We start from the raw sequence: 56212 nt of genomic DNA, 5'->3' as shown, positions 1-56212 counted from the left end.
GTCGATTAACGCCGTCGTCTCTGCGCACGATCCTCAGCCCCCAGAAGAAAAGCGCCTGCCCTTCGGTGAGGCGACGTTCGGCGCCGCGGGGCTCGAGACAGTTCTACCCTGCTTGCTGACACTGGTGGCGGAAGGCGAGCTGTCGATGATTGAGGCGCTCACTCCGGTCACCATCGGCCCAGCCTCCATTCTCGGCCTGCCGCAGGGCCGAATTGCCAGGAATGCCCCTGCCGACCTGATCCTCTTCGATCCCGGTAAACCCTGGCTCTGCGACCGCGACCACCTGCTCTCGCGTTCGAACAACTCACCATTCGACGGGCGCAGGCTGCAGGGCCGGGTGATGCGCACGTTTGTCGGTGGCAGGACTGTGTTCGAGCGATAAGTGTGCCACCCTGTCCGCACCATTTGGTTGGAGGACGCAGCCTGCGCTCGAGCAAAGCCTACCTGCTCATCCTGATCTCATCGCTGTCTTTGGCATCGCTGGGGGCGCAGCGAGTGTGTACGCGGATGCCGCAACGGTCGGCTCGACGGGCGGCATCTATGCGGCGCTTGAACGCGCGGGTCAGGCTGACAATCAAGCACTGCGCGACGAACTCGATGCCGTCTTGCTGCCGCAGAAACGGCTCTGGTCGGTCTTGGGAATCGGAGGGCTTGTGTCCACTGTCCTCGCCCTCCTGGCGCTGGTGATCGGCTGGAGCCCGACCAAGTAATCCGCCCGCCCCTTGCCGCCTCTGCCGGGCCTGACTACACCTTGCCCCATCAGGGACGGGCGAGGAACACACCACCATGCCGGAATGGGCCATCTACGCACTTGCGTCGCTCGTCGGCTATCTGGCGGGGTCAGTCCCGTTCGGGCTGGTGATCACCAAGGCCGCCGGTCTCGGTGACATCCGCGCTATCGGCTCGCACAGCATCGGCGCCACCAACGTGCTGCGCACCGGCCGCAAGGATCTCGCCCTCGCCACCTTCCTGCTCGACAGCCTGAAAGCGGGCCTCGCCGCGCTCGGCTTCTCGATAGTGGCCGGTCCCGAGGCCGGCGTCATCGCAGGCGCCAGCGCGTTCATCGGCCACTGCTATCCCGTCTGGCTCGGCTTCAAAGGCGGCAAGGGCGTCGCCACCTATGCCGGCCTGCTGATCTTCATCACCCCCCTCAAAGGCCTCCTGATCGGTGCGCCCGTCTGGCTTGGCGTCTTTGCGCTGACGCGCATTTCGTCACTCTCGGCCCTCTGCGCCGCCATCGCGGTGCCGCCGGGTGCCTACCTTCTCGGAGAGCGCAATCCGGTGATCCTGGCCGGGCTCTCGCTTCTGTCCGTCCTGGTGTTCTGGACTCACCGCGCGAACATCGGCCGGCTCCTCTCGGGAACCGAGCCGCGCTTCGGAAAGTCGAAAGCCAAGCCGGAAGAATGAGCCCACGCCGGCTGAACGAGACCGAGCGGCGAGACGGGGTGCGCCAGGCCGTCGGCCCGCACCCTATGCCCCTCGACGAGATCGCCCGTGCCGCAGGGCTCAATCCAGCCCAGTGCAGCGCCGTCGCGAGAGAGTTGGAGCTCGCCGGAGAGGCGCTGTCCTATCCGGGCGGACTTTTGGCCCGCGCGGTTTAGCTGTGGCCTGTGTGCACCGTCCCGGCGGGCAAAAGCAGGCCGTGGCTGCGCCATGGCTGGACGGCCCGCTGGATCGACTCTAAGCCTTCCCTGACGTCGGCACGGTCCTGCAGGGGAAGACAGGCCGCGCTCAATGACGGCAGACTGAGGGTGAAACTTTTGGCAATGTGGTCCCAATACGCCCTGCTCGCCGGATTTTCCGCGGTGCTGCCCTTTGCTGCCTATGCCGAGGACGCCGGCACCAGCGAAACCGCACCCGCAACCGAAACCGTCGATGAGCGGGTGATTCTCGAAGCCGACACGGTCTACGAACTGCGAGAAGAGAACAGCCTCGTTGCCGAGGGCAATGTTGAAGCCCTGTATCAAGGCCGCATCCTGCGCGCCGACCGGCTTGTCTATAACCGCACCACCGAAAAGGTGCGCGCCAACGGCAATGTCGTGATCATCGACACCGACGGCTCGCAACAGTTCGCTGACGAAGTCGAGGTCGGCTCGAACCTTTCGGACGGCTACGCCATCGGCTTCTCGGCGCGCCTTGCGCAAGGCGCCAGCGTCGCTGCGAACTCCGCAATCCGCCGGCCCGACGGCATCAACGCGCTCGATCAGGTCGTCTACACGTCCTGCGAGGTTTGCGAGGAAAAGAAAACGCCGACTTGGGCCATCCGTGCCCGCCGCGCAGTGCTGGACGAACAGAGCCAGATGATCTCCTACCGCGATGCGGTGGTCGAGGTGGCCGGCATCCCGGTCTTCTATCTGCCTTATCTGGCCCACCCCGATCCGAACTCGGACCGCCGCTCGGGCCTGCTCATTCCGAATGCTGGCGTGTCCTCGAAACTCGGCACCTTCTACAAACAGCCCTACTACTGGGCGATCTCCGATTATTCGGACCTGACGATCGCACCGCTGCTGTCGGAAAACGTGAACCCTGTTCTCAATCTCGAATACCGCAAACGCTTCTATTCCGGCGCCTTGAATATCGAGACGAGCTTTACTGAAGAGGCCGATTTCGACAGCGACGGCGTGCGCTTCGGCGAAGAGAAATTCCGCGGCCACGTCTACGCCAACGGCGCCTTCGCGCTCTCGCCGGAATGGATATGGGGCTTTGCCGTCGAGAGCCAGACGGACGACCTCTACGACCGCCGCTACGATATCGACGGCCAGAACGACAAGCGCGGCCTGTATTCGAACCAGCCCCGCCGCCTGCTGTCGCAGCTCTATGCCGTCGGCCAGGGCGACGACTATTACGCTGACGCTGCAGTCCTGCAGTTCCAGGGCCTGAGGGGCGTTGACGATGCCAGCCGCCTGCCCACCGTGTCGCCGCTGCTTTATGCCGAAAAGAACTGGAACCTTGGCAGCTACGGCTTTGCCAAGGCAGAAGTTTCCTCGGCCGTAATCACACGCGACGTCGGCGCCGACAGCCAGCGCGTCAGCGTCGGCGGCGAATGGCGCGACTTCAACCTGCTTCCCGGCGGCGTGACCTTTGAGCCCTTTGCCGAGATCCGCGGCGACTATTACGCGTTGGACGAAGCCGTCAGCGGTGAGCCCGATGTCACGCGGGCCGTCGGCAATGCCGGCGCCAAGTTCGCCTATCCGCTGTACCGGCCCGGCAAGACTGTCGACCTGATGCTGGAACCGGCGGTCATGGCCGCCTGGGGCTTCTCGAACGTCAATGATTCGGCGATCCCCATCGAGGACAGCCAGCTCTACGAGTTCGATGAATCGAACCTCTACCAGGCCAATGGCTTCGACAATTATGACCTCTACGAGGGCGACGGGAAGGTCAGCGCCGGCCTGACCGGCCGGGCGATCTGGAAGAACGGCGTCGAACTCAGCACCACGGTCGGCCGCCGTTGGCGCTCGCGCCCCGACGCCGCTTTCGATGTCGCTTCCAACCTCGATGGCACATCGTCGGACTGGGTGGTGGCCTCGTCGGTTGACCTTGGCCGCGCGCTGCGCGTCTCCAGCCGCATGCGCCTCGATGATGAGGAATACTCCCTTAACCGACTGGACCTGCGGTTTTCGACCTCCTTCAGCCGGTTCCGGGCCGTCGGCCAATATTACAAGATCGACCCGCGGATCAGCCCGACGGGCACGGCCGATGAAGGCATCTACCTTCAGGGCGAAGTGCAGGTCACCAAGCAGTACTCGCTGATCTTCGGCCAGCTGCGCGATATCACGGATGACATCGACGCCCGTCAGTCCATCGGCCTCGCCTATTCCGACGATTGCTCGCGCTTCGAGCTGATCTACAGCCGCAACGAGTTGCGCGACCGTACGCTTGGCCCGTCGGAAAACATCCAGTTCCGGTTCACCTTGAAATCGCTGGGTAACTTCGGATCGAGCGAGTTCGACTGATCTGGTTCGCCTGCGGCCTGAAAACTGCAACAAATCATGGCTTACTGTGCTCCCGCGTTGCGCGGGGGGCGGGGATTTGTAAGGTCTTCGGGAAGCATATAAAGGGTTCCGCGAACCGGAATTCCACGGAGGTTGTTGAATGGTGCGTGCAGTCCTGATGGCGGCTCTGGTGGCAATGAGCGCCCCCGTTGCAATGGCACAGGCGCCCGAAGCGGCGCCGGACGAGAACCGTCTCCAACTCGAAGGCATCGCGGCCATCGTGAACGACAAGCCGATTTCCTATTCGGACGTCCGCCAGCGCGCCCGCCTGCTGATGCTGACGCTCGGCCGGCAGCAGCCCACCGCCGAACAGATCCAGCAGATCACCGGCCAGGCCCTCGAACAGCTCATCGATGAACGCCTCCAGCTCGACCGCGTGGCCGAATTCGAAGTCGAAGTGGACCGCCGCGAAATCGATGCGGAACTTGCCAGTATGGCTTCCGAAGGCGGCCTCGGCGCCGACGGCCTGCGCCAGCAGCTACTGTCTGCCGGGGTGAACCCGGTCAGCCTCGAAGAGCAGATCCGGGCCGAGATCGCCTGGAACCGCCTGATGAGTGGCCTTTACGGTTCGCGCATACGCGTGTCCGACAGTCAGGTCGACGACCAGCTGGAGCGCCTGCGTACGGCGTCCAAGAAAACCCAGTACCGCGTCAGCGAGATCTTCCTTTACGCACCCGACGAAGAGACCCGGGCCGAAGCCCTGAAGGCGGCCGATTCGATTGTCCAGCAACTGCAGAATGGCGCCGATTTCCGTGTCGCTGCGCAGCGCATCTCCTCGGCCCCGACCGCCGCAACCGGCGGCGACATGGGCTGGGTGACGGCGGACGACCTCGCCCCCGGCCTCTCCGAAGCCGTGGCCGGCGCGACGGTTCCCGCGCTTCTGCCGCCCATCGCGGTCGAAACGGGCGTTTACATCCTCACAGTGTCCGCCAAGCGTGAACCCAGCCAGCCGACCACCAAGGTTGACCTGAAGCGTCTCGTGGCCACCGACGGCAAGGACGAGACCATCCGCGAAGCCATGAGCCGCATCACATCCTGCGAGGACGTCCAGTCGGTCGCCAATTCGAAATCCGAGCTGCGCAACCAGGACCTGCCGGAAATCGATGTCGAGGAACTCGGCCCCGAAGGACGCGAACTGGTGCTGGCCACCGCTGTGGGCAGCCCGACAGAAGTGTTCGCCGTCGGCAGCGGCCTCGCCGTGATGTACGTCTGCAAACGCGAAGATGGCGCCGAGGCCCTTCCCTCCAAGGAAGACCTCAAGAACTCCATCAAGTCGCGCGAACTGGCGATGATTTCGGAGCGCGAATTGCGCAATTCCCGCCGCGACGCGACCATCATCTACCGTTGATCCGCGAAATCGCGCTTGCCTGACGTGCCGATTGGCGCGACATCGCCCGCGTGAGCACCCGTTTGCCCCTTTCCCTGGCCCTGACGATGGGCGACCCCGCCGGCTGCGGTCCGTCCATCTCAGGCGCCGCCTGGCAGGCGTTGCACCGGGAATCCGGCGCCGCCTTCTACCTGATCGGTGACCCGAAGCTCGTGCGCGGCGCGCCCGTGCAGGTGATCGCATCGCCCGCTGAAGCCTCTGGCGTATTCGCCCGCGCCCTTCCCGTGATCGCCCTGCCCAATGTCCCCCCGGTCGCGCCCGGCGTCCCGGACGCCGCCGCAGCGCCCGCCATCGTCCGCGCCATCGAGCTTGCCGTCGCTGATGCCCTTGAAGGGCGCGCCTCAGGCGTTGTAACCAATCCGATCAACAAGGCGCTGCTCTACGGCACAGGCTTTCGCTTTCCGGGGCACACGGAGTTCGTGGCGCACCTCTGCGAGCAGGCCGGCCATGCCGTCAGCCCCGTTATGATGCTCACCGGCGGCGGCCTGCGCGTTGCCCTCGCCACCATCCACATGCCACATGCCGCAGTGCCGGCTGCACTGGGTGATGGACGGCTGGAGCGGATTGCCCGTGCCGTGCACACTTCCCTCATCCGCGACTTCGGCATTGCCCGGCCGCGCCTCGCCTTCTCGGGCCTCAACCCCCATGCCGGCGAAGATGGCACCATCGGGCGCGAGGAAGTGGAGATCATCAATCCGGCAGCGCATCGTCTGCAGGCGGACGGCATCGACATCTCGCTGGCCCGCCCCGGCGATACGGTGTTTGCCGAAGCCCTCTCGGGCGCCTATGACGCCGTGATCGCCATGACCCACGACCAGGGCCTGATCCCGGTCAAGACGCTGGACTTTTGGGGCGGCGTGAATTCGACTCTCGGCCTGCCCATCGTGCGCACCAGCCCGGACCATGGCACGGCCTACGACGCCGCTGCTGCCGGCACCAGCCGCCCTGACAGCCTGATCGCCGCGCTCCGCCTCGCCGCTGAGTTCGCGGCCAACCGAATGAAACCATACGCATGACCGACGAACATCATCCGCTCACGGACGCTCCCGCTCGCAAGGCGCTGGGCCAGCATTTCCTGTTTGATCCCTCGATCCTGAAGCGCGCCGCCAATGCAGCAGGCTCCCCCAAGGGCCGCACCGTCATCGAAGTCGGCCCGGGCCCGGGCGGCCTCACGCGCGCCATCCTCAACGAGGATCCCGCCAAACTCATCGCCGTGGAAACCGACCCGCGCTTTTCCGAAGCACTGCTGGACTGGCCGGAAGCGAAAAGCGGTCAGATGATCGTCATTGCGAAGGACGCGCGCAAGGTGCGCTGGGACAAGACACTCGCCGAACTCGGCGCCAGCGGCCCCGCCATGATCATCGCCAACCTGCCCTACAATGTCGGCACGCCCTTGCTGGTGGACTGGCTGAAGGCGGGCGACTGGCGCGGCGAGATGGCCCTGATGTTCCAGAAGGAAGTCGCCGAGCGGATCTGCGCCAAGCCGGATACGGACGCCTACGGACGATTGGCCGTGCTCGCGCAGGCCGTCACCCGCCCGTACATCTCGTTCACCCTGCCGCCGGGCGCCTTCCGACCGCCACCGAAAGTCGACAGCGCTGTCGCCGTGTTCGAGCCGCTGCCGCCGGAGAAGCGGTTCGCGCATATCGAGCTGCTCGAGCAAATCGCCGGCGCCGCCTTTGGCCAACGGCGCAAAATGCTGCGCGCCGCGCTGAAGCCGTTCGCCAAAAAGCGTGGCATGAAGGCCGAAGAGTGGCTTGCCGCCTGCGGCATCGACCCGACCACCCGCGCTGAAACGCTGACCCAGGCTGAGTTCCGTACACTGGCCAACAGCCTGGCCTGAGCCCGCGTGCGGCCTGCGCCTAGTCCTCGCCGAGCAGCGTGCGGACGTGGCCTTCCAGGTCGAGCTGGCGCAGCCGCTTGAGGCGTTCCACCAGCAGGATGCGCTTCAGGCGTTGGTAGGCGGCTTTCAGCTCGTCATTGACGATGACATAGTCATAGCGCCGCCAGTGCATGATCTCGCGCTTGGCATCTTCCATGCGCCGCGACACGATCTCGGGCGTTGAGCCCGGACGGTTCGACAACCGCTCCTGCAGCGCGTTGATGCTCGGCGGCAGGATGAACACCGAGACGACATCGTTCGGCATCTGGTCGTGCAGAGCGTCCGCGCCCTGCCAGTCCACGTCGAACAGCACATCCTCGCCTGCTTCAAGCCGCGCGACGGTGTCGGCTTTCGGCGTGCCGTAATACTTGTCGAACACATGCGCCCATTCGAGGAACTCGTTCGCCTCGATCATGTCGTGGAACTGTTCGGGCGTCTTGAAGAAATAGTCTTTCCCATCGACCTCGTTCGGGCGCGGCGGCCGCGTGGTGGCCGAGATCGACAGCTTTACGTCCGTGAATTCTTCCAGCAGCATTTTCGACAGCGTCGTCTTGCCGGCGCCCGACGGGCTCGACAGCACCAGCATCAGCCCGCGCCTCCGGCCACGGTCTTTCGGATGTCCGCTATTCGACATTGGCCGACTGCTCCTTGAACTGGTCGATCACCCCTTTGAGGCTGAGTCCCGCATTCGTCAAATCGAGGCTCGCGGATTTCGAGCAAAGCGTATTAGCTTCCCGGTTCAGCTCCTGCGCCAGGAAATCCAGCTTCCGCCCTGCGGGCGAGCCCGCGTTCAGGAGGTCGCGGCCCGATTTCACGTGCGCGCCAAGCCGGTCCAGCTCCTCGCGCACATCCGCCCGCGCGGCCGACAGAGCCGCCTCGGCCGCAAAGCGCTCGGCGTCCACACGGCCTTCCTGGTCCAGCTCCTCCAGCTGCTTCTGCAGCTTCGCCTTGATCAGGCCCGGCTGGGTCGCGGCGAGCCGCGCGGCCTCCCCCGCAAGCGCCTCGATCTGGTCGAGATGACCCGACAGCAACCCCATCAGCGAGGCGCCCTCGGCGCGGCGACCTTCACCCAGCTGGTCCAGCGCCAACCGCGCCCCGGCGCTCAGGGCCGCCATCGCCGCCTCATTGGCCGCCAAGTCACGCAGCGTGGCCCCGCTGGTCTCCACGACGCCCTTGAACGTCATCAGCGTCGCGATAGCTTCCGGCGTCGGCTCGAAACCGGCGGCCTTGCGCGCCGCCTCGGCCAGCGCGCCGAGGAGCGCATGGTCGATCGTCACCCCGCCGGCCCCGGCCGCCATATCGACCCGCAGGCTCACCTGCAGCGAGCCGCGATTGAACCGCTCGCCCGCCATCGCCTTCACGTCGCGTTCCAGCGCCTCGCAGCCCGGCGGATAGTTCACCCGCACGTCCAGCGAGCGGCCATTGACGCTCTTGGCTTCCCAGGCCCAGCTGCCCCAGCTTTCCTCCCCGGTGACCCGCGCGAAGCCAGTCATCCCCGACAATATCCCCATCAGTTTGCCCGCTCCTTCAGGATCTCGCCGCGCTCATAAGCCCGGTAAGCCGCGACGTTCCGGTTGTGCTCGTCCAGCGTCCGGGCGAACAGGTGCCCACCCTTACCGTCCGCCACAAAGAAAATGTACTCCGTCTCCGGAGGGTTGAGGACCGCCGCTATCGCGTCGCGTCCCGGATTGCAGATCGGCGTCTTCGGCAGGCCGTCGATCTGGTATGTGTTCCAGTCCGTGTGCCGATCGATCTCGGACCGATAGAGCGTGCGCCGCTGGCCGGCCTTGTTGTACAGGGGCTCCCCCTTTGAGATGCCATAGATGATCGTCGGATCGCTCTGCAGGCGCATGCCGCGTTTCAGGCGCGTCGTGAACAGCGCCGCCACTTGCGGGCGCTCGTCGGCGCGGCCCGTTTCCTTCTCCACCACCGAGGCCAGGATCACCGCCTCCTGCGGCGTGGTGATCGGCAGGCCGTCCTGGCGCTGGGGCCACAGCTCTTCCAGCAGGTCCGCCTGCGCCTGCTGCGTCTTGGCGATCAGATCGGCGCGCGTCATGCCGCGATGGTACATGTATGTATCCGGCAGCATCGTGCCCTCTTCGGGCAAGACTTCCGGCATGTCACCCGTCAGGATTTCGTCTTTCTCGATCAGCTTAAGCAGCTGCGCGGTCGTGCGTCCCTCGGGCAAAGTGATCCTGTGCAGCACCGAGCGCCCCTCGATCAGTATGCTGAGCACCTGCTGAAGCGTGGCTTCCTTTTCGATGATGTATTCTCCGGACTTCACGCCCAGCTCGGTTCCGTCCAGCCGCGCCTTCAGGCGCAGGAGGCGGGCGTCGTGGATGATACCGTCCGTCTCCAGACGCTCGGCTACGGTCGCCAGCGCCTCGCCGTTCTCCACCTTGAACACGGTTTCATGTGCCAGCGGCCCGGGGCGCGTCAGTTCATTGTTGAACCAGACCCAGCCCGCCGCAGCGCCCGCCCCTGCCAGGAAGGCAATGAAGAACAGCCAGAATACCAGCGCTTTCAGGAATCGCATCGGGGCCTCATCAACGTGACATGTCGCGGTTGTTCTACCGTGCCTGCCCCGGCCCGAAAATCAATTGTCCGCAGCAAGACCCCACCACAGCGCCGCGGGGCAGCATTAAACTCAGGTCACTTGCTTCAGGATTAGCGACGCGTTGGTGCCGCCGAAACCGAAACTGTTGGACATGGCTGCGCGTACCCGGCCTTTCTTGGCCTTGTGTGGGATGAGGTCGATCACCGTCTCGAAGCTCGGATTGTCGAGGTTCAGTGTCGGCGGCATCACCTGGTCACGGATCGCCAGGGCACAGAACGCCGCTTCGATCGCGCCGGCGGCGCCCAGAAGGTGGCCGACGGCCGATTTGGTCGACGACATCGACAGGTTCTTTGCGTGATCACCGAAAGCCCGCTCCACAGCGCCGGCTTCGCCTTCGTCACCTTTCGGCGTCGAGGTGCCGTGGGCGTTGACATAGTCGATCTCGGTCGGGTCGATTCCGGAATTCTTCAACGCCATCTTCATGGCGCGGTAGCCGCCTTCGGCGCCTTCGGCCGGCGCCGTGATGTGATAGGCGTCGCCCGTGAGGCCGTACCCAGCCACTTCGGCATAGATTTTTGCGCCGCGGGCTTTTGCATGCTCATACTCTTCGAGCACCAGCACCGCTGCGCCTTCCCCCATCACGAAACCGTCACGGTCCTTGTCATAGGGCCGCGACGCCTTCTCGGGGGTGTCATTGAAATTGGTCGACATCGCCTTGGCGGCACAGAAGCCGGCAATGCCGAGCCGTCCGATCACCGCTTCGGCGCCGCCGGCCACCATCACGTCGGCGTCGCCATACTTGATGAGGCGGGCAGAGTCCCCGATCGCGTGTGCGCCGGTGGCGCACGCGGTCACGACCGAATGGTTCGGTCCCTTCAATCCGTGGCGGATCGACACCTGGCCAGAAGCCAGGTTGATCAGCGAAGCCGGAATGAAGAAGGGGCTGACCTTCCGCGGTCCCTGCTCGTGCAGAAGGATTGCGGTTTCGTAGATCGTTTCCAGGCCGCCGATCCCCGAACCGATCAGAACGCCAGCGCGTTCCTTCTGTTCGTCGGTTTCAAGCGGCAGCGCGGCATCCGCGATGGCTTCGTCGGCCGCCGCAACGGCGTACACTACGAACTCATCAGTCCGGCGCTGCTCCTTGGCCGACATCACCTTGTCGGGATCGAAAGCGTGGGGGTCACCCGCACCGCCGCCCCGGCCAGATGCGTACGGCACCTGGAAAGCAATCTTGCAAGGAAGGTCCGAGGCGTCGAACTTGTCTATTGCACCTGCGCCGGACTTGCCGGCAATCAGGCGTTCCCAAGTGGCCTCGCGCCCGTTGGCGAGCGGGGACACGATACCGATACCGGTGATGACAACGCGACGTTCGGACATTGCAGCCAAGGCGCCTTAGATATGCGCCTTGATGTGCGAAACGGCGTCGCCGACCGAGCGGATCGACTCCTGCACATCATCGGGAATTTCGATGTTGAACTCTTCCTCGAAAGCCATGACCAGCTCAACGAGGTCCAACGAGTCGGCACCGAGGTCGTCGATGAAGCTTGCGCCCTCAACCACTTTGTCAGCTTCGACGTCGAGGTTTTCGACGACAATTTTTTTCACGCGCTCAAGAACGTCAGACATGGATACCTCTCTCGATATGCCTGCAGACTGGCCCATTTCCGAACCATTGTGTTGCGCCTAGCACACACTTCCGCGAAGCGCCAAGCCCTTGTCTCAACAGGGACTGCGCAGGGTCAGATCATGGCCATGCCGCCGTTGATATGCAGGGTTTGCCCCGTGACATAGGCGGCTTCGCTGGAGGCGAGGTACACCGCACCTGCAGCAATATCGTTGCCCTGCCCCAGGCGGCCCGAAGGAATCTGCCCCAGAAGGGCCTGTTTCTGGGTTTCCGGCAGCCCGTCGGTCATGGGCGATTCGATGAATCCGGGGGCAATCGTGTTGGCGGTGATTCCCCGGCTGGCCACTTCCTGGGCCAGCGATTTCGTGAACCCGATCATCCCCGCCTTGGAGGCGCAATAATTCGCCTGTCCGGGGTTTCCGGTCACGCCGACGATGGAGGTGATGCCGATGATGCGGCCATAGCGCCGCTTCATCATGCCGCGAACGGCGGTCTTCGCGAGCCGGAAATAGGAGCCGAGATTGACGTTGATCACGTCATTCCAATCCTCGTCCTTCATCTGAATCAACAGCTTATCGCGGGTGATCCCCGCATTGGCGACCAGGATGTCGAGCGGGCCGAGGGCCGCTTCGGCTTGACCGACCAGCCCGTCGACCGCCGCCGGGTCTGACAGGTTGCAGGCCACGATCGCGCTTTCGCCCTTCAGGGTCGCGGCGACTTCCTGCAGCACCGCTTCGCGCGTGCCGGAGAGCACGACCTTTGCGCCGGCTTCCGAAAGGGCCTGGGCGATCGAGCGGCCAATGCCGCCCGACGCGCCAGTGACGAGGGCCGTGCGGCCAGAAAGGTCGAACATGCGGGGGCTCCCTGCTGGTTTGTCTGTTGGCGCCGGACTTACGGCACAAGCCCTCCCCGCGTCAAACGCACGCGCCAGCCTGGCAAGGCTGGTTGCAGAGCCAGCCGAGCAGGACTAGTTTTCGATGATCGATATGCTGGAGCCCGTCATGGCGCGCATCATCAAAAAGTTCCTCGCAAGCCTCGTGACCTTGTTGCTCACTCCGCTGCCGGTCTTCGCCGACATCACGCCGGACGAAGCCAAAATAATCCGCGACGAAATCGAAGCGGAGACACGCTGCTATGTGTCGCCCGGGCCGGAGAAGGTCGGCCCACGCGCCATTTGCGTCTGGCGCCCGGCGAATGCCGGTGCGGACCTTCTGCCGACCCTCTACATGGCCGACGGCATGATTGGCATCTACGTCGCCGCCATACCGCTAAAGCGCGCCATTGAGTCCGGAGAGCTCGCGCCGCTCATGGTGATCGGTCTGGATCCGCAGGCCGATCCGGAAGAGCGGGCGGAAGAATATGTCCGTCACTTCCACGGCCCCAAATCCTACGAGGCGCACAACCGCTGGTTTGTCGACTATGTCATTCCGTGGGCGGAGGGCACCCGGAAGGCCGCGCCCGATCCGGCCAAGCGCTATATCGGCGGTTTCTCCAATGGCGCTGACTGGGCCACCACCACCGCCGCTGAACACGCAGACCTCTTTGCCGGTGTCCTTGTGCATTCTCCGATGATGACGAAAACGAAAACCGTTGGCTATTGGCAAGAGACCGGCGCCAACACTCTGCGCTGGGTCGTTTCAGGCGGGACAGAAGAGATCAGTGGCACGATCAAGAAGAAAGCGGAGCTTCCGAAGAAGCTGGCCAGTTCGATGGCGGCCAGCGGCGCGCCAGTGCGTGTATGTATCGGCAAGTGGGCGCACGAACCGCGCGCATGGCGCCTGATCTCGGGCGGCTCAATTACCTGGATGATGCAGCTTGGCGATCCGGCGGTTGTGACAAACAGCATCGAAGCGAAAAGCTGCGCCAGTCCTTCATGAGGGCGGCGTCAGGCTGCCTTGAGCACCTCCAGCTCCCGGAGCCGGTTTCGGTAGGACGGCCAGAAATCCAGGAAGGTCGGCGCTGAATCGGGGATCTCGCGCAACCGCTTGTTGAGGTGCGCCACGATCTCAGCGCCGATAACCCGTTCGCCATAGACCCACCATTGCTTGCCGCCCGGCGTGCGTAACAGGGCCAGTGCGGCGCCTTCTATTCCGCCCCAGGTTCCTTCGCTGAAGAACCCGTCCCGGTGCATGTTCAGCGCGGACTCCGCGACGAAGACAAATTCGGAAAGCGCCTTGTCGATGAACGATTGAGTAAGCGCTTCGGCGCTGTCGTACCCATGCAGCCCAACCACAAACCGGTCGATGTCGCCGTCTTGCGAATTCGTCATCCGGCCCCATTCCGATACAGGCAGAAGCAGGTCCCGTTGAGCGGCGGCGCGTTCCATCTTTTGCGATTGCTGCATCTGCCAGACGACCGCCAGCAACGACATCAGGATCGCGACGACCGCGACCGTCTGACCGACATAATAAAAGTTCTCGAGTGTCATGGTTCCCTCCCACAGGAGAAGGAACGCCAGGCTTCGCCGGGATCAGTGCCGAGCAAGTCCGCGAGGCGGTGCCCGATTCAGCCTTCGCCGCGCAGGGCCTTGGCGAAGGCTTCCAAGTCTTCGGGATTGCCGAGGGTGAAGCCGTTGAGGGATTTCTCGATGCGGCGCTGCATGACCGTCAGCACTTTGCCATTGCCGGTCTCGGCCGTCATCGTGACGCCCTGCGCCACCATGAACTGCACACTCTCGGTCCAGCGCACCCGGCCGGTGACCTGGGTGACGAGGTTGCGGCGGATCGTGTCGGGGTCGGTCACCGCGCTCGCCGACACGTTCGCGACCAGCGGCGTGGCCGGTGCCTTGATTTCGGTGGTCGCCAACGCTTCAGCCATCGCATCGGCGGCCGGCTGCATCAGTGAGCAGTGGAACGGCGCGGAGACGTTCAGCGCCATGGCCTTCTTCACGCCGTTGGCCTGAGACCAGGCAACCGCGGCATCGATGGCCGCCTTGGTGCCGGAGATGACGATCTGGCCGGGGGCATTGTCATTGGCGATCTCGCAGGCGCCGCCTGTGTCGCGGCCCGCCGCGCACGCCGCTTCGGCCTGCGCAACTTCCGCGCCGAGCAGGGCCGCCATGGCCCCCTCGCCCGGCTTGACCGCGCCTTGCATGGCATTGCCGCGGATGCGCAGCAGCCGGGCCGTATCCGACAGGCTGATCGCGCCCGCCGCCGCCAGCGCCGAATACTCACCCAGCGAGTGGCCTGCCACGAAGGCGGCATCCTTCACGCTGATCCCGAAGTTCGCTTCCAGCGCCCGGTAGGCGGCCACGGAATGCGCCATCAGGGCCGGCTGGGTGTTCGAGGTGAGGGTCAGCTCGGCGAGGTCTCCGCCCCACATCAGGCCGGACAGGTCCTGGCCGAGGGCCGCGTCGACTTCCTCAAAAACCGCCTTGGCGGCAGGGAAAGCCTCCGCCAGCGCCTTGCCCATGCCGATTTCCTGGCTTCCCTGACCGGGAAAAATGAATGCGAGCGTCATATGGTTACGCGCCTCCCTGATTTTGGCGTGCCTAAAGCGGGCCCTTCCCGCATGCAAGCGCTTGAAATCTGCAGCCAGATAGGCTTTAGACCCGCTCTTCACAGCAAGGTGCGGTCCTCAAGTCCCCGGAATAAGCCGGAAAACGAGGGGCCATCGCTGGGGCAGTTTCCCGCTCCCCTGCGCCGCACCTTCTAATTTTGGGAATGAAAACATGGCACTATACGAGCACGTCGTGATTACACGACCGGACATCTCGCCCGCCCAAGTTGACACCTTCGTCGAGGAAATGAGCACCTTCCTTAAGGAAAAAGGCGCAACGGTCGGCAAAACCGAATACTGGGGTCTTCGCAGCCTCGCCTACCCGATCAAGAAGCAGCGCAAAGGTCACTACTCGCTGATCAACATCGACGGCCCGGCCGAAGCGATCCACGAACTTGAACGCCGCCAGCGCATCTCGGAAGACGTGATGCGCTACCTGACCGTCCGCGTCGAAACGCTGTCCGACGAGCCCTCGCCGGTTCTGTCGCGCAAAGAGCGCCGTCCGCGCGACTAAGGGAAAGGAACACATCCGATGGCACAGAAAATCAACATCACGAACATTCCGGCCCGCCGTCCGTTCGGACGCCGGCGCAAGGTGGACCCGTTCACCGGCGAACACGCCCAGGAAATCGACTACAAAGACGTGAAGCTGCTTCAGCGCTACATCTCTGAAAAGGGAAAGATCGTGCCGAGCCGCATCACGGCCGTGAACCTGAAAAACCAGCGCAAGCTGGCCCAGGCGATCAAGCGCGCCCGCATGCTGGCGCTCATCCCGTTCGAAGTGAAATAAGGAGAGACCCCCATGCAAGTCATTCTCCTTGAGCGCATCGAACGCCTCGGCAAGATCGGTGATGAAGTCCGCGTCAAGAACGGCTTCGCCCGCAACTTCCTGATCCCGCAAGGCAAGGCGCTAATCGCCAACGACCGGAACCGCAAGCGGTTCGAAGTCGAGCGTGAAGCGATCGAAGCCCGCAACGCGGCCGCCCGCGATGCGGCGAAGACCGACGCTGAGAAGCTGGAAGGCACAACCTTCGTCCTGATCCGTCAGGCTGGCGATACCGGCCAGCTCTACGGTTCGGTCTCGGCCCGCGACGTCTCCGACGCCGCAGAGGAAGCCGGCCACAAGATCCCGCGCAATGCGGTGCGACTCGACAAGCCGATCAAGTCGATCGGTCTGTTCGACGTTTCGGTCCGCCTTCATGCCGAGGTCGCCGTCAAGATCCAGGTCAACGTGGCCCGGTCTGCGGAAGAAGCCGAGCGTCAGGCCAAGGGCGAGAACATCGTCGAGGCCCTGCAGGCTGCCAATGCTGCGTTTGCTGAAGAGCAGGCCGGCGAGCTGGCCGAAGCGGCGGCCGAGCGCGGCCCGGTGGGCGACGACGAGTAGTCGGCGGCCCAACGCCCCCAAGAAGAGCCGCGGTCCCACCGGACCGCGGCTTTTTTCTGTGAGTCGCGTTTGAAAACTGAACCAAATCCCGCGCGTTCAGACCGGGCTTGGGTTAATATGGCCCGATGACCCAGCAGCCGACCGCCCAGACCCCCGTCGTCTCGCCCCATAACCTCGCGGCCGAAGCGGCCGTGATCGGCGCGATCCTGTTCGACAACAACGTCTACCAGTACATCGCAGAGATCCTTCGGCCCTCGGACTTCTACGCCCCTGCCCACAGCCTGCTCTACGAAGTCGCCTCGACTATGATCCAGACCGGCCGCGTGGCCGACGGCGTGACCCTGCGCGAGCATTTCGAGCAGAAGGAAAAGCTGACCGAGATCGGCGGCGCGAAATACCTGGTCGATTTGCTGGACGCCGCCGCCTTCGGTCCGGAGGTGAAGGATTATGCGCGCATCATCCGCGACCTCGCCATCCGGCGCGAGCTGATCCGCGTCGGCGCGGGCATCCAGTCCCAGTCCCTGTCGCCGGAAGACGACGACAATGGATCGACCCTGATCAACAAGGCCGAGCGGGCGCTGTTCGAACTGGCCGAACGCGGCAGTTCCGAGCGCGGCTTCTCCACCTTCGCCGAAGCGCTCGCCGAGTCCCTCGTCACTGCCGAGGCCGCCTTCAAGCGCGGCGGCAAGATTGCAGGCATCCCGACCGCGCTGCGCGACCTCGACGAACAGCTCGGCGGCTTCCACCGGTCCGACCTGTTGATCCTCGCCGGTCGCCCGTCGATGGGCAAGACGTCTCTGGCGACCAACATCGCCTACAACGTCGCCGCTGCTTACCGGTACGAGACCCAGGAAGACGGCTCGCGCAAGACGGTCGATGGCGGCATCGTCGCCTTCTTCTCGCTCGAGATGTCGAGCGAACAGCTCGCTACGCGTATCCTGGCCGAGCGCACCGAGATCAGCTCGCACGACATCCGGCAGGGCAAGCTGACCAAGGCGGACTTCGAACGCCTGAGCGAGGCAACGACCGAGTTGCAGAACCTGCCGCTCTACATCGATGACACAGGCGGCATTTCCATCGGCGAACTGACGGCACGGGCGCGGCGCCTGAAACGGTCCGAAGGGCTCGACCTGATCGTGATCGACTATCTGCAGCTGATCACCACCTCCTCGTCCAATTCCAACACCAACCGCGTGCAGGAAGTGACCCAGATCACCACCGCGCTAAAGGCGCTGGCCAAGGACCTCAACGTGCCGGTGCTGGCGCTATCGCAACTGTCGCGCGCGGTCGAACAGCGCGACGACAAGCGCCCGCAATTGTCGGACCTGCGGGAATCCGGCTCGATCGAACAGGATGCCGACATCGTGATGTTCGTGTTCCGCGAGGAGTATTACCTCGCGCGGACCGAGCCGGCCGCCGACCCGAATGATCCGTCCTCAAGCGAAAAGTGGAAGGCCTGGCGCACCCGGATGGACCAGGTGTTCGGCACGGCCGAAGTCATTGTCTCCAAACAGCGCCATGGCCCAATCGGCACCGTGAAACTCGCCTTCGACTCGCGCGTCACCCGCTTCGGCGACCTCGCCTACGACGCCGCCCGGACCGACCCGTTCGAGTAGGCAGCACAGGCGTCCGGACGCAGCTTTGGGCTGGCCGGTTGGTTCGTTTGAGGTGTTTTCAACTTCCGCTCATGCCCGCGAAGGCGGGAATCCAGACCAGATGGGCGAAATCTTGTTGCGCCGGGATCAGCGGGGCGTCTATTTCGCCATGGCCGGGGCGATCTCTGGGCGGGCTTCTGCCGTGGGCAGATAGTGGGGTTCAGGGCGCAGGTGGGTGGCCTGTTCGTAGGCGTAACCGTAGGCGAGCATTGCCGCATCGGCATTCCTGGCACCGAAGAAGGAGACGCCGAGCGGAATGCCGTGGACGTCGCCCATCGGAACGGTGAGGTGCGGGTAGCCGGCGATGGCGGGCGCCCAGCCAGCGCCGGCCCAATCCGGCCAGACATCACCGTTGACGGGATCGATGCGCGGCGAGATCGGGCCAGACGGCGCCACGAGGACCGAGACATTGTGCTCGGCGAGGGCCTTGTCGATGCCGTTTTCGCGGGCGGCCGACTGGATAAGCGTCAGTGCGTCGGTATAGGCTTTGTCCGTGAGCGGACCAAGGGCATCGGAGTCGGTGAACAGGTCCTGGTCGAAGAGCGCGAGCTCGGTATCCGCATGGGCGTCATTGAAGGCGATCAGATCGGTCAGCGTGCGCGTGGTGACGGCCGGCGCGGCGCTGGCGAGATAGGCGTTCAGGCTGGCCTTGAACTCGTATTCGAGCACAAGAAGCGAATCGGGAAAGAAGCCGGCCGGCAGGCTGAATTCGGTGATGTCGACCAGTTCGGCGCCCTGCCCTTGCATGGCCGCAAGGGCGGCGTTGAACCGCTCCAGAACATCCGGGTTCGAGCCTTGCGCCGTGCGCAGCACGCCGATGCGAACTCCCTTCAGCGCGTCCGGCGAGAGGGCGGCGATATAGTCTGTCGCGCCGGGATCCATAGCGTTCATCAGCATGGCCGCGCCAAGCACCGATTTCGTCATCGGCCCGGCGGTGTCCTGGCTGGGCGAAATGGGCACGATGCCGTCTTGCGGGATGACGCCGACGGTCGGCTTGAAGCCGACGAGGCCGTTGACATGGGATGGGCAGATGATCGAGCCGTTTGTCTCGGTGCCGACACCGCCGGCGGCCAGCGACGCAGCAATGGCAGCGCCCGTGCCAGAGCTGGAGCCGCAGGGATTGCGGTCGAGCATGTGGGGGTTTCGCACCTGTCCGCCTACGGAGGACCAACCGCTCATCGAGAAATTCGAGCGGAAATTGGCCCACTGGCTGAGATTGGTCTTGCCGAGGATCACGGCGCCCTGCGCGCGCAGGCCAGCGACGAGCGGGCTGTCGCGGCCGGTGATATTGTCCTTCAGGGCCGTGGAACCGGCCGTGGTGGGCATCGGATCGAGGGTTTCGATATTGTCCTTGAGGAGGATCGGCACGCCGTCGAGCGGGCCAAGCGCCTTGCCCTCGGCGCGGCGGGCATCACTGGCAGCGGCCTGCGCCAGCGCGTCCGGATTGGTGACCAGCACGGCCTGGAGGCGCGGGCCGGCCTCGTCAATGGCTGCGATGCGGGCGAGATAGGCGCGCGTAAGGCCCTCTGATGTCATGGTGCCGGCGGCAAGCTCGCCCGCGATGTCGGGCAAGGTCTTCGCCAGCATGGCATCGGCCTCATAGGATCCAGTCACGGATACCTCCTCGGACGCGGGCGGAGCGGGCGCTGAGCAGGCGGCGAGCAGCAGCGCCGCAAGTGCGGCAGTGACCTTGAAATTCATGGCGGCGCGTCCCTCCTGGATCAGGAGGGACGGTAGCGGCCAAGCGCGAAGAGGCAAGAGGCCGTGCGCCCGGACGCCCGCGGAGGCGAAAGGACCTAGCGCGCGAACTTCTTGAACTTCAGGCGCTTCGGGTTGACGGCGTCTTCGCCGAGGCGGCGTTTCTTGTCTTCGAGGTAGGACGAGAAATCGCCCTCGAACCATTCAACATGGCTGTCACCCTCGAAGGCGAGGATGTGGGTGGCCATGCGGTCGAGGAACCAGCGATCGTGCGAGATGATAACGGCGCAGCCGGGGAAATTGTCGAGACCTTCTTCGAGCGCCTGCAGGGTTTCCACGTCGAGGTCGTTGGTCGGTTCGTCGAGTAGGAGCAGGTTGTGGCTGCCGCGCAGCATCTTGGCGAGGTGGACGCGGTTGCGCTCACCGCCGGAGAGGATGCCGACCTTCTTCTGCTGGTCTGTGCCCTTGAAGTTGAAAGCGCCGACATAGGCGCGTGACATGACCGTGACGCCGCCGAGATCGATCACATCGGTGCCGCCGGAGATTTCCTCCCAGACGTTCTTGTTGGGGTCGAGCTTGTCACGGCTCTGGTCGACATAGCCGATCTTGACCGTTTCGCCGACACGCAGGGCACCCTTGTCGGGCTTTTCCTGGCCGAGGATCATCTTGAACAGGGTCGATTTGCCGGCGCCGTTCGGGCCGATAACGCCGACGATACCGCCCGGGGGCAGTTTGAAGCTCAGGTCCTCGATCAGCACGTTCTCGCCGAATGCCTTGCTGAGGCCTTCCGCTTCCAGCACGACGCCGCCGAGGCGGGGGCCGGGCGGGATGCGGATCTGCGAGGTCATGACCTTCTCGCGCTCGGCCTCGGAGGCCATCTTCTCATAGGCGTTGATACGCGCCTTGGACTTGGCCTGGCGCGCCTTCTGGCCGGAGCGGACCCATTCGAGTTCCTTGGCGAGGGTGCGTTTGCGGCCGACATCCTCGCGGGCCTCCTGCTCCATGCGCTTGGCCTTCTGCTCGACCCAGGACGAGTAGTTGCCCTGGAAGGGCACGCCGCGGCCGCGGTCGAGTTCGAGGATCCAGTCGGTGATGTCGTCGAGGAAGTAGCGGTCGTGGGTGACGAGGATCACGCACCCGGGGAAATTGATCAGGTAGTTCTGGAGCCAGGCGACGGTTTCGGCGTCGAGGTGGTTGGTCGGTTCGTCCATCAGGATCATGTCGGGCTTCGACAGGAGCAGCTGGCAGATGGCGACCCGGCGGATCTCGCCGCCTGAGAGCTTTGTGACGTCCGCGTCGTTTTCCGGGCAGCGCAAGGCGTTCATCGCCATTTCGATCTTGGAGTCGATGTCCCAGGCGTTGGCGGCGTCGATCTTCTCCTGGAGCGCGGTCATCTCTTCCATCAGCTCGTCGGAATAATCCTCGCCGAGCCTGGCCGAGATGGCATTGAACTCGTCGAGCATCATCTTTTCCGGGCAGGACGATGCGATGTTGTCGAACGCGTTCTTGGTCGGGTCGAGCTTCGGTTCCTGCGGCAGATAGCCGACCTTTACGCCCTCGGCGGCCCAGGCTTCGCCGACGAAGTCCTTGTCCACACCCGCCATGATGCGCAGCAGGGTCGATTTGCCCGAACCGTTGACGCCGACCACACCGATCTTGGCATCCGGCAGGAAGTTCAGGTGGATGTTCTCGAACACCTTCTTGCCGCCGGGATAGGCCTTGGTGAGGCCTTGCATGTGAAAGACGAATTGGGGACCGGCCATGGGCGGAGCTTCCTTCGGAAAGGGGAAAACGGGATCAGCGCGCGATGTGGCGCGCCGCGCGGCGAAGATCAAGCGCTAAGCGCGGGTCGGGCTCAGCGGGCGGGCGCGAACCCGTTCTCGAGCGTGCCGGCGGCCACGAGGCCCTGGAGGTAGTCGCGGTCGTGGGCCGGCAGGAGGGTGAGGGCCGGATCGGACTGTTTCAGGTCGTACAGGGCCCGCAACTGGGCGCGGATGTTGGCGCGCACTTCCGGCGGATCGAAGAACAGGAGGTTCAGCAGCAGCGGGCGAGTGGTCAGGTCGTCGATGTTGCGCATGGTCCAGGCGATATCGCCAATGAACAGGAATTCGGCCCCGTCGGCGCGCTGGACATAGATGACCTCCGAGCCGGGCGAATGGCCGGACATCGCCGCCACAACCACACCTGGCGCGATGCGCACCGGCTGCGAAAGGTCCAGCGCCGGGACGGCAAGGATCGCGTCGGGCAGCATGCCGCCGCGCGTGAAGGGCGCAAGGGCGCCGCGCTGGATCTCGGTGAGGGCCAGTTGCGGGGCAATGGAGGCTGGATCGGGATGGCGTGCGACGCCCATTACATGGTCCAGGTGCTCATGGGTGAGCAGGATCGTGTCAGCGCGGGTCATGGCGTCGAGCAGGGTCTCATAGGCGGCCGGATCGAACCCGGCCGCGGGAGTCTGGCTCATCTCTTCCATGGTTTCGGCATCGACGGCGGTGTCGATGATGACCGTCCGGTCCGGCCAGACCAGCTGGAAGGCGTTGAATGACATCGGCACGGGCGCGGCAAACCGGCCGGCCTGGACCGCGATGCTGGGGAACTCGTCGTGGCCGATTTCGAGCCAGCCGATGCTGGTGGGTCCCTGCCCGGCATCGGCGGCCACGAGTTCACGCCACGCGGCGACGTCCATGACGCCTTCGGCCTTGGCCGGAGCCTTGGTGTCCGAGAACAGCAGCCACCAGGCGGCTCCGAGAATGACGGCCAGCAGGAGACCTGCCCCGATCAGGATATTGCGTAACATGGCGCCCTCCGCTGGCCGGCCTTTTCCTGCCCCTATCACAGCATGGGGGGCAGCGCGAATGAAGGATAGTCACGATTTCCGGCCAGCAAGCCGGCGCGAGGTGACACCGGCGGAATCGCCGTTAGTGTCGCAGCATGATCCGCGTCTTCGCACTTCTCGCCGGGATATCCGGCGTGTTGGCGGCATGCACCCACGCCGGCCCTTCGCCGCGCTCCGTACAGGACACCATGACGACACCCGAGACCCTGACCCTCGAGCGCCTCTACGCTTCGCCCGGCCTGTCGGGGCCGAGCCCGCGCGGCGTGAAATTCTCACCCGACGGCAAGCGGGTCACCTTCCTCAAGCCCCGCGCGGGCGATCAGGCGCGGTTCGACCTGTGGCAGTTCGATGCGGCGACCGGCGAAGCCTCCATGCTGGTAGACTCGACACTGGTTGACCCGTCGGACGCCGAACTCGCCGAGGCCGAAAAGGCGATGCGCGAGCGCAAGCGGATCGCGGGCGTACGCGGGATTGCGGATTATGACTGGGGCACCGCGGATACGATCCTCGTGCCGGCGGGCGGCGAACTGCACCTGGTGACGCTGGGCGGCAGCGCGCCGCAGGTGCGCCAGATGACCCATACAGATGCCTATGAGTATGACGCGAGGGTGTCACCCAAGGGCAGTCATGTCAGCTTCATCCGCGACGGCGCGCTGTACATCGTCACGCTTGAGACCGGCGAAGAGCGGCGCATCTCGCCGGCGGCCGAGCCCGACAAGGCGATCATCTATGGCATCGCCGAATTCGTGGCGCAGGAGGAAATGCACCGCTTCACCGGCTACTGGTGGAGCCCCGACGAGCGGTTCATCGCCTACACGCGCGTCGACGAAAGCGGCGTAGACATCATTCCGCGCTTCGACATTGCCGCCGACAAGGTGACCGTGATCGACCAGCGCTATCCCCGCGCCGGGCGGCCGAATGCCGTGGTGGACCTGTTCGTGCAGGATCTGTCGGGCGACGCGCCGATCGAGGTGAACTGGCGCAAGGCGGAATGGGGCGCGCCGAGCGACCAATACCTGACGCGGGTCAATTGGTCCGGCACGGCGCTGAACCTGCAGGCGGTGAACCGGGCGCAGACGCTGATTGCCTATCAGGCCGCTACCGAAGCGGGACAATGGCGTACGGAAGTCTATGACGAAGAGACACAGCCCCACTGGGTGAACATCGGCGAGCTGAGTCGGCGCATCGAGACGGGCGAATTCACGATCAGCTCCAGCGAGACTTCCGGGTTCAAGCAGCTGGTTGCGCGCGCCGACGGAACTGAAATCCGGATCGGTGGCGAGGATTGGGCCGTGGATGAACTGAAGCTCGCGCTTGGGGCCGGCCGGCGGGTTTTCTTCACGGGTTTCAAGGACACGCCGCTGGAGAGGCACCTTTATACCGCGAGCCTTGATGACCGGCAGATCACGCGCATCACCGAGCCGGGAAAGACCTGGAACGTGACGGTGGCGCCGGACGGCCAGTCCTTCGTCGGCACGTCGTCGTCGCCGGCCCAGCCGCCGCAGACGGGGCTTTACCGCATCGATGGAACACTGATTGCCTGGATCGAAGAGAACCGGCTGGACGTGGGCCATCCGTATGCCTCGTATCTGTCGGCGCACACTCTGCCCGAGTACGGCACGCTGGAAGCGGACGATGGGCAGACGCTGTATTACTCCATCCGGAAGCCGAAGGATTTCGATCCGGCCCGGAAATACCCGGTGATCTTGGAGGTGTATGGCGGGCCGCACGTGCAAACCGTGGACCGGACCTGGGGGCCGCTGACGGATGTATTCTACACGGCGCAGGGCTTCATCGTGTTCCGGTTGGACAATCGCGGCTCCAGCAACCGTGGCAAGGCGTTTGAAGACGTGATCCACCGGAACATGGGCGATGCGGAAGTGCGCGACCAACTGGCCGGGGTTGCCTGGCTGAAGGCGCAGCCTTTCGTGGACACCCACCGCATCGCCATCCAGGGCTGGAGCTATGGCGGCTACATGACGCTGAAAACGATACTTGGAGCGCCGGAAGGCACCTTTGCCGCGGCCGTGGCCGGCGCGCCGGTGACCGACTGGAGCCTTTACGACACGTTCTACACCGAGCGCTATATGGGTACGCCAGAGAACAACCCGGACGGCTACGCGAAGAGCAGCGTTCTGGCCGATGCCGGCAAGCTGTCGACGCCGCTAATGCTGGTTCACGGCATGGCGGACGACAATGTGACATTCGACAATACGACGCGCCTGATGGCGGCGTTGCAGGAACTCGGGAAGCCGTTCGAAGTGATGACCTATCCGGGCCAGCGCCACGGCATCCGTGGCGAAGCCTTGCAGGTCCACCTGATGCGTACACGGATGGCGTTCCTGAAGCGCCACATGAAAACGGAGGAATACTGATGCCCGCCTTCCAACCGACTGCTGCGCAGTTCCGTGCCTTTCGCGATGACCCGCATGGCGGACCGGTGGCGCAGGTGAACCTGCTGAAGTTCCGCGTGAAGGCGGAATACCGGCCGGAAGATGCAGAGCATGGCGAAGACCTCACCGGACGCGAGGCGTATGCGCGCTATTCGGAGATGTTTTCGGTTGCGATGGAAGAGGTGGGCGGTGTGACGCTGCTGCTCGGCGATACGGAGCGTTATTTCATCGGCGGCGGAGACTGGGATGCGGTGCTGGTGAACCAGTTTCCCAACCGGCAGGCCTTCATCGCCACGCTGAACCACAAGAACTACAAGGATATGTCGCGCCACCGGGAGGCCGGGCTGCTTTGCCAGGATCTGATCGTGACGCGGCCAACATGGGCGGGAGGACAGAAACTGTGAGCCGGTACGACATCTACGGGGCGCTTGGGTCTCCCTATTCCATGAAAGTGCGCGCGGCGCTGCGGGCCAAGCGCCTGCTGCATACCTGGACGGGCATGACCGCCGAGGACCGCACCCACGTGATGCCCAACGTCAAGGCGCAGGTGATCCCCGTGATCCGCAAGCCGGATGGCATATGGACGAATGACTCAACCCCGTTCCTGTTGTCGCTGGAAGGCGAAGGGCGCGCGCTGGTGCCGGCCGATCCGGCGCTGCGTTTCGTCTGCCTTCTGATCGAGGACATGGCGGACGAATGGTTCATGAAGGCGATGTTCCACTATCGCTGGGCCTATGCCGAGGATGCCGAATGGTGTGCCAACTGGCTGATGTACGACTCACTGCCGAATGCTGGGCGCGCGGGCGTGGAGAAGATGGCGGCGACGATCCGTGAGCGGCAGATCTCGCGCATGGCGCTGGTGGGCTGCACGCCGGCGACCGCTCCGATCATCGAGGCAAGCTGGAAGCGGACATGCCGGATGCTGGAAGACATGGCGACCGGGCCGACACGGTTCCTGTTCGGAGACCGGATCTCGCTGGCCGATCTTGCCCTTTACGGGCAGCTGAAGGTGATGAGCGTGGACCCGACGCCGATGGCCTGGCTGCGCTCGGATGTGCCTTATCTCTATCGCTGGCTGGATCTGGCCGATGATGCCAGCGGGCTGGACGGTGAGTGGCTCTCGCCGGACGCGGCGCTTACAACCGTTCCGGTGAAGGCATTGCTGGCTCAGGCAGGCGACACCTACCTGCCGTTCCTGAAGGCCAATGCCGACGCGTTGCAGGCCGGCCAGGAAACGTTCGATCTGACGCTGGAAGGCCGGCCCTATACGCAGGGCGTGTTCAAGTACCAGGCGAAATGCCTTGAAACCCTGCGGGCGGACTGGAAGGCGCTGGGCGAGAATGATAGAGCGTCAATTCGTGCGCTGATCGGTGAAGGGGCCGCGATTCTTGACTGACAAGTTTTCTCCGGTTTCCCGGCTGTTGCACCATCGGACGCAGCGCCTGCGCAAGGGCGAACCGATTGCCTTGCCGATCGTGGCGTCGTCGACGTTCGAGCAGCCCGGCGATCCGGACGGCACGCATTTCTATGGCCGCAATGGCAACCCGACCGTCGAGGAGGTGGAAACCGAGATCGGCCTGATCGAGGAGGCCGAGGTCGTGCTGTTCCCCTCCGGGATGGCGGCGATTGCATCCGTGTTCTACGCGCATCTCAAACCGGGCGACCGTGTGCTGGTCCATGCCGATGGCTATTACAATGCGCGCGGCCTTCTGGCCGATCAGTTCGCGACGCGCGGCGTCGAGGTGCGCCAGGTGGCGACGGCGGCCTTCTCGGGGGCCGATTTCTCCGGCGTGAAGCTGGCTCTGATCGAGACGCCGTCCAATCCCGGCCTGGACGTCTGCGACATTGCGGCGGTGGCGGCGCGCGCCAAAGAGGCGGGCACGATCCTCGTGGCCGACAATACGACGGCAACACCGCTTTGCCAGCGCCCGCTTGATCTGGGGGCGGACATTTCGATCATGGCGGACACCAAGGCGATGGCCGGCCATTCCGACATCCTTGCGGGTCACGTCGCTTGCCGGAACGCGGACCTGCTAGCGCCGGTGAAGACCTGGCGGCGGCTGGCGGGCGCCATCGTGAGCCCGTTCGACGCCTACCTGCTGCATCGGGGCATCGAGACGCTGGAGCTGCGCGTTGCCCGTGCGAACGCGAATGCGATGGCGATTGCCACGGCGCTGTCCGGCGATCTGCGCGTCACGGGCCTGCGCTATCCCGGGCTGGCGACAGATGCGGCCCATGCGGTCGCCCGCAAGCAGATGCGCGGCTATGGCCCGATTGTCAGCTTCTGCCTGGCCGATCGGGCGACCGCCGAGGCGTTCATTGCGCGCCATCCCCTGCTCGCCGCCGCCACGAGCTTCGGCGGTGTGCATTCGAGCGCGGAATGCCGGGTGCGCTGGGGCGACGCTGTACCGGAGGGTTTCATCCGTCTGGCGTGCGGGATCGAGCCGGTCAGCGACCTCGTCGCGGCGACCCTGGCCGCCCTTGACGGAGAATGAGATTTCAGGCCATGCGCACGGTTCATGACAGCCACGTCACACTGGTATAGGGATTGCAGCCGGGCCCGGGGAACCTGACCATGCGCCGTTTGAGTATAGTTCTTTTCTTTCTGGTGGCCGTTGCGGCTGCCTACGGATGGTTCGCGCTGCGCCAACCGCCGAAACCGATGGAGATTTCGGAGCCTGTCCGGATTCACCAAGGCATCGTCGTCGGCGGCATTAACCGCGATAATCCCTCAATCCGCGAGTTCAACGGCATCCCTTACGCCACCGCCAAACGCTGGAGCGCGCCGACCGCGCCGCCGCAATGGGGCGCGACTTCGCGCGATGTGCGCGAATTCGGGCCGGAATGCATCCAGCCGCGCACCCGCTATGGCAGTTTCGTCAACTCGGTGATTGACGGTCTGGGCCTCTCTTTCTTCGAACGCACGGCCGCGCGGATCGTCATGTCGGCGCAGCAGACCCCGCCCGAAGCGGAAGACTGCCTTTTCCTGAACGTGCGCACTGCCAACCTGAAAGGGGCAACGCCCCAGCCGGTCATGGTGTGGCTGCATGGCGGATCGCACCAATATGGATCAGGTTCGAGCGCGCTTTACCAATCGAATTCCCTTGTCGAGAAGGGCGTGGTGCTGGTCACGGTGAACTACCGGCTCGGCGCCTTCGGCTATCTCGCGCACCCGGCATTGACGGAAGAGGCCGGCACGTCCGGCAATTACGGTCTGCTTGATCAGGCCGCTGCACTCGCATGGGTGAAGGAAAACATTTCGGCCTTCGGCGGTGATCCTTCGAACGTCACCGTATTCGGCGAAAGCGCGGGCGCGCAGTCGGTGACCGAGTTGATGGCCCTGCCTGCTGCGGATGGCTTGTTCGACAAGGTGATCCTGCAGAGCGGCGCCAGCACAGGCAACATGCTGCACCTGAAGCGCTCGGCGCGTGCGGGAATCCTTTCGGCCGAAGAGGCCGGCGCCGATTTCCTGTCGACCCTCGCCCCGCCTGCCGCCACCGCGAAGGACCTGCGCGCCATTCCGGCGGCGGCGATCATTTCGCGTTCCGACGCCCGCGAAGATCTCAATGGCTATTTCCTGCCGGTCATTGACGGGTTGGTGTTGCCCCGCCCGATCGGTGCGGCGTTCCGCGACGGGGACGTGCCGAAGGTGCCGATGCTGGCCGGATACAATGCGGATGAGGGCTCGCTGTTCTATGACAGCATCCGGTCGCCGACGATCCTCCGCCCACAGATTACCGGAGCGCTGGAAGAGCGCGAAAAGGTGCTGGCCGAAGTGTTCGGCCTGAACCCCGCCAAGGCGCTACAGGCCCTTTACGGCATGGACACGCCGGAGACCTGGGACGAGGGTGCAACCGACATGCTGGGTGATGACATGTTCGGCGTGCACATGCGGTTTGTGGCCCGGCAGAACGTTCAAGGTGGAGAGCCGACCTGGCTCTATCATTTCACCCGGGTGCCGCCTTCCAAGCGCCAGACCATCGGCGCGTTCCACGCGTCCGAGCTGTCCTTCGTGTTCGACACGCACATAGCCGGCATGAAGACGACGGACTCCGACCGCAAGCTGACGGACCGGATGGGAAGCTACTGGACGAACTTCGCACGCACCGGCGATCCGAATGGCCAGGGCCTGCCCGAATGGCCGGCCCTGACAGCCGAGCGTGATGTGTGGATGAAGCTGGACGCCAAGCCGGAGCCGATCGAAGGCCTGCGTGCGCGAAAGCTCGACATCCTCGAGGAAGCGCTGCGCAACCGGATCGACGCCGTTGCAGGTCCGCCGCCTGAGCCGCCTCCGCCGCCGGCGCCCACCGAAGGTGAGCTCGCGCCCGTCCTAGGCAGTGAGTAGGATCCGGCAGATCCCGCTCAGACCAGCCTGATCGACCTCATCGAAGGCGTCGAATTCCGTCGAATCGACATCCAGCACGCCAGCCAGCGCTCCATCAGCCCGGAAGACCGGCACGACGATCTCCGAGTTGGAGGCAGAATCGCAAGCGATGTGGCCCGGAAACGCATGCACGTCCGGCACGATGATCGGCTCGCGTGTCGCGGCGACATGGCCGCAGACGCCCCGGCCGAAGGGAATACGCAGGCAGCCGAGCGTGCCCTGATAGGGACCAACGACCAATTCGCCCGGCTTGAGCGGATCGACCAGATAGAAACCGGTCCAGAAAAAGCGCGGCTTGAACGCCAGTGCCATCAGGCAGGCCGCTGTGGCATAACGCGCCGTTTCCGAGGTTTCCCCCGCCACCACGCTGGCGATTTCTTCTGTCAGCTGCCTGTACGCCTCTGCCTTGTCCATATCCTGCCTCTGTGCGGTCATGCCCGGCCTGTACCGCCACTGACAGGGGGACCGCAAGTGCCCGTTGAAGCGGCTGGCGACCTCTGAAATAGTCTGCGTCAGCGGGTGGTCGCGCAACGTGAGGAGGCAGGGTCCCCGATGCACAGGTTGAAGACGCCCCTCTGCGCGCTTGGCCTGAGCTTGTTGACCGCGTTTCCCGCCGCTGCCCAGCTGGACAATCCGCCCCCGGTGATCGATCCGCCCGCATGGGACGAGTTCAGCGACGCGCCCGATGCCGGTGAAACGACCGATGGATTTCTGGAAACCGACCTCGACGTCGTTGACCGCGCCCACGCCGCCTACCTGGCCGATGGCGCGTTGCAACTTGAGCGGCCAGTGCAGACGGTCGAACCTGCCCCGCCCAAACCGCCGCCAAGCTGGCTAATGGCCCTTTCCAATTTCCTTGAAGCGCTGGGCCCGCTTTTCCAGTTCATCTTCTGGGCTGCGGCGGCGCTGGTCGTGGCAGGACTGCTCTACTTCCTGTTCGGGGAAGCGATCCGGCTTCGCCTGGGCGGGCGCGCCAAACCGAAGGAACGGACAGCGGATGACATCCTGCCAGACCTGCGGCCCGACGCGGGCGCCGCCCGCTCGCTGCTGGAGGAAGCCGACGCGCTCGCCCGGCAGGGCCGGTTTGCCGAAGCCGTTCACCTGTTGCTGTTCCGGTCCATCGAGGACATCCAGGAACGGCTTGAAGGCGGCGTGCCGGTCTCGCTGACGGCGCGCGAGATCTCGAGCCTCGGACGTCTGCCCGACCGCGTGAAGCGGGCGCTAGATCCGATCATACAGGTTGTGGAGCGCAGCTTCTTCGGCGGACGCCCGGTCGATGCGGACGGCTGGCAACAGGCGCGCCGCAGCTATGAGTCCTTCGCCTTCGGTGAGGGCTGGGCATGAGCGACACGTCCGCCTCCGCTTCGCCCTTCTCGGCGCGCGTCGTGGCCGTGCTGATCGCCGTGGCCGCGATCTCCTTCGGCGCAGTGCTGGTGATGGCGGGTTGGGCCCCGGAAATGCGCGACCGCAACCAGGCGGGTGCGCACCCCTACTCGACATCAGCGATCGGCTATAACGGCTTCGTGCGCCTTCTGGAGTCGGCCGGCTATCCGGTGGAAGTCTCGCGGCTGGAAAGCGACCTCGATACGCGCCCCTGGGGGCTGATGATCATCACCCTGCCCCCTTACAGCAGCATCATTGCGCTGGAAGACCGCGCCCTGACGCCGACCACGCTGGTCGTGCTGCCGAAATGGTCGGGCTGGACTGATCCGCTGAACGCTTCGCGCCAGGCCGATACAAGATTGATCGAGGCCGAGGACCTTAAATCCAGCGTCGAGCGTTTTTATCCGGATGCGGAGATCCTGCGGGTGAAGGTCCCGAAGACGGTCGAGGCGCCGTTCGGCTCCGTTGCGATCAAGCCGGACGAGGGCTTGCAGCTGATCAAGGATGCCGGACTCGAGACGGTTATCGAGGTCGATGGCGCGGCCCTTGTGGCGTATGACCCTGTGCGCAGTTTCTACATCCTCAGCGATCCGGACCTGATCAACACGTTCGGCCTCGCACGCCGCGAGAATGCGCGCTTTGCCGTGCAGCTGGTGGACTTCCTGCGTTATGACAGCGACGAACCGATCCTTCTGGACGCGACGCTGCACGGCTTCCAGCGCACCGAAAACCTGCTGAAGATGATGTTCAGTGCCCCCTATATCGGCGTCACTTTCGTGGGTCTTGCTGCAGCGCTGCTGCTCGGCTGGGCCGCATCGTTCCGCTTCGGTCCGCCGATGACCGAGGCACGCGCAATCGCGCTCGGCAAACAGGCGTTGGCGGACAATTCGGCAGGCCTCGTCACGATGGCGCGGCGCGAGGCGCGGATGGCGCCGGGCTTCCTCGCCCTGGTGCGCCGGCGGCTGGCGCGCGAGATCGGCGCACCCCGAACGCTGACGGAAGCGCAGGTGTCCGCCATGTTCGACCGGCTCGGCCCGGACCCGGAAACGGGGCGCGTTTTCTCACAAATGGAAGCGGAGCTGAAACAGACCGCCGCAGGCCGCGACGATCTGCTCGCCAAGACACGGGCGCTGTACCGTTGGCGCAAGGAAGTTATCAGGAGAACACTGAATGAGCGTGACTGACATCCGAAACCTCGGGGACCGGATACGGACCGAAGTGCGCAAGGCCATCGTGGGGCAGGACGCGACGGTCGACCTGTTGCTGGTGGCGCTGTTTTCCTCCGGGCACGTCCTGCTGGAAGGCGCACCGGGCACGGCGAAGACGCTGCTGGCACAATGTTTCTCGAAAGCGATCTCGCTGCAGTTCGGGCGCATCCAGTTCACGCCGGATCTGATGCCGGGCGATGTTCTGGGTACGAACCTGTTCAACTTCCAGACCAACGAGTTCAGCCTGACCAAGGGCCCGATCTTCACGGACATCCTGCTGGCCGACGAGATCAACCGAACGCCGCCGAAGACGCAGGCCGCCCTGCTGGAAGCGATGCAGGAACGCAAGGTAACGATCGACGGCGAAAGCTATCCGCTGAACCCGCGCTTCACGGTGATCGCCACGCAGAACCCGATCGAGCAGCAGGGCACCTATCCGCTGCCGGAAGCGCAGTTGGACCGTTTCCTGTTCAAGCACACACTCGACTATCCCAGCCGTGAGGAGGAGTTGAAGATCGTCGCCCAGCACGGCACGCGCACCGGCATGAAAACGCCGGAAGCATTCGGCATTGCGCCGGTCATTTCGCCGGCCGAACTCGACGCTGCCGTGGATGCGGTCGCGGCTGCACGGATCAATGACGACATCATCGCGTATATCGTGGACCTCGTGCGCGCGACACGCACCAGCCCGGCGCTGGAGACCGGGGCAAGCCCCCGAGCCGCTGCCGCCCTCGCCACCGCCGCACGCGCCCGGGCCGCGCTGGATGGCCGTGACTTCGTGATCCCGGACGATGTGAAGCAACTGGCCCTGCCGACCCTGCGCCACCGCGTGCTGCTGTCGCCGGCCGCCGACATCGAGGGGCGCACAACCGAGGAAACCCTGATGGGTATCATCGAACAGTCGGCGGCGCCCCGGTGATCTCCCCGACCCTGCGCGCGATCTTCCTGATGCTGCTGGGATTGCCCCTGATGGTGGCGATCGCCCTTCTGCGTCCGGAACTCTGGATCCTGTCAGCGGGGTGGATTGCGGCGGTGGCTGCGTTGATTGCGGTCGACACGCTGTTCGGCGCTTCCGTGCGCCACTATTCCGCGACGGTCACGGCGCCGCCACTGCTTTACGTCGGAAGCGCGGATGATCTGGCCGTCGGGCTCACCTTCTCCGAAGGCCCCCTGCCTGCGCGGATCGAGATCCGGCTCGAAGCCAATGAACTGATGGGGCCCCAGACGACCCAAGGCTTGCGCGGCTGGGATCGGCGATACCGTCCGCACACGATCCGCGTGACGCCGCCGCGCCGCGGCATAGCCGAGGCCGTCCGGTTGTGGAGCCGTTGGCAAGGGCCTCTGGGGCTGATCCAGAAGCGCCACATTGCGCCCCTGAACCTGTCGATTCCGGTGACGCCGAATGTGCGCTGGGTGCGCGACGAGGCCATCCGCTTGTTCTCGCGCGACGCGGAGTTCGGCATCAAGACACAGATCGAGCGCGGCGATGGCAGCGAATTCGACGCCTTGCGCGAGTTCGCCTCCGGCATGGACCGCCGCGCCATCGATTGGAAACACTCCGCCCGCCATCGCCACCTGCTGGCCAAGGAATTCAAGACGGAGCGCAACCACAACATCATCTTCGCCTTCGATACCGGCCGCCTGATGAGCGAACCGCTGGGCGGGGTGCCGAAAATCGATCGCGCGGTAACCGCAGGCCTGTTGCTCGCCTATGTATCGTTGCGCGCGGGCGACCGCACGATGTTCTACGGCTTCTCTGACCGACCCGGCGTCAGCAGCGGCTTTCTCACCGGCACCAGCAGCTTCCCGAAAGCGCAGGCCATGGTCGCGGAGATGGACTATTCCGAGGACGAAGCAAACTTCACGCTCGCCCTCTCCAGCCTGGCCAGCCGGCTGGAACGGCGCAGCCTGATCATTATTTTCTCTGACTTCGTGGACACGATTTCGGCCGAGCTGATGCTCGAAAACGTCAAGCGACTGACCGATCGTCACCTTGTCCTGTTCGCGACCTTCGAGGATGCCGCCCTCGCGCAGATGGCCGATGCCGCGCCGGACACCGCGCAGGATGTCGCCCGCGCCGTGATCGCGGATACCTTGCTTGCCGAACGCGATGTGGTGCTTCGCCGCCTGCAACGCCTTGGCGTCCAGGTGATCGAAAGTACGCCGGAGAAGTTCAGCTCCGAGCTCGTCTCTCGCTACCTCCAGATCAAGCAGAGGGACATGCTGTGAGCGACCTTCTCAAGTCCTACCGTTTCCGCGAAGAGCGCCAGGCCGACTGGCAGAAGCTGGATCTCATCCTGACGAAGGCGGAGAATGGCGGCGTTCAGCGGCTCAGCGACGAGCAAATGCTGGCCCTGCCACGCCTTTACCGGCAGGCGGTTTCGTCGCTGTCGGTTGCCCGGTCGATCTCGCTGGACCAGAACGTCATCAACTATCTCGAGAGCCTGTGCACCCGCGCCTATTTCTTCGTCTACGGCGCCCGCACGACACTGGGCGAGCGGATGATGGCCTTCCTGCGCAAGGACTGGCACGAAGCCGTCAGCCAGTCGGTCTGGACAACCTTGCTCGCCGCCCTCTTCTTCTTCGGCGGATGGGTACTCGCCTTCTTCCTCTGCCTGCAGGACATGGACTGGTTCTGGACCTTCCACGGCCACAACTTCTTTGATGGCCGCAATCCGGACGCCTCGGTCGATTACCTGCGCAGCACCATCTACAACGACCCAAACAGCAACGGCGAAGGTGAGCTGGCAGCCTTCTCCAGCTTCCTGTTCAACAACAATGCGCAGATCGCCCTGTTCGCCTTTGCGCTCGGCTTCGCCTTCGGCATCCCGACAGCCTGGCTACTCGTTTATAACGGTGTGATGATCGGCTCGATGTACGCCGTTTTCTGGGACAAGGGTCTCGGCTTCGAGTTCACCGGATGGCTGATGATCCACGGCGTCACTGAACTGTTCGCCATTGTTCTGGCAGGCGCAGCGGGTTTCGTGATCGGCGGCGCCGTGGCCTTTCCCGGCGGGCGCACGCGCCTTGCCTCGGCGCGCGCCGCCGGGCAGCGCGCGGCCACGATCGCCATGGGCTGCGTGGTGATGCTGGTGATTGCGGCAATCCTTGAAGGCTTCGGCCGCCAACTGATCAATTCAGATGGCGTGCGTTACGGCATCGCGGCGGGCACGCTGGTCTTCTGGCTGGTCTATTTCTATGTGCCCCGGAAAGCGGCGGCACCATGACGACCAAGCCCGTCGACACAACCCGAAGGCCGGGCATCAGCATGGAAGCGGCGGTGCAGCGCCGGGCGCGCCTCGCTGAAGAATTACGCACGGCGAAGATGGTGCGCAAGCTGGTGACACCAGAGGGCGCGGCGATCCGGCTGAAGCTGGCGAACGCCTCCGAGCGCGCCGGCGCGCTGATGATCGACATCGCGATTCAGTGGGCCATCGTGATCGCGACCCTGCTGGGCCTCAGCTTCATCAGCGGCGCGTTGAACCCGGGCAGCAGCAATATCGCCTTCGCCTTCTGGCTGGTGTTTTTCTTCTTTGTCCGCAATTTCTACTACATCTTCTTCGAGATCGGACAGCGCGCCGCGACGCCCGGCAAGCGCATCCTGGGCCTGCGCGTCGCCTCGCGCGATGGCGGCAGGCTGACCGCAAACTCGGTACTGGCGCGCAATTTCATCCGAGAACTCGAGATCGGTCTGCCCTTCCAGTTTATATTGATGGGCGGTGACGGTTTTGGCGCCTGGATGGCCTTGCTCGGACTCGTCTGGTCCGGCGTCTTCCTGCTCTTTCCCATCTTCAACAAGGACAAGATGCGCGTCGGCGACCTGATCGCCGGCACATGGGTAATCAAGGCCCCCAAGGCGAAGTTGATGGACGACATCACCTCGGCCGCCGCGCGCCCGCAAGCGGCCTCGCGCTATGTGTTCACACAGGCGCAGACCGAAGCCTATGGCATCCACGAACTGCATGTTCTGGAAGATGTGCTGCGCCAGTCGACGCAGGAGATCAAAAGGCAGGTGGCGGCGCGCATCCGCGCCAAGATCGGCTGGGCGCCGATTGACGGCGAAACCGATCTCTCATTCCTCGAAGCCTACTACGCCGCCCTGCGCCGGCGTCTGGAGCAGCGCATGCTGCTGGGGGAACGCAAGGCCGACAAGTTCGACGTACGCTGACCCTTCAGTGCATGAAAATGCCGAGGCGCCGGCGCGCGAAACGGGCGAGCCCGGAGACCCATCCCGGACGGGCGCTGGGGTCCATCTTCCACCGCAGCAAGGTGCGCCGTGCGCCGCCCGGCAGGATGCCCATCGCCGTCCACCAGAACCAACGGGCCACGTACTCGCCGCCGCTGGCGTCGTGCAGAGGCGCCGCTGTGGCGAGGCGCACCACGCGGGCAATGGAATCGCCCGCGATCGGATGCTCGTCCGGCGCGAAGGACAGGGACAGGAGCCGGTCGTTCAGGTGCGGCAGGTCCGCGTCGCCGAGATTGTCCGCCGCCGGAAGGCCGAGCTTCGCGGCGTGCTGGCGAATGGCCGCATAGCGTTTGAAATCGTGGTCGAGCCCTCTGCGGGCGCGGGCGGCGAAATCACTGCGGACCTTCCAGTTCTGCGCCGCATGCAGACGGTAGGCCGACAGCGTCTCGTCATAACTGCGCACCGGACCATAGAGCGGGATGACCGAAACGAGATAGCCCTCGCCGCTGATACGGAAGGCATCGGCATCGATGGGCATCACCTTCTGCAGCCCTTCGCGCGCGAATAACAGGCCCGAGGTGACATTGACATGAAACCGTCCCTCGTCGCGCAGCTGCTGAGACAGGTCGCCGGAACCGAGGTGCAATCTGGGTGAAGGATGGATACCTGTCAGCGTGCCCGTCTCGTCAGCATACCGCATCCGGTACTGGTAGAGCAGCACGCCGGGCTCCCAGTTCTGGAGGGCGCGCCTCAGCCCGCCCTCCAGGACGAAGTCGTCCGAGTCGAGGAAATAGATGACGTCGCCGGTCGCCTTGGCCCACCCGGCGTTGAACGCGCCGGCATGGCCCTGGTTGTGCGTCTGGAAGATGGGGATGATCTGGTCGCCATAGCGGCGCATCACGTCGCGGGAGTCGTCGGTGGAACAATCATCGACCACGATGATCTCAGCGCCGACATTCTCAGCCAGAACGCTGTCGATCGCCGCTGGCAGGAAGCGTCCATAATTATAACAGGTGATGATAACCGAGACCGTCGGTAACGCCCGGTCGACCGCTACTGCGGGGATCACCTTGCTTTCCGGCATGACGGGCTGGCTCATGGGTTGTCGTCTTGTCGTACGCCGCAGGTTCAGACGGCGGAATGCGCCTCATGGGCGTGTGCTTGCCCGGTTTCCCAATCGGCCTGGTGCCAGGCCAAAGCTGTGCGGATGATGTTGTCGATGCCCGAGCGGCTCGCCACCCAGCCAAGTTCGCGCGCGGCCTTGTCCGGCAAGGCGATGAGCTTGCCCGGATCGCCCGGCCGGCGCGGGCCGATCTTGCGCGGGATCTTGCGATTGGTCGCGCGTTCCACCGCTTCGACAACTTCCGCCACGCTGGTACCCCGGCCCGTGCCGAGATTGTAGGCGGTCGAGGCTGCTCCCTTCTCCAGCGCCGTCAGCGCGCGCAGGTGGGCTTCGGCAAGGTCTTCGACATGGATGTAATCGCGGATGGCAGTACCGTCCGGCGTGTCGAAATCGCTGCCGAGGATCGTGAACTCATAGCCCTCGTCATAGGCGCCCTTTAGGGCCAGAGGGATGACGTGCGTTTCGCAGGCATGGCGTTCGCCGGTCAGGCCATCACGGTCCGCCCCCGCAGCGTTGAAGTAGCGCAGCGGGATCGAACGGATGCCATGCGCGGTATCGAAGTCCTTCAGGATCCGCTCGACCATCAGCTTCGACCAGCCATAGGGATTGATGGGGTTCTGCGGGTGCGTCTCGTCGATCGTGTCGGCATGTGCGTGCCCGAAGGTCGCGCAAGTCGAGGAGAAGATCAGGTAGCCGGCGCCGTGCTTGCGCATCGCCTCGAGCAGGTTCAGCGTAGCGAGCGTGTTGTTGCGATAATAGATGACCGGTTCACGGACAGATTCTGCAACCAGCGCCGAACCGGCAAAATGCGCCACCGCGTCCGGTTTCACTTTCGCAAAGGCGGCGTCGAGGTCCGCCGGGTTCTGCAGGTCGCCCTCGATCAGCGGGCCCCATTTCACCAGATCGCGCCAGCCGGTCGACAGGTTGTCAAACACGGTGACGTCCCAGCCCGCTTCCGCAAAGGCCCGGCAGCAATGGCTGCCGACATAACCAGCGCCCCCGGTAACCAACAGTTTTCCTGGCATGGCGAAGGCCTCGCATCTGACAAAGCAAAAGGGACGGCGCTGTGCAGCACCGGAACATTCAATCAATTATATGCAAAGACCAGTCCGAAGGGTGAAGATAATCCGTGGGACCGTCGATTTTTGACCGCTTAGCGGAACGCGGTCATGGCGGCCCAGATGATGGCGCCCCACAGGCCGGAGCTGAGGCCGATGATCGTGACCAGACGCAGCCAGACAGGCCATTTCTCATCGCCGAGATCATGCGCCATCTGATAGTCGTTCCGGGCCGAAACACGGACTTGCGGCGCGAATGCGTGGCTCTCTGCTGGGATCATGGGCTCTGAACTCGACATGGCAGTCAATAAAGCGGGCAACCCTTAACGCCGGGTTTAATCTGCGACTCACACCTAACACCTCAGTTGACAGTGTTGATGCCGGAATCGGGCGCAATTCCGGCATCGATCGGGCGATTCAGGTCCCGTCTATCGAACAACGGCAGGTCCGGAAGCTTGCTGGCAAGCGGACTGCTTTGACCGCAATGGTTATTTTGCGCGCCCTATCCGTTTACCACGTGTGCAAAAATGTACAGCGCTGTGCAAAAATGCACAGGCGTCAGGCGGGCCGGTCCCGCGTCAGCGCTTGCCGCACGATGTCGGCGAGGAATCCTTTGGGCTGGATGAAGGTCTCATCCGGCAGTTGCGCCAGCGCAGCCGCCCGCTCGGCGATTGGACGGCGATCCTTGATCAGGCCAGCCACCAGCTGTGCCAGCGTTTCGCTCAGCGGCTCATCGACGATCAGGCCGCAGCTGTGCTGCTCCAGCCAGGCCGCTGTCTCGGTGCCTGCCGGCGCAATCGACGGCGTGCAGTAATAGCCGCCCTCATAGATCCGGTTGGGCAGCAGCCAGACCGAATTGTAGCCCGCTTCCATGAAGTCCCCGGCCCAGACGACATCCAGACCGTCATAGATGCCGGAGAGGTCTTCCGGCGAGCGGTAGCGGCCGAAATAGGTCATGTTCGGCCGGGCGTCGATCAGCGGCTCGAATACCGGAATTTCCGTGCGCGCCGGCAGGCCGTGCAAGCGGATCTCCAGATCATCCGGAAACCGGTCGGCCAGCTCGCACAGAAGGTCGAGCGAGCGTTTGCAGCGCAGGTTACCCACCCAGCCCAGCCGCAGCGGGCCGTTCGCCTCGGTTGCCGCGGACTTGCGCACGCAGGCCCGCGGCCCATAAGCCGCGCCCGACGCCAGCCGGTTCTCCACAAGGAAAGCCCGGTAGGTTCCCGGATAGCGCTTCTCGAAATGATTGCGGATGAACCCCCGTGACGACACGACCAGCCCCGCCGAACGCTTCAGCAGCATCCGCTCTAGGGCGCGCACCACCATTCCGATGGGATCGGACCGCGTCAGCAGCCGGTGCACATCGAGGCTTTCATAGATGACCGGTGTATCGAGCTTCGCCTTGCGCTTCGCCAGGAAGGCGCAGGCGAGCATGTCGAGATTTCGTGCGTAGATGACATCCGCTGCCGCCAGCTTGCCGCGCTCGGCTGCGGCCAGCGTCGCGCCGGCAAACACCTGCCGGATACGTTGGAGGAAGGCGCCGTCGCGCGTTTCGCCGAGATCGATATTGTCCCAGTCGAGCGCCCCGGGATCGCGCCGGCGCATCATGAAGCCGGTGACGTCCAGGCCATCATCGAGAAAGCCGCGAACGCGGCGCCGGACGGCGGCGTCAGCGGCATCATGACCGAAGAAAGCGATCCGGGTCATCTTTCGCGTCCTGTGCGGCCTTGCGCGTTCGGGAAATTGCTCCGTTGTCGAAGCAATTTCCCGTCAGCTTGTCCAGCTTGCCTATTCGGCAGAGATACGCTCGGCCGGGTCGTTGCGGCCGGTCGCCTTAGACGGCGGAACCTGCACGGCAACCGAGCCTTTCATCTGCTTCGGGTTCGGCTTGTTCTTGCGCTTGTCGCCGCCCCAGCCAAAGATCGAGGGCTTCTCGTCCATCTGGTAGTACTTGCGATAGGCCTTGTAAGTCGCGCCCGGGTCCTTGTGGTGACGGCGGCGGTTCAAGTCGACCATGTTGAGCGTCACGCCCAGAACGTCGGCTTTGAAGTTACGCAGCAGCGTCAGCGAGTGGCGGGCGGCCGAGCGGGCCGAGTGACGCCAGCGGACGACGAGAATCGTCTTGTCGACCTTGCCGGCGACCACACGGGCCTCAGCCATCAGCAGCAGCGGGCCGGTATCGATCAGGATCAGGTCATACATCGAACGCAGGCGGGCCAGCAGGTCGTCAAAAGCGCGCGTGCCAAACACGTCATGCGGCGTGTGGCCGTTCTGCGAGAGCGGCAGGATGTCGAGCATCGTCTTGCGATCCTTGACGATCGCATCGGACAGCTGGCCGGCGCCGAACAGGTGTTCGACAAAGCCGATATCGGGTTTCAGGCCGGCCGTTTCGGTCAGCTGGCGGCGGCGGAAGTCGCCGTCGATGACCAGCGTGCGCGAGCCCGACATGGCCGACATGCGGCCGAGCGCCAGCGTCAGGCTCGTCTTGCCTTCATCCGGCAGCGAGGAGCAGATGGCGACGGTCTTGGTTTCGCTGTCGAGATCCGAGAACGCGATGGAGGCGCGCAGGTAGCGGATACTCTCTGCGTAGGCCGATAGCGGATTCTCCACCAGAAAGTCGGCGGGGTTCGTCTGCGACAGGCCGAGGAAGCTGGCGGTGCGGATCAGCGGCACCGAGCCGATCGGGTTCGCGCCGAGCTTTCGCTCAACGTCTTCCGACGAGCTGATCTTCATGTCGAACATCTCGGCAAACAGCGCGAGACCGCCGCCAATGATGCCGCCCAGGATGCAGCCGATGATCAGGTTGAGCAGCTTCTTCGGCGAGTCCGGCGAGTCCGGAACCGTCGCGCTGGACAGGATGTTCGCGTCCGCCGAGATCAAGGCGTCCTGTTCGCGGGTCTGTTTCGAACGCGACAGGAATTCCTCAAGCAGCACGCGGCTGGTTTCGGCATCGCGCTCAAGTTCGCGGAGACGGACGAGGGCCTGGTTGTTGCCCTGCAGCTGGTTGGTCGAGCGGTTGATTTCGCCCTGGATCGAGCCGAGCTGCGACTGGGCGACCTTCAATTCGTTCTCGATGTTGCCCGCGATGCGGCCCACTTCGGCGTTGATCTGACGGTCGATGTCAGCCGCTTCGTTCCGGGCGCTGATCAGTTCAGGGTGCTGGGGACCCAGCTTGGTTTCGAGTTCAGCGACGCGGCGGTTGATGATCGCGCGCTGGTTCTTGAGGTCGGAGATGACCTGCGAGCCGAGCACTTCGGAGATGCCGTCGGCGCCGGCACCGCTCGCCATCTGGCGGCGCATGCTGTCGGCGCGGGCGCGGGCCCGGTCGACTTCGACCTGCAGCGTGGCCTTCTGCGTGGTCAGGTAGGCAATCTGTTGTTCAGTCAGGGTGGCGCCCTGTGCGGCGAGCAGGCCGGACTCGGCGCGGTAGCTCTCGACGCGGCGTTCCTTTTCCTCGACTTCTTCGCGAAGGCCGGACACGCGCTCGGACAGCCACTCGGTGGCCTTGCGGGTGGCTTCGTATTTCTCTTCAAGCTGCTGGACGCGGTATTGCTGGGCAATCTCGTCGGCCAGGCGCGCGGCGGTCTCGGGCGACTCGCTCGCGACCGTGACGGTGATCAGGTAGGTCGTGCCAACGCGCTTGACGTCGACCTTCGAGGCAAGCGCTTCGACCGCGCCTTCAAGCGCTGCGGCTTCTTTCTGCTCCTGAGTCAGGCCAGCCATCGCATCCTTGGGCGGCTTGGCGCCCGTGATCGCGCGGATCATGCCTTTCATAGACGACATCATGCCCGTCTTCTTGGGGCGCAGCGAACCGTTAAATTCGGGATCCTCGACCAGCTTCTGCTTGATCGCGACGCGCGTCAGCAGCGTCTTCGAACTCATGACCAGCACTTCGGTATCGACAACGGCTGTGTTGCCGCCGAGACCGGAGAAGATCGCGCCAAGGTCGATGACGTTCTTTTCCTGGGTGTTCAGCTGGACCACCGACTGCGCCTTGTAGATCGGCGTCTGCGTGAAGGTCACGTAGGCGATGATGCCGAACGTGGTGATAAAGCCAGCCAGGATCATCCAGAAGCGGCGATAGACGACGCCGATCAGCGCCTTCAGATCGAGCGGCGGACCGGACGACTGATCGCCGCCACCGGCGGTCATGTTGGAAGGCAACTCGATGGAAAAGGACTTCGACAAGGCACGGCCTCTGGAAAATTGGGGGCCCGGAAGCCGATACGATACCGGCTTCCGGAGAACTTTAAAGTTACGGGTACAGCTTCAGGCCGATACCGACCTGGTTCTGCGAGTAGGATGCACCGTTGAAGCCGGCGGTACCAGAGACATCCCGGTCGCGGTTGCGAGCGAAGAGTTCCCAGTGAACGCGCTTGTTCATCTTATAGGTCGCGATGGCGCCGAACTCGAGATTGTCTTCCTTGCGGTCGATATCTTCATATTCGTAATTGGACACGCCGCCATATCCCGACAGGATGATGTTGCGGCGCAGTTCGTGGTCGACGCGGGCGCCAAAACGGGTCTGCACGGCGCTCGGCGACTCGAATGCACCGGTATCGACCACGCGGCGTGCCGCGTCGAAGGTCACCGTGGTCAGACGGGTCGGGAACCAGGCCATGCGGCCGTCGATCGACAGACCACTGACGTCCTGGAAGAAGCTGTCATCCTTTGTTTCGTTCAGGTAGCCTACGGCGATGTCACCGCGCACCAGCGTGGTGAGTTCGAAATCCACACCTGCCGCAACCGTGTAGCCTTTGGAATCGCGCGAATGCGGCGTGCCGGCGAACACCTGCTCGACGTCATAGTCGCTCTTGGTGGCGGTCGCCTGGCCGAAGACGGCGAGGTTTGGCGAGACAGCGTAGGACAGGCGCGTGCGGCCATAAACGACTTTGCGGTCGCGGTAGTCCTGGTCGATGTTCGCGCCCGTGCCGGCGGCTTTGCCGTCCTTGTAGTTCTCGTCGGAGAAGCTGACGCCGTTGTTCCAACGGATACGGTCGTTCTGGAAATCCGCATCAGCGGTCACGCCGGTGCGGGTGTATTCGACCGGACGATCGGCGCCGAAGGCGTTGACGAAATCGGTGCGAGGCTCGGCGAGGTCTTCGGCGAACACCGAACCACGCAGCGACAGTTCGCGGGTCACGTCGAGGCGGCCGCGGGCGCGGGCCGTCACGTCGGTCGTCGATTCATCGCTCAGGTCGAGATACTGGTTGCGGTAGGCCGAAGCATCGAAACCGAGGCCGTGGACACTCCAATCCGTGTCTGCGGCGAACTCGCCGCCCACGCGGGCGATCACGTCCGACTGCTTGTTGTTTTCTGTGGCGAACACGTTGTCGTTGGCCGTCAGGCCGACTTCCGCGTTCGAGCGCACGACGAACGCACCGAGCCGAACGGGCTCCGGGTCGAATTCGGGCTGGCGGCGATCAAGCACCGTTTCGTACTTGTCGCGGCTATAATAATTGCTGGTTTGCGCCATTGCCGGGCCAATAAGGGCACAGGCAGCAACACTCATCAGACTGATGCGTTTCAGATTGGACATTTCACCATTCCCCAATTTCTCTGCGCGGCCGACATGGCCTGGGTTGTCTTCTCCAACCCGTGCAAGTTCAGTACCATCCGGAATTGCCCATTCTGACGGGCAATTTGGACGAATACAGCCCTTTACGCCCAATTCATTCTCAATTGAATATCGCGCCCGGGAATATTCCTTAACAACACCCCTTGTCCGTTACTGTATTGAGGCGTTTCAGTAAGGCGCACAAATGAACCTGCGCGATACTGATACATCTCAAGGCCACTGCAAGTCGAGAAATTTACCATGCCGACCCTCGATCTCGCCCCTGCTTCCGTCGCCGATTATCGCCGACGTGCCGAACGGCGCCTACCCCGCTTCCTGTTCGATTATCTCGACGGCGGCGCCTATGCCGAGGTCACGCTGGGTCGGAACGTGCGCGACTTCGAGCGGCTCGCCCTGCTTCAGCGGATCCTGCGCGATGTCTCGGCCCGAACCACGACGACCCAATTGTTCGGCGCAGAGGCCACATTGCCGCTCGCGCTCTCGCCCGTGGGCCTCTCCGGCATGATGGCCCGCCGGGGCGAAGCCTCCGCACGCAAGGTCGCCGGCGCCTTCGGCATTCCCTACTGCCTCTCCACGCTTTCGGTGTGTTCTGTAGAGGAAACTGCAGCGGCGGGCTCCGGCCCCCTGTGGTTCCAGCTCTATATGATCCGCGATCGGGGCGCCTGCGCCGACCTGATCCGGCGCGCCAGGGAGGCCGGCGTATCCGTCCTTGTCCTGACGGTCGACCTGCCGGTCGTCGGCACGCGTTACCGCGATGTCCGCAACACGATGAGCGGCGGCGGCAATGCCTGGACCCGGCTGCGCAAGGGCCCCATCTCCTATGCGCTGCACCCCGGCTGGGCCTTTGAGGTCGGCCTCAATGGCGGCCCGCACGTGCTGGGAAACATCGCGCCTTATCTCGGTAGCGGCGCCACCTTCGACGATTTCTCCGGCTGGGCCAGCGCCTCGATCGATCCCTCGATCACCTGGGATGACCTCGACTGGATCCGCCAGCAATGGTCCGGTCCGCTGATCATCAAGGGCATTCTCTGTCCTGAAGACGCCGTGGAAGCTGCAGAACGCGGCGCAGATGGCATCGTCGTGTCAAACCATGGCGGCCGCCAACTCGACGGCGTCGCTTCCTCGATCGCCATGCTGCCCCATATCGCCGAAAAGGTGTCCGGCCGGATGACCCTGCTCGTCGATGGGGGCGTCCGCTCCGGTCAGGACATTCTCAAGGCGCTTGCCCTCGGCGCAGATGCGGCAATGATGGGACGGCCCTGGGTCTACGCCCTGGCCGGCGCCGGTGAGACGGGATTGCTCAATCTCCTCAAGGCGATGCACGGTGAATTTTCCGTGTCCATGGCCCTCACCGGCGTGACGCGCACCGCCGACATCACCCGCGATGTGCTTGACTTCCGCACCACCGCCTGAACGAAATTTGCCGGGCCGGCCTCGCCCGCCATTGGCAAGGCGGCCCGCGCAGCGTATCCCTGCAGCACAGTCCGGAACGCGTCAGAAAGCTGTCGTTTCGATCCGTCCGCCGGCGCAGAACCGGCCACGCCTTCGATGTTCCAGATTGGACCAGCCCGCCCATGCCCATCCGGCAAGGGTCAAAGGTGTGGGGTGGACAACCGGGTAAACGTTTCGGCGCGCACCCCGAATTAAGTGTATCAGATGGCATGCGGTATGCATCTGCCGGTCGCGTGAGGGAGATCACTTTTCCATGACCATGAAAGTATTGTTTACGGGCGCCGACGGCTACATTGGTACGCTGCTGGGCCCTTACCTGCTGCAACGCGGCATCGAAGCCGTCGGCCTCGACACGGGCTTCTACCGTTCCGGCTGGCTCTATCCGACAAACGTGCCGCGTCCGATGATCCTGTCCAAGGACATCCGCTCGGTCACCGCCGAAGACCTCAAGGGCTTTGACGCGATCGCCCACCTCGCCGAGCTGTCGAACGACCCGCTCGGCCAGCAGGATCCGGGCCTCACCCACGAGATCAACCATGGCGGCTCCGTCCACCTGGCCAACCTCGCCCGCAAGGCCGGCATCAAGCGTTTCGTCTACATGTCGTCCTGCTCCGTGTACGGCGTGGGCAAGCCCGACCAGATCCTCGACGAATCCTCCGATGTGAACCCGCAGACGGCCTATGCCGAGTGCAAAGTGAAGGTCGAGAACGACCTCTCGAAAATGGCCGGCGACGATTTCGAGCCCTGCTTCCTGCGCAACGCGACCGCCTACGGCGCCTCGCCCCGCCAGCGCTTCGACATCGTGCTGAACGACCTCTGCGGCCTCGCCTGGACGACCAAGAAGATCAAGCTTCTCTCCGATGGTTCGCCCTGGCGCCCGCTCGTCCACGCGCTGGACATGTGCCAGGCCGTGCACCTTTCGCTGACGGCACCTGCCGATGCGATCCGCGGCCAGAAGTACAATGTCGGCTCGTCCGACCAGAACTACCGCGTCATCGAGATCGCCCAGATCGTCGCCAAGGAATTCCCGGGCTGCGAACTGGAAGTCGGCACGCAGGGCGCAGACAACCGCTCCTACCGCGTGAACTTCGACAAGATCCAGACAGTCCTACCGGACTTCAAATGCCAATGGACAGCCGAGCTCGGCGCCAAGCAGATGCGCAAGGTCTTCGAGAGCATCAACATGACGGCGGAAGACTTTCAGGCCCCGCCCTACACCCGCCTGAAGATGCTGATGAAGCTGCGCGGCGCCCACCTGCTGGACGAAAAGCTCTTCTGGAAAACGCCTGAACTCGCAACGGTCTGATTCCCATGATCATCGTCGATACCGCACTGAAAAAACGCGAAGCTGAAGGCCGGCCCATCAAGGTCGGCATGATCGGGGCCGGTTTCATGGCCTCGGGCATTGCCCTGCAGATTGCCAAATCCGTACCCGGAATGGTGCTTTGCGGCATTGCCGCCCGCCAACCGCAGCGCGGCATCGACGCCTTCGAGGCCAGCCGCACGGGTGAAACCGTCGTGCGGGCCGACACGGCCGCCGAAATCTCGGCCGCGATCAAGGCCGGCCAGCCGGTCGTCACGACAGATCCGGGTGCCCTCGCCCGCGCCGAAGGCCTCGACGCCATCATCGAAGCCACCGGATCGATGGACTATGCGCTCGAAGCGGTCGAAGGCGCGCTGGAGACCGCCAAGCACGTGATCCTGATGAACGCGGAACTCGACGGCACCGTCGGCCCGCTCCTGAAGGTGAAAGCCGACAAGGCCGGCGTGGTCATCACCAACGTCGATGGCGACCAGCCCGGCGTGCAGATGAACCTCTTCCGTTTCGTCCAGTCCATCGGCGTCAAACCGGTGCTCTGCGGCAACATCAAGGGCCTGCAGGACGAGTACCGCACCCCGGACACCCAGCGCGGCTTTGCCGAGAAATGGGGCCAGAACGTCAACATGGTGACCTCGTTCGCGGACGGCACCAAGATCGCTTACGAACAGGCCATCGTCGCCAACGGTACCGGCATGGGCGTCGCCAAGCGCGGCATGATCGGCCCGGATCCGACCAACAAGAACCCTACCCTGCCGCTGCGCCCGCTCGAGGACTTCGTCGAGATGCTGGCCCCGCACATCGACCCCAAAGGCCCCGGCATCGTCGACTTTGTCGTCGGCGCCCGCCCCGGCCCCGGCGTGTTTGTTCTGGGTACACACGATGATCCGCGCCAGGCCCACTATCTGAACCTCTACAAGCTCGGACAGGGCCCTTATTACCTCTTCTACACGCCCTACCACCTCTGCCATTTCGAAGTACCGCTCACCGTCGCCCGCGCCGTGCTGTTCCACGACCCCGCGCTAACCCCGCTCGGCGCCCCGAATGTCGGCGTCATCACGTTCGCCAAACGCGACCTGAAAGCTGGTCAGACGCTCGACGGCATCGGCGGCTTCGACACCTACGGCCAGGCCGAGAACGCCCCCATCGTCCACAAGGACCGCCTCCTGCCCATGGGCCTTGCAGAAGGCTGCACGGTGAAGCGCGACATGGCCAAGGACAGCGTGCTGACCTTCGACGACGTCACCGTTCCCGCCGGCCGCAAGATCGACGCCTACTATGCCGAGATGGAGCGCCATTTCGGCCTCGTTCCGGCAAAAGAAACCGTCTGATCACGGACAGGCACAGGTGAGGCCATGACCGAAGTCGATACCGTCGTCATCGGCGCCGGCGCGGTCGGTCTCGCCTGCGCCGCCGCCCTCGCCCGCGAGGGCAACGAGGTCCTCGTCCTCGAAGCGGCAAACGCTATCGGCACCGGCACATCCTCGCGCAACAGCGAAGTCGTCCATGCCGGCCTCTACTATCCGACCGGCAGTCTGCGTCACCAGTTCTGCGTCGATGGCCGCCGCCGCCTCTATGCCTGGATGGAGTCGCATGGTGTTGCCCACCGCAAGACCGGCAAGCTGATCGTCGCCACGTCCGACGCCCAGATTGCCAAGATGGAAGTCCTTCACGCGCAAGGCGAGCGCAACGGCGTCGAAGGCCTCTCTTTCCTCTCCGGCGCCGAAGCCATGGAAATGGAGCCGGCCCTGTCCTGCAAGGCCGCGGTCCTCTCCGCCGAAACCGGCATTCTCGACAGCCACGGCTACATGCTCTCGCTGCAGGGCGAGCTCGAAGACCATGGCGGCGCCATCGCGTTCAACACGCCGGTCACCGCCTCCGGGATCCTGCCCGACGGCCGCTTCCGCGTCGAAGCGGGCGGCGCCGAACCGATGACCCTTGTCGCCCGCCAAGTCGTCAACAGCGCCGGCCTCTACGCTGTGCGCACCGCGCGCGCCATGGACGGCTACGACCCCGCTCTCCTGCCGCCCTTCACCCTCGCCAAGGGCAACTATTTCAGCTGCACCGTCCGCTCGCCCTTCCAGCGCCTGATCTATCCCGCGCCCGTCGATGGCGGCCTCGGCGTACACGTCACGCTCGACCTGGGTGGCCAGATGCGCTTTGGCCCGGATGTCGAATGGTTGAACACGGACGATCCGGACACGATCGATTACCGGGTGGACCTGCGCCGCGCCGACAGTTTCTACGCCGCCATCCGCGAATACTGGCCCGACCTGCCGGATGGCTCGATCACCACGGCCTATTCCGGCGTGCGCCCGAAAATCTCGCTGCAGGGCCAGCCCGCCGCCGACTTCCAGCTCGACGGCCCTGCCCGCCACGGCCATGCCGGCCTCGTCCACCTCTTCGGCATCGAATCCCCGGGCCTCACGAGTTCGCTCGCGATTGCCGAAGCGGTTGTGGACGTGCTCAAGGGCTGAGCCGCGCCTCTCCTGTCCTGCGCCGCCCAAAGAAAAAGCCCGCCTCGAAAGGCGGGCTTTCCCGTCGTCGTCCCCGACACGCTTAGCCGGCAAAATCCGGCCAGGTCTTGTCTTTGTCCGACATCTCGGTTGGCTCCAGCGGCCAGGTGATGCCGAACGCCGGATCGTTCCAGCGCACACCGCCTTCGGCCGATGGCGTGTACTTCGCCGAGACCAGGTAGGTCACTTCCACATGGTCGCTGACCGTCTGGAAGCCATGGGCGAAGCCCTTCGGCACCAGCAGCTGGCGCTTGTTCTCGTCGTTCAGTTCGAACGCTTCCCATTTCTTGAAGGTCGGCGAGTCCGGACGCAGGTCGATGATGATGTCAACGATGGCGCCGCGCAGGCAGCGGATCAGCTTGTCCTCGCCATGCGGCGCACGCTGGAAATGCATGCCGCGCAACGTGCCCTTGTTGGCGGAGTAGGATGTGTTCTGCTGCACGAACTCGGTCGGCAGGCCATTGGCGGCAAACTCGTCGACGCAGAACGTGCGCGCAAAGAAGCCACGGTCATCGCCCCGGCGTTCAAGGTCGATCAGCATCGCATCCTTGAGGGTGGTTTGATGGAATTTCATCGGATCACTTCCCTTGTTTCAGCCAGGGGGCACCCTTGGCGTAGATCGCTTCGAGCACCTGCCGGTCGCGGACGGTATCCATCGCCTGCCAGAACCCGTGGTGACGGTAGGCGGCCAGCTGGCCGGCCTCGACGAGCCGGTTCATCGGCTCCTGTTCCCAGACCGTGGCATCGCCATCGACCAGGTCGATCACATCGGGTTCGCACACGAAGAAGCCGCCATTGATCAGGCCCACGTCCACCGAGTCCTTCTCGCGGAAGGACTGCACGATCGGCTCGTCCGGGGCGAGGCCCATGACTCCGAAACGGCCCGGCGGCGTCACCGCCGTGACGGTTGCCTGGACGCCCGTCTTCTTGTGGAACGCCACCAGCGCCGTCAGGTCTACATCGGACACGCCGTCGCCATAGGTCAGGCAGAAAGTCTCATTGCCGATGATCTCCTTGGCGCGCTTCAGGCGGCCGCCGGTCATCGTGTCGATGCCGGTGTCCAGCACGGTCACTTTCCACGGCAGCGGCTTGTTCTGCGTCCAGGTCAGTTCGCCATTGCTCAGGTCGACCGTGAAGTCGCCGGTGCGGCGGGTATAGTTAAGGAAATAGTCCTTGATGAACTCGACCTTGTAACCGCCCAGCACCACGAAATCGGTGATGCCATGTGCGGCGTACATTTCCATGATGTGGTGCAGGATCGGACGGCCGCCCACTTCCACCATCGGCTTCGGCCGGAGGGTCGTCTCTTCGCTCAGGCGCGTCCCAAAACCGCCTGCAAAAATCACTGCCTTCACACTTGTCTCCATCCCATGCGCATGCGCCGTGCCGGATCGGGAAATCCGCCACACCTCAACCCGGCCGGTGCATCGGCTATGCCAGTGCCAGCAGCCGCTTGGCTATGTCTTCGATACGCGCCCAGTTGCCGGCGGCAATATCCGCCTGGCTGGCAATCCACGAGCCGCCCAGCGCAAAGACGTTCGGAAGGTTAAGATAGGTCTTCACCTCATCCTCGTTGATGCCGCCGGTGGGCATGAACCTGAGGTGCGGCAGGGGCCCGGCCAGCGCCTTCAGCGCCGGTACACCGCCTGCAATCGAGGCCGGGAACAGTTTCAGCCGCTCGAATCCTTCCTCATGGCGCGTCATCGCTTCGCTGGCCGAGGCGATACCCGAGATCATCACGCTTTCGCGGCCCTTCAGGGCATCACGCAGTCCAGGCGACATGCCGGGCGAGACCAGGAATTCTGCGCCCGCCTTCAGCGCCGCATCCGCGTCGCGCCCGGTCAACACTGTGCCGGCCCCAACCAGCAGCTCCGGCGCTTCCGCCTTCATCGCGGTGATCGCGTCCAACCCTGCGGGCGTGCGCAGCGTGACTTCAGCAATGGTGATTCCGGCCTTTACCAGGGTACGTGCCAGCGGTCCCGCCGCGCTGACCGAGTCGACCACGATCACGGGGACAACAGGCGCCTTGCGGGCGGCAGCATCGAGTTTCTGGATCGTGTCGGGCATCGGCGGGTCCTGCGCAGTCCGGGCGCGCACTCGGGGTGAGGCACACTCGCCTGTGTTGGCCCGTATCGCCGCGAAAAACAAGCCAGCGTCCGGGCGGCCCTGCCATGCGAAAACTCAGGCCGCCTGCACCTCGCCGGTCGGGCGCGAAGCAGAGCGGTCCAGCACGCCGGGCTCGTCCCAGCGTCCCTCTGGCCGGATGATCTGCAGCGGGTCCGCCCTGATGGTCAACGCCTGCGGATGCGGCGCGATAGGGATTTCCATCTCGCAATAGTCGAAGCCCGAGAAGGCAAAGTTCTCGCGCCCGTGAACCAGCCGGCAGCGGAACACCCGGCTCCACACCGGCCACAGCCGCGACTGGATCTGCGCCAGAGCCACACGGTAGCCCTTGCGCGAGATCACCTCGCACGTCTCCGCCATCAGCACGCGGAGCGCCGGCGTGCCCCGGAAAGCCGGCAGGATGGTCGAGCGTTCGATCTTCGCGAACCCGGCAAACCAGCGCACCCGGCACGTGCCCGCCGGACGTCCGCCTGCCTTCACCAGAAAATGCGTGCACGAGAAATCGTTGCCATCATATTCTTCATCATAGGGACAATCCTGCTCGGCCAGGTACACGGCCGCGCGCAGCGCCATCGCCTGCTGGTATTCCTCCAGCGTGCGCACCGGCCCGGCCGAATAGGCCTCCAGCATCTCCGGCGTAAGCGGCCGGGTCAGCGACAGTTCGCCAAAGTCCGGCCGCTGGCTCATGCCGCTTTCTCCTGTGCGGAGGGCAGTGGCTCCTGCCCCCAGAGATCCGGCAGGCCGCCTTCGATGGGCTGGAAGCCGAGCGAGGCCATCGACCGTTTGCCCGCCTCGGTCGCCCCACGTGCGAAGCAGGGCACCGGCGCAAAGAACTCCACCCGCGTGACGCCCGCCGCCATCATCACGGCGCGCCGCGCCTCCTTGGTGACGCCGGCATAGACGCCGATATAGACGCCGCCGCAGGGTTCGCCCTGACAGGCCAGATGCGACAGCGCCGGCCAGGCGGGGACGAAACTGCCGTCACGCACCGCCGCCACACCGTCGCGGCTGAGCGGAACGGTGATGAACACGCCCCCCACCGGATCGCCGGTGACCCAACCCGCCATGCCGGTCATCCCGTCGATCCAGCGGATCGATTCCGCTGACGCCATGGTCTGCTCGGTCAGGTGCTCGGCCAGCGCCAGGCCGGACTGCAACTCATCAAAGTCTGCCCGGCGGAATCCGAACTCCGCCGCGCGGCGTTTAAGGGCGTCATAGTCGATCAGGATCTCGGTCATGGCAGGCCTCCGTGCGCACACCTCTGGCGTGCATTTCACGAAAACTCTCTCACACGTTTAGAGACACCTCAAGACCAAACTCGCGGACTGGTTGTATTTTCTCAGGCTGCAAAACCCTGCAACTGCGCCGCCGATTCGCGGGCCTGTTCGGGCGAGCCGAACAGCTGGCGGTTCACGCCGATCCGCTTGTACCAGTAGTGCAGCCCGACGAGATCGGTGAAGCCCATGCCCCCGTGCACTTCTGTCGCCGTGCGGGCAATGAAGGTGCCCGCCTCTGCCAGGTAGGACTTCGCAAGATTGGCCATGACAGGTCCTTCCGCGTCGCTGGTATCGAGCGCGTGGGCGGCATGCCAGATCAATGCGCGGCCGGGCTCCAGCTTCGCAGCCATTTCGGCGCACATGTGCTTGACCGCCTGAAACGAGCCGATCACCCGGCCGAACTGCTGGCGCTCGGCAGCATAGGCCACGGCTTTGTCGATCATCGCCTGCGCAGCGCCGAGCGTGTCGGCGGCAACGAGCAGGCGCGCGAGCGCGATCAACCGGTCCTCGGCCGGCGCCTTGAGCGCGCTCGGCGCGTCCTTGAACGTCACCTCATGGAACGTCCGTGTCCGGTCGATTGTCTTCATCACGGCGAGCGCGCCCAGCGCTTCGACGAGATGCAGCCCGCCCGCCTCATCAGACGTGAGTAGGTGCGTCGCGCCTTCGGCAGACAGCGCCAACAATGACTTGCCGGTGAGCTTGCCGCCGGAGACCTTGAGCCCCGCCCCGTCCCGCCGCGAAAAGAGTTCGGTCAGGGCAAGCCCCACCTTCACCTCGCTGCTCGCAAGCCCTGGCAGGTGCGCGTTGCCGTGCCGCCCCAACAGGTCAGCAGACACCGCCGTCGCCAGGAAGCGCGAGGGCGCGATGAAATAGCCGAGCTGTTCTTGTACGAGGCACGCATCGAGCGCGCCCAGGCCAAGGCCACCAAAAGTTTCCGGCACCATCAGGGCGGCGAGACCGAACTCTTCGAGCGCCGTGTCGAGCGCAGCAAGGGCGGCGGCATCGCCCGCAGCAATCTTGCGGACCTTATCCAGCGACGCGGCTTCGGACAGGACGCCCTTGAGGCTGTCCTGCAACATGCGCTGGTCTTCGGAGAGTGCAAATTCCATCGGTCTTACGCCTTTGCCAGCTTGGGCTCGCGCGGCATGCCGAGGCCGCGTTCCGCGATGATGTTTTTCTGGATCTGGGCGGTGCCGCCGCCAATGATCAGGCCGAGATCGTACATGTAGCGCCATTGCCAGCTGCCTTCGCTGCGCAGGTGCTCGCCCTCCTCATAGAGAATGCCGAGTTCACCGAGCGCATCGATCGCCAGGCGCGCGATCTCATGGTTGAGGTCACACCCGTTCAGCTTCACGATCAGCCCAGCCAGCCCCGGGCTCTCGCTTTTCAGCCGGCTGGTCATGATACGCAGGCCATTGGCCTGCATCGCATAGACTTCCGACTGCAGCTTGATCAGCCGGTCGCGCAGCATCGGATTGTCGATCAGGCGCTGGCCGTTGACACTCTCGCTCTTCATCAGCGTCACGAGTTCAAGGAAGCGGGCTTTGGTCGCGTTCGGGTCGCCCAGCATGCCGCGCTCATGGGTGAGTGTGGCGTTGGCCACCTGCCAGCCTTTGTTCGGCGCATAGATGACACCGCTCTTCGGCACACGGACATCCGTGAAGAACACTTCATTGAAGTTCGCCGTGCCGGTCATGTCGACCAGCGGGCGGATCTCGATGCCGGGCGTCGTCATCGGGAAGGTGATGTAGGTGATGCCCTCATGCTTTTTGGCCGTGGGGTCCGTTCGCACGAGGCAAAATATCATGTCGGCCTGCTTGGCCGTTGAGGTCCAGATCTTGGAGCCGTTGATCACATAGTGATCGCCGTCTTCCACTGCCGCCGTCCGCAAAGCCGCAAGGTCAGATCCTGCGCCGGGCTCGGAATAACCCTGGCACCAGATCATCTCGCCCTCGATGGTCGGGCGGATATAGGCCTGCTTCTGTTCCTCGGTGCCGAGTTCCAGAAGCGTCGGCACCAGCATCGCGATGCCCTGCCCGGACATCGGCCCCTGGATGCGCGTGCGGGCGAACTCCGCCGCGATGATCCGCGCTTTCAGGATGTCTGGCTCGGCGCCGTAACCGCCATATTCCTTCGGGATGGTCCGCGCCGCGAGACCGTTCCGGATCAGCAGTTTCTGCCAGGCGATCCGTTTCGGATTCTTGTAGCCCTTGTCCTCCGGACCGGGGGCCAGATGGGCATTCGTGGACAGGATTTCCACGACATCGGCGCGGAAGGCTTCGTATTCGGGATCGAGGTCGAGTTTCATGGTCCCATTAGAAAGACCTGCCGCGAGGTCCGGCAAGAGGGGCGCTTGCGCGACGTCGCGTAAGGGCCTTAGCTCTTGGGAAACAACCCCTTGAGGAGGAAACCCATGCCCGTCGAATACGTCAAGAAAGGCCATGTCGCCATCATCACGATGAACCGCCCGGAAGCGCGCAACGCTATCAATGGCGAGATGGCGTCGACCATGGAAGCGGCGCTCGACCAGATGGAATCGGACCCCGAAGTTTGGGTCGGCATCCTCACCGCCGTCGGCAAGGCCTTCTGCGCGGGCGCGGACCTCAAGGAAATCTCGGCCGGCAACGGCGGCGCCCTCTCTACCAAGAAAGGCGGCTTTGCCGGAATCGCGCGGCGCGAGCGCACCAAGCCGCTGATCGCCGCGATCACCGGTTCGGCGCTGGCCGGCGGCACCGAAGTCGCCCTCTCCTGCGACATGATCATCTGTGCCGACGACACCAATTTCGGCCTGCCGGAAGTGAAGCGATCGCTGGTTGCCGGTGCCGGCGGCCTGTTCCGCCTGCCGCGCGTGATCGGCAAGGCGGTGGCGCTGGAGGTGATCCTCACCGGCGATCCGCTGCCGGCCCAGCGCGCATACGAACTCGGCATGGTCAACAAGGTGGTGCCGGAAGCCGAAGTGATGGCCGAAGCCGAGAAACTCGCCGCCCGGATCACCGCCAACGCTCCGCTCGCCGTCGCCGCGAGCCGCGCAGTTGCGATCGACGCGACCAGCAAGACGGACGAGGAACTCTGGAAGGATTCCGGCAAGGCCTTCGCCGGAATCGTCGGCACGGAGGACTTCAAGGAAGGCCCCCGCGCCTTCATCGAGAAACGCGCCCCGGTCTGGAAGGGCAAGTAAGCTTCACGCGCTGCACGGGCGTCCGGACGCAGCTTTGGGCTGGCCGGTTGATAGGTTTCTGGGCTTTCCAACGTCTGCTCTTCCCGGCGGGCATGCGCCGGGATGACAAGGGAAAGAGGTTGGGGTCAGGCGCGGAGGTCGCGGCCCATGTTCTGGAGGAGCGCGTTGGCGAATTTGGCGTCGGGCTCGTCGAAGAAATCGTGGGCGAGCGAGACGTATTCGTCGAGGATCACTGCGTCGGAGAGTTCCTGGTGCACGATGAACTCGGCGCCGGCGGCGCGCAGCAGGGCGCGCATCGTCGCGTCGAGGCGGGTCAGTTTCCAGCCTTCGGCGAGGCGCGCGAGGATGGCATTGTCGATCCGCGCCTGATGATCGACGACCGCGTTGACCACCGACTTGAACAGGTCCGGATCAGCATCCTCGATGGGGGCCCCGTCCGGGCCGAGGCCGAGACGGTCTTCCATGAATTCGCGCACGGTGGCGCGGGCGGATTTCTCCGTCTGCTCCATTTCATAAAGCGC

Annotated in this window: 55 protein-coding genes (2 of these 55 cut by a window edge); 29 read left to right on the top strand and 26 right to left on the bottom strand. The window is 64.3% G+C overall.

All coding sequences use genetic code 11. From position 1 onward, the window contains the following. The 8 genes from pyrC to rsmA form a co-directional block, all read left to right on the top strand. Window positions 1–382, top strand: partial view of a dihydroorotase gene (gene pyrC / locus GC148_RS09710; protein WP_291070513.1) — the final stretch only. It extends 899 nt beyond the left edge of the window; the window shows 382 of its 1281 coding nt (coding positions 900–1281); its start codon lies beyond the left edge, outside the window; its stop codon occupies window positions 380–382. Between the two features lie 115 nt (window positions 383–497). Beyond that, window positions 498–710, top strand: coding sequence for a hypothetical protein (locus GC148_RS09705; RefSeq protein ID WP_291070511.1), 213 nt, complete (start codon window positions 498–500; stop codon window positions 708–710). Between the two features lie 76 nt (window positions 711–786). Continuing rightward, the gene (gene plsY, locus GC148_RS09700) at window positions 787–1407 is read left to right on the top strand and encodes a glycerol-3-phosphate 1-O-acyltransferase PlsY (RefSeq protein ID WP_291070510.1); all 621 of its coding nucleotides are present in this window, start codon (window positions 787–789) and stop codon (window positions 1405–1407) included. Beyond that, entirely contained in the window at window positions 1404–1601 is a 198-nt protein-coding gene (locus GC148_RS09695) for a hypothetical protein (RefSeq protein WP_291070508.1), read from the top strand. The genes plsY and GC148_RS09695 overlap by 4 nt, the downstream gene beginning before the upstream one ends. A gap of 165 nt (window positions 1602–1766) precedes the next feature. Continuing rightward, on the top strand, window positions 1767–3956 hold the full coding sequence (lptD, locus tag GC148_RS09690) for an LPS assembly protein LptD (protein ID WP_291070507.1): 2190 nt from the start codon (window positions 1767–1769) through the stop codon (window positions 3954–3956). A gap of 139 nt (window positions 3957–4095) precedes the next feature. Further along, the gene (locus GC148_RS09685) at window positions 4096–5343 is read left to right on the top strand and encodes a peptidylprolyl isomerase (protein ID WP_291070505.1); all 1248 of its coding nucleotides are present in this window, start codon (window positions 4096–4098) and stop codon (window positions 5341–5343) included. A gap of 62 nt (window positions 5344–5405) precedes the next feature. After that, entirely contained in the window at window positions 5406–6398 is a 993-nt protein-coding gene (gene pdxA / locus GC148_RS09680; protein ID WP_291070504.1) for a 4-hydroxythreonine-4-phosphate dehydrogenase PdxA, read from the top strand. Then, window positions 6395–7225, top strand: a complete 831-nt coding sequence (gene rsmA, locus GC148_RS09675; protein ID WP_291070502.1) for a 16S rRNA (adenine(1518)-N(6)/adenine(1519)-N(6))-dimethyltransferase RsmA — start codon at window positions 6395–6397, stop codon at window positions 7223–7225. The genes pdxA and rsmA overlap by 4 nt, the downstream gene beginning before the upstream one ends. A gap of 19 nt (window positions 7226–7244) precedes the next feature. On the opposite strand, the gene gmk is transcribed toward rsmA, so the two are convergent. The 6 genes from gmk to fabG all read right to left on the bottom strand — a co-directional run bounded on the left by gmk (window position 7245) and on the right by fabG (window position 12298). Beyond that, window positions 7245–7898 (bottom strand): guanylate kinase, encoded by a 654-nt coding sequence (gmk, locus tag GC148_RS09670; protein WP_291070501.1) that lies wholly within the window; start codon window positions 7896–7898, stop codon window positions 7245–7247. Beyond that, window positions 7888–8775, bottom strand: coding sequence for a YicC/YloC family endoribonuclease (locus GC148_RS09665; RefSeq protein ID WP_291070500.1), 888 nt, complete (start codon window positions 8773–8775; stop codon window positions 7888–7890). Before GC148_RS09665 ends, gmk begins: the two co-directional genes overlap by 11 nt. After that, entirely contained in the window at window positions 8775–9800 is a 1026-nt protein-coding gene (gene mltG / locus GC148_RS09660; RefSeq protein ID WP_291070498.1) for an endolytic transglycosylase MltG, read from the bottom strand. Before mltG ends, GC148_RS09665 begins: the two co-directional genes overlap by 1 nt. A gap of 111 nt (window positions 9801–9911) precedes the next feature. Continuing rightward, window positions 9912–11198 carry a beta-ketoacyl-ACP synthase II gene (gene fabF / locus GC148_RS09655; protein ID WP_291070496.1) on the bottom strand — a complete coding sequence of 429 codons (1287 nt, stop codon included), beginning with the start codon at window positions 11196–11198 and terminating at the stop codon, window positions 9912–9914. A 15-nt stretch (window positions 11199–11213) separates the two neighbouring features. Continuing rightward, the gene (locus GC148_RS09650; protein ID WP_291070495.1) at window positions 11214–11447 is read right to left on the bottom strand and encodes an acyl carrier protein; all 234 of its coding nucleotides are present in this window, start codon (window positions 11445–11447) and stop codon (window positions 11214–11216) included. 113 nt (window positions 11448–11560) lie between these two features. Beyond that, a complete protein-coding gene (fabG, locus tag GC148_RS09645; protein WP_291070494.1) occupies window positions 11561–12298 on the bottom strand; it encodes a 3-oxoacyl-[acyl-carrier-protein] reductase in 738 nt (245 codons plus the stop codon). Between the two features lie 124 nt (window positions 12299–12422). On the opposite strand from fabG, the gene GC148_RS09640 reads away from it, so the two are divergent. Next, window positions 12423–13322 carry an alpha/beta hydrolase-fold protein gene (locus GC148_RS09640; RefSeq protein WP_291070493.1) on the top strand — a complete coding sequence of 300 codons (900 nt, stop codon included), beginning with the start codon at window positions 12423–12425 and terminating at the stop codon, window positions 13320–13322. 8 nt (window positions 13323–13330) lie between these two features. On the opposite strand, the gene GC148_RS09635 is transcribed toward GC148_RS09640, so the two are convergent. Further along, entirely contained in the window at window positions 13331–13873 is a 543-nt protein-coding gene (locus tag GC148_RS09635; protein ID WP_291070491.1) for a hypothetical protein, read from the bottom strand. A 77-nt stretch (window positions 13874–13950) separates the two neighbouring features. Continuing rightward, window positions 13951–14904, bottom strand: a complete 954-nt coding sequence (gene fabD, locus GC148_RS09630) for an ACP S-malonyltransferase (protein WP_291070489.1) — start codon at window positions 14902–14904, stop codon at window positions 13951–13953. Between the two features lie 211 nt (window positions 14905–15115). Between fabD and rpsF the strand changes: the two genes are divergently transcribed. From rpsF to GC148_RS09610, 4 genes are all read left to right on the top strand, one after another. Continuing rightward, window positions 15116–15457 (top strand): 30S ribosomal protein S6, encoded by a 342-nt coding sequence (rpsF, locus tag GC148_RS09625; RefSeq protein WP_291070487.1) that lies wholly within the window; start codon window positions 15116–15118, stop codon window positions 15455–15457. Window positions 15458–15475: 18 nt separating this feature from the next. Next, window positions 15476–15733, top strand: coding sequence for a 30S ribosomal protein S18 (gene rpsR, locus GC148_RS09620; protein WP_291070484.1), 258 nt, complete (start codon window positions 15476–15478; stop codon window positions 15731–15733). Between the two features lie 12 nt (window positions 15734–15745). Further along, window positions 15746–16327, top strand: a complete 582-nt coding sequence (gene rplI, locus GC148_RS09615; RefSeq protein WP_291070483.1) for a 50S ribosomal protein L9 — start codon at window positions 15746–15748, stop codon at window positions 16325–16327. A gap of 125 nt (window positions 16328–16452) precedes the next feature. Continuing rightward, complete coding sequence (locus GC148_RS09610) at window positions 16453–17943, top strand: replicative DNA helicase (protein ID WP_291070482.1); 1491 nt, start codon at window positions 16453–16455, stop codon at window positions 17941–17943. A 138-nt stretch (window positions 17944–18081) separates the two neighbouring features. Here the strand turns inward: GC148_RS09610 and GC148_RS09605 are convergent, their stop codons facing one another. The 3 genes from GC148_RS09605 to GC148_RS09595 all read right to left on the bottom strand — a co-directional run bounded on the left by GC148_RS09605 (window position 18082) and on the right by GC148_RS09595 (window position 22474). Then, entirely contained in the window at window positions 18082–19683 is a 1602-nt protein-coding gene (locus tag GC148_RS09605) for an amidase (RefSeq protein ID WP_291070480.1), read from the bottom strand. A 95-nt stretch (window positions 19684–19778) separates the two neighbouring features. Beyond that, window positions 19779–21443: an energy-dependent translational throttle protein EttA gene (gene ettA, locus GC148_RS09600; RefSeq protein ID WP_291070479.1), complete on the bottom strand. Its 1665-nt coding sequence runs from the start codon at window positions 21441–21443 to the stop codon at window positions 19779–19781. Between the two features lie 92 nt (window positions 21444–21535). Continuing rightward, window positions 21536–22474 carry an MBL fold metallo-hydrolase gene (locus GC148_RS09595; protein ID WP_291070477.1) on the bottom strand — a complete coding sequence of 313 codons (939 nt, stop codon included), beginning with the start codon at window positions 22472–22474 and terminating at the stop codon, window positions 21536–21538. Between the two features lie 134 nt (window positions 22475–22608). Here GC148_RS09595 and GC148_RS09590 point away from each other — a divergent pair, with 134 nt between their 5' ends. From GC148_RS09590 to GC148_RS09570, 5 genes are all read left to right on the top strand, one after another. Then, window positions 22609–24888, top strand: a complete 2280-nt coding sequence (locus tag GC148_RS09590; protein ID WP_291070475.1) for a S9 family peptidase — start codon at window positions 22609–22611, stop codon at window positions 24886–24888. Continuing rightward, window positions 24888–25310, top strand: coding sequence for a DUF1330 domain-containing protein (locus tag GC148_RS09585; protein WP_291070474.1), 423 nt, complete (start codon window positions 24888–24890; stop codon window positions 25308–25310). The genes GC148_RS09590 and GC148_RS09585 overlap by 1 nt, the downstream gene beginning before the upstream one ends. After that, window positions 25307–26302: a glutathione S-transferase C-terminal domain-containing protein gene (locus GC148_RS09580; protein ID WP_291070473.1), complete on the top strand. Its 996-nt coding sequence runs from the start codon at window positions 25307–25309 to the stop codon at window positions 26300–26302. Before GC148_RS09585 ends, GC148_RS09580 begins: the two co-directional genes overlap by 4 nt. After that, a complete protein-coding gene (locus GC148_RS09575) occupies window positions 26295–27401 on the top strand; it encodes a cystathionine gamma-lyase (protein ID WP_291070471.1) in 1107 nt (368 codons plus the stop codon). Before GC148_RS09580 ends, GC148_RS09575 begins: the two co-directional genes overlap by 8 nt. An 80-nt stretch (window positions 27402–27481) precedes the next feature. Then, on the top strand, window positions 27482–29251 hold the full coding sequence (locus GC148_RS09570) for a carboxylesterase family protein (protein ID WP_291070470.1): 1770 nt from the start codon (window positions 27482–27484) through the stop codon (window positions 29249–29251). On the opposite strand, the gene GC148_RS09565 is transcribed toward GC148_RS09570, so the two are convergent. Beyond that, complete coding sequence (locus GC148_RS09565; RefSeq protein ID WP_366063621.1) at window positions 29237–29704, bottom strand: GAF domain-containing protein; 468 nt, start codon at window positions 29702–29704, stop codon at window positions 29237–29239. The two genes, GC148_RS09570 and GC148_RS09565, sit on opposite strands and share 15 nt — an antisense overlap. A 138-nt stretch (window positions 29705–29842) precedes the next feature. On the opposite strand from GC148_RS09565, the gene GC148_RS09560 reads away from it, so the two are divergent. The 6 genes from GC148_RS09560 to GC148_RS09535 are packed head-to-tail and all read left to right on the top strand — an operon-like array spanning window position 29843 to window position 36049. Continuing rightward, window positions 29843–30634, top strand: a complete 792-nt coding sequence (locus GC148_RS09560) for a hypothetical protein (protein ID WP_291070467.1) — start codon at window positions 29843–29845, stop codon at window positions 30632–30634. Continuing rightward, window positions 30631–31857 carry a DUF4350 domain-containing protein gene (locus GC148_RS09555; RefSeq protein ID WP_291070465.1) on the top strand — a complete coding sequence of 409 codons (1227 nt, stop codon included), beginning with the start codon at window positions 30631–30633 and terminating at the stop codon, window positions 31855–31857. The genes GC148_RS09560 and GC148_RS09555 overlap by 4 nt, the downstream gene beginning before the upstream one ends. After that, window positions 31844–32800, top strand: a complete 957-nt coding sequence (locus GC148_RS09550) for a MoxR family ATPase (protein WP_291070463.1) — start codon at window positions 31844–31846, stop codon at window positions 32798–32800. The genes GC148_RS09555 and GC148_RS09550 overlap by 14 nt, the downstream gene beginning before the upstream one ends. Continuing rightward, entirely contained in the window at window positions 32797–34110 is a 1314-nt protein-coding gene (locus tag GC148_RS09545; protein ID WP_291070462.1) for a DUF58 domain-containing protein, read from the top strand. The genes GC148_RS09550 and GC148_RS09545 overlap by 4 nt, the downstream gene beginning before the upstream one ends. After that, window positions 34107–35108 (top strand): stage II sporulation protein M, encoded by a 1002-nt coding sequence (locus tag GC148_RS09540; protein WP_291070461.1) that lies wholly within the window; start codon window positions 34107–34109, stop codon window positions 35106–35108. Before GC148_RS09545 ends, GC148_RS09540 begins: the two co-directional genes overlap by 4 nt. Next, on the top strand, window positions 35105–36049 hold the full coding sequence (locus GC148_RS09535; protein WP_291070459.1) for an RDD family protein: 945 nt from the start codon (window positions 35105–35107) through the stop codon (window positions 36047–36049). The genes GC148_RS09540 and GC148_RS09535 overlap by 4 nt, the downstream gene beginning before the upstream one ends. A gap of 4 nt (window positions 36050–36053) precedes the next feature. Here GC148_RS09535 and GC148_RS09530 read toward each other — a convergent pair whose 3' ends face one another. From GC148_RS09530 to GC148_RS09505, 6 genes are all read right to left on the bottom strand, one after another. Next, a complete protein-coding gene (locus GC148_RS09530; RefSeq protein ID WP_291070457.1) occupies window positions 36054–37166 on the bottom strand; it encodes a glycosyltransferase family 2 protein in 1113 nt (370 codons plus the stop codon). A 29-nt stretch (window positions 37167–37195) separates the two neighbouring features. Then, complete coding sequence (gene galE / locus GC148_RS09525) at window positions 37196–38215, bottom strand: UDP-glucose 4-epimerase GalE (protein WP_291070455.1); 1020 nt, start codon at window positions 38213–38215, stop codon at window positions 37196–37198. Between the two features lie 128 nt (window positions 38216–38343). Then, window positions 38344–38547 carry a hypothetical protein gene (locus GC148_RS09520; RefSeq protein ID WP_291070453.1) on the bottom strand — a complete coding sequence of 68 codons (204 nt, stop codon included), beginning with the start codon at window positions 38545–38547 and terminating at the stop codon, window positions 38344–38346. 259 nt (window positions 38548–38806) lie between these two features. Beyond that, window positions 38807–39955, bottom strand: coding sequence for a hypothetical protein (locus GC148_RS09515; RefSeq protein ID WP_291070451.1), 1149 nt, complete (start codon window positions 39953–39955; stop codon window positions 38807–38809). Between the two features lie 81 nt (window positions 39956–40036). Next, on the bottom strand, window positions 40037–42436 hold the full coding sequence (locus GC148_RS09510; RefSeq protein ID WP_291070449.1) for a Wzz/FepE/Etk N-terminal domain-containing protein: 2400 nt from the start codon (window positions 42434–42436) through the stop codon (window positions 40037–40039). 67 nt (window positions 42437–42503) lie between these two features. Continuing rightward, a complete protein-coding gene (locus GC148_RS09505; protein WP_291070447.1) occupies window positions 42504–43787 on the bottom strand; it encodes an outer membrane beta-barrel protein in 1284 nt (427 codons plus the stop codon). A gap of 279 nt (window positions 43788–44066) precedes the next feature. Here GC148_RS09505 and GC148_RS09500 point away from each other — a divergent pair, with 279 nt between their 5' ends. From GC148_RS09500 to GC148_RS09485, 4 genes are all read left to right on the top strand, one after another. Next, window positions 44067–45239, top strand: a complete 1173-nt coding sequence (locus tag GC148_RS09500) for an L-lactate dehydrogenase (protein WP_291070446.1) — start codon at window positions 44067–44069, stop codon at window positions 45237–45239. A 292-nt stretch (window positions 45240–45531) separates the two neighbouring features. Beyond that, entirely contained in the window at window positions 45532–46584 is a 1053-nt protein-coding gene (locus GC148_RS09495; RefSeq protein ID WP_291070445.1) for an SDR family oxidoreductase, read from the top strand. 5 nt (window positions 46585–46589) lie between these two features. Next, a complete protein-coding gene (locus tag GC148_RS09490; RefSeq protein ID WP_291070444.1) occupies window positions 46590–47927 on the top strand; it encodes an SAF domain-containing protein in 1338 nt (445 codons plus the stop codon). Window positions 47928–47951: 24 nt separating this feature from the next. Next, a complete protein-coding gene (locus GC148_RS09485) occupies window positions 47952–49073 on the top strand; it encodes an NAD(P)/FAD-dependent oxidoreductase (protein WP_291070442.1) in 1122 nt (373 codons plus the stop codon). Window positions 49074–49155: 82 nt separating this feature from the next. Here GC148_RS09485 and rfbC read toward each other — a convergent pair whose 3' ends face one another. From rfbC to GC148_RS09450, 7 genes are all read right to left on the bottom strand, one after another. Further along, window positions 49156–49686, bottom strand: a complete 531-nt coding sequence (gene rfbC, locus GC148_RS09480) for a dTDP-4-dehydrorhamnose 3,5-epimerase (protein WP_291070441.1) — start codon at window positions 49684–49686, stop codon at window positions 49156–49158. A 4-nt stretch (window positions 49687–49690) separates the two neighbouring features. Beyond that, window positions 49691–50467, bottom strand: coding sequence for a glucose-1-phosphate cytidylyltransferase (gene rfbF, locus GC148_RS09475; protein ID WP_291070439.1), 777 nt, complete (start codon window positions 50465–50467; stop codon window positions 49691–49693). 76 nt (window positions 50468–50543) lie between these two features. Continuing rightward, entirely contained in the window at window positions 50544–51179 is a 636-nt protein-coding gene (gene eda, locus GC148_RS09470; RefSeq protein WP_291070438.1) for a bifunctional 4-hydroxy-2-oxoglutarate aldolase/2-dehydro-3-deoxy-phosphogluconate aldolase, read from the bottom strand. Window positions 51180–51293: 114 nt separating this feature from the next. Then, on the bottom strand, window positions 51294–51923 hold the full coding sequence (locus tag GC148_RS09465) for an N-acetyltransferase (protein WP_291070437.1): 630 nt from the start codon (window positions 51921–51923) through the stop codon (window positions 51294–51296). Continuing rightward, window positions 51920–52474 (bottom strand): hypothetical protein, encoded by a 555-nt coding sequence (locus tag GC148_RS09460; RefSeq protein ID WP_291070435.1) that lies wholly within the window; start codon window positions 52472–52474, stop codon window positions 51920–51922. Before GC148_RS09460 ends, GC148_RS09465 begins: the two co-directional genes overlap by 4 nt. 101 nt (window positions 52475–52575) lie before the next feature. Further along, entirely contained in the window at window positions 52576–53622 is a 1047-nt protein-coding gene (locus tag GC148_RS09455) for an acyl-CoA dehydrogenase family protein (RefSeq protein WP_291070433.1), read from the bottom strand. 5 nt (window positions 53623–53627) lie between these two features. Further along, window positions 53628–54821 (bottom strand): acyl-CoA dehydrogenase family protein, encoded by a 1194-nt coding sequence (locus GC148_RS09450; RefSeq protein ID WP_291070432.1) that lies wholly within the window; start codon window positions 54819–54821, stop codon window positions 53628–53630. A gap of 105 nt (window positions 54822–54926) precedes the next feature. On the opposite strand from GC148_RS09450, the gene GC148_RS09445 reads away from it, so the two are divergent. Beyond that, window positions 54927–55691 (top strand): crotonase/enoyl-CoA hydratase family protein, encoded by a 765-nt coding sequence (locus tag GC148_RS09445; RefSeq protein ID WP_291070430.1) that lies wholly within the window; start codon window positions 54927–54929, stop codon window positions 55689–55691. A 125-nt stretch (window positions 55692–55816) separates the two neighbouring features. On the opposite strand, the gene nusB is transcribed toward GC148_RS09445, so the two are convergent. Next, window positions 55817–56212 carry the 3' portion of a transcription antitermination factor NusB gene (gene nusB, locus GC148_RS09440; RefSeq protein ID WP_291070429.1) on the bottom strand. 72 nt of this gene lie beyond the right edge of the window, so only the last 396 of its 468 coding nucleotides appear in the window; the start codon falls outside the window, past its right edge; its stop codon occupies window positions 55817–55819.

Origin of the sequence: Hyphomonas sp., assembly GCF_016125515.1 — a bacterium.
GTDB lineage: Bacteria > Pseudomonadota > Alphaproteobacteria > Caulobacterales > Hyphomonadaceae > Hyphomonas.
Note: the sequence above shows the minus strand (reverse complement) of the source record. Positions and strands in the feature narration are given on the sequence as shown.

Excerpts from the sequence above, each read along its gene's own strand:
- plsY (WP_291070510.1), top strand. The coding sequence starts at position 787 with ATGCCGGAATGGGCCATCTACGCACTTGCGTCGCTCGTCGGCTATCTG.
- GC148_RS09695 (WP_291070508.1), top strand. The coding sequence starts at position 1,404 with ATGAGCCCACGCCGGCTGAACGAGACCGAGCGGCGAGACGGGGTGCGC.
- lptD (WP_291070507.1), top strand. The coding sequence starts at position 1,767 with ATGTGGTCCCAATACGCCCTGCTCGCCGGATTTTCCGCGGTGCTGCCC.
- GC148_RS09685 (WP_291070505.1), top strand. The coding sequence starts at position 4,096 with ATGGTGCGTGCAGTCCTGATGGCGGCTCTGGTGGCAATGAGCGCCCCC.
- rsmA (WP_291070502.1), top strand. The coding sequence starts at position 6,395 with ATGACCGACGAACATCATCCGCTCACGGACGCTCCCGCTCGCAAGGCG.
- gmk (WP_291070501.1), bottom strand. The coding sequence starts at position 7,898 with ATGTCGAATAGCGGACATCCGAAAGACCGTGGCCGGAGGCGCGGGCTG.
- GC148_RS09665 (WP_291070500.1), bottom strand. The coding sequence starts at position 8,775 with ATGGGGATATTGTCGGGGATGACTGGCTTCGCGCGGGTCACCGGGGAG.
- mltG (WP_291070498.1), bottom strand. The coding sequence starts at position 9,800 with ATGCGATTCCTGAAAGCGCTGGTATTCTGGCTGTTCTTCATTGCCTTC.
- fabF (WP_291070496.1), bottom strand. The coding sequence starts at position 11,198 with ATGTCCGAACGTCGCGTTGTCATCACCGGTATCGGTATCGTGTCCCCG.
- GC148_RS09650 (WP_291070495.1), bottom strand. The coding sequence starts at position 11,447 with ATGTCTGACGTTCTTGAGCGCGTGAAAAAAATTGTCGTCGAAAACCTC.
- fabG (WP_291070494.1), bottom strand. The coding sequence starts at position 12,298 with ATGTTCGACCTTTCTGGCCGCACGGCCCTCGTCACTGGCGCGTCGGGC.
- GC148_RS09640 (WP_291070493.1), top strand. The coding sequence starts at position 12,423 with ATGATCGATATGCTGGAGCCCGTCATGGCGCGCATCATCAAAAAGTTC.
- GC148_RS09635 (WP_291070491.1), bottom strand. The coding sequence starts at position 13,873 with ATGACACTCGAGAACTTTTATTATGTCGGTCAGACGGTCGCGGTCGTC.
- fabD (WP_291070489.1), bottom strand. The coding sequence starts at position 14,904 with ATGACGCTCGCATTCATTTTTCCCGGTCAGGGAAGCCAGGAAATCGGC.
- rpsF (WP_291070487.1), top strand. The coding sequence starts at position 15,116 with ATGGCACTATACGAGCACGTCGTGATTACACGACCGGACATCTCGCCC.
- rpsR (WP_291070484.1), top strand. The coding sequence starts at position 15,476 with ATGGCACAGAAAATCAACATCACGAACATTCCGGCCCGCCGTCCGTTC.
- rplI (WP_291070483.1), top strand. The coding sequence starts at position 15,746 with ATGCAAGTCATTCTCCTTGAGCGCATCGAACGCCTCGGCAAGATCGGT.
- GC148_RS09610 (WP_291070482.1), top strand. The coding sequence starts at position 16,453 with ATGACCCAGCAGCCGACCGCCCAGACCCCCGTCGTCTCGCCCCATAAC.
- GC148_RS09605 (WP_291070480.1), bottom strand. The coding sequence starts at position 19,683 with ATGAATTTCAAGGTCACTGCCGCACTTGCGGCGCTGCTGCTCGCCGCC.
- ettA (WP_291070479.1), bottom strand. The coding sequence starts at position 21,443 with ATGGCCGGTCCCCAATTCGTCTTTCACATGCAAGGCCTCACCAAGGCC.
- GC148_RS09595 (WP_291070477.1), bottom strand. The coding sequence starts at position 22,474 with ATGTTACGCAATATCCTGATCGGGGCAGGTCTCCTGCTGGCCGTCATT.
- GC148_RS09590 (WP_291070475.1), top strand. The coding sequence starts at position 22,609 with ATGATCCGCGTCTTCGCACTTCTCGCCGGGATATCCGGCGTGTTGGCG.
- GC148_RS09585 (WP_291070474.1), top strand. The coding sequence starts at position 24,888 with ATGCCCGCCTTCCAACCGACTGCTGCGCAGTTCCGTGCCTTTCGCGAT.
- GC148_RS09570 (WP_291070470.1), top strand. The coding sequence starts at position 27,482 with ATGCGCCGTTTGAGTATAGTTCTTTTCTTTCTGGTGGCCGTTGCGGCT.
- GC148_RS09565 (WP_366063621.1), bottom strand. The coding sequence starts at position 29,704 with ATGGACAAGGCAGAGGCGTACAGGCAGCTGACAGAAGAAATCGCCAGC.
- GC148_RS09560 (WP_291070467.1), top strand. The coding sequence starts at position 29,843 with ATGCACAGGTTGAAGACGCCCCTCTGCGCGCTTGGCCTGAGCTTGTTG.
- GC148_RS09555 (WP_291070465.1), top strand. The coding sequence starts at position 30,631 with ATGAGCGACACGTCCGCCTCCGCTTCGCCCTTCTCGGCGCGCGTCGTG.
- GC148_RS09550 (WP_291070463.1), top strand. The coding sequence starts at position 31,844 with ATGAGCGTGACTGACATCCGAAACCTCGGGGACCGGATACGGACCGAA.
- GC148_RS09535 (WP_291070459.1), top strand. The coding sequence starts at position 35,105 with ATGACGACCAAGCCCGTCGACACAACCCGAAGGCCGGGCATCAGCATG.
- GC148_RS09530 (WP_291070457.1), bottom strand. The coding sequence starts at position 37,166 with ATGAGCCAGCCCGTCATGCCGGAAAGCAAGGTGATCCCCGCAGTAGCG.
- galE (WP_291070455.1), bottom strand. The coding sequence starts at position 38,215 with ATGCCAGGAAAACTGTTGGTTACCGGGGGCGCTGGTTATGTCGGCAGC.
- GC148_RS09520 (WP_291070453.1), bottom strand. The coding sequence starts at position 38,547 with ATGTCGAGTTCAGAGCCCATGATCCCAGCAGAGAGCCACGCATTCGCG.
- GC148_RS09515 (WP_291070451.1), bottom strand. The coding sequence starts at position 39,955 with ATGACCCGGATCGCTTTCTTCGGTCATGATGCCGCTGACGCCGCCGTC.
- GC148_RS09505 (WP_291070447.1), bottom strand. The coding sequence starts at position 43,787 with ATGTCCAATCTGAAACGCATCAGTCTGATGAGTGTTGCTGCCTGTGCC.
- GC148_RS09500 (WP_291070446.1), top strand. The coding sequence starts at position 44,067 with ATGCCGACCCTCGATCTCGCCCCTGCTTCCGTCGCCGATTATCGCCGA.
- GC148_RS09495 (WP_291070445.1), top strand. The coding sequence starts at position 45,532 with ATGACCATGAAAGTATTGTTTACGGGCGCCGACGGCTACATTGGTACG.
- GC148_RS09490 (WP_291070444.1), top strand. The coding sequence starts at position 46,590 with ATGATCATCGTCGATACCGCACTGAAAAAACGCGAAGCTGAAGGCCGG.
- GC148_RS09485 (WP_291070442.1), top strand. The coding sequence starts at position 47,952 with ATGACCGAAGTCGATACCGTCGTCATCGGCGCCGGCGCGGTCGGTCTC.
- rfbC (WP_291070441.1), bottom strand. The coding sequence starts at position 49,686 with ATGAAATTCCATCAAACCACCCTCAAGGATGCGATGCTGATCGACCTT.
- eda (WP_291070438.1), bottom strand. The coding sequence starts at position 51,179 with ATGCCCGACACGATCCAGAAACTCGATGCTGCCGCCCGCAAGGCGCCT.
- GC148_RS09465 (WP_291070437.1), bottom strand. The coding sequence starts at position 51,923 with ATGAGCCAGCGGCCGGACTTTGGCGAACTGTCGCTGACCCGGCCGCTT.
- GC148_RS09460 (WP_291070435.1), bottom strand. The coding sequence starts at position 52,474 with ATGACCGAGATCCTGATCGACTATGACGCCCTTAAACGCCGCGCGGCG.
- GC148_RS09455 (WP_291070433.1), bottom strand. The coding sequence starts at position 53,622 with ATGGAATTTGCACTCTCCGAAGACCAGCGCATGTTGCAGGACAGCCTC.
- GC148_RS09450 (WP_291070432.1), bottom strand. The coding sequence starts at position 54,821 with ATGAAACTCGACCTCGATCCCGAATACGAAGCCTTCCGCGCCGATGTC.
- GC148_RS09445 (WP_291070430.1), top strand. The coding sequence starts at position 54,927 with ATGCCCGTCGAATACGTCAAGAAAGGCCATGTCGCCATCATCACGATG.